The sequence below is a fragment of the Myxococcus xanthus genome, from assembly GCF_006402735.1.
GTDB lineage: Bacteria > Myxococcota > Myxococcia > Myxococcales > Myxococcaceae > Myxococcus > Myxococcus xanthus_A.
In genome coordinates, this window is sequence record NZ_CP017174.1 from 2254850 (window position 1) to 2310579 (window position 55730).

53 protein-coding genes and 6 tRNA genes (2 of these 59 running past the window's edge) are annotated in these 55730 nt (G+C 69.1%); 44 read left to right on the forward strand and 15 right to left on the reverse strand.

From position 1 onward, the window contains the following. Together BHS09_RS09545 and metH are read left to right on the forward strand one after the other, a co-directional pair. Positions 1-726: the 3' portion of an ArsR/SmtB family transcription factor gene (locus BHS09_RS09545; protein WP_140789109.1), read on the forward strand. The gene continues 171 nt to the left of window position 1, outside the view; the window shows 726 of its 897 coding nt (coding positions 172-897); its start codon lies off the left edge, out of view; the stop codon is at positions 724-726. After that, positions 723-4238: a methionine synthase gene (gene metH / locus BHS09_RS09550; RefSeq protein WP_140797734.1), complete on the forward strand. Its 3516-nt coding sequence runs from the start codon at positions 723-725 to the stop codon at positions 4236-4238. Before BHS09_RS09545 ends, metH begins: the two co-directional genes overlap by 4 nt. A gap of 14 nt (positions 4239-4252) precedes the next feature. On the opposite strand, the gene BHS09_RS09555 is transcribed toward metH, so the two are convergent. Then, a complete protein-coding gene (locus tag BHS09_RS09555; RefSeq protein WP_237078178.1) occupies positions 4253-4849 on the reverse strand; it encodes a hypothetical protein in 597 nt (198 codons plus the stop codon). Between the two features lie 139 nt (positions 4850-4988). On the opposite strand from BHS09_RS09555, the gene BHS09_RS09560 reads away from it, so the two are divergent. Beyond that, positions 4989-6080 carry a uroporphyrinogen decarboxylase/cobalamine-independent methonine synthase family protein gene (locus BHS09_RS09560; protein ID WP_140789114.1) on the forward strand — a complete coding sequence of 364 codons (1092 nt, stop codon included), beginning with the start codon at positions 4989-4991 and terminating at the stop codon, positions 6078-6080. 88 nt (positions 6081-6168) lie between these two features. Next, positions 6169-6999, forward strand: coding sequence for an FRG domain-containing protein (locus BHS09_RS09565; protein ID WP_140797735.1), 831 nt, complete (start codon positions 6169-6171; stop codon positions 6997-6999). A 31-nt stretch (positions 7000-7030) separates the two neighbouring features. Here the strand turns inward: BHS09_RS09565 and BHS09_RS09570 are convergent, their stop codons facing one another. The 3 genes from BHS09_RS09570 to BHS09_RS09580 all read right to left on the reverse strand — a co-directional run bounded on the left by BHS09_RS09570 (position 7031) and on the right by BHS09_RS09580 (position 9618). Then, positions 7031-7255, reverse strand: a complete 225-nt coding sequence (locus tag BHS09_RS09570) for a DUF2934 domain-containing protein (RefSeq protein ID WP_140797736.1) — start codon at positions 7253-7255, stop codon at positions 7031-7033. Between the two features lie 156 nt (positions 7256-7411). Then, complete coding sequence (mutY, locus tag BHS09_RS09575; RefSeq protein WP_140800644.1) at positions 7412-8614, reverse strand: A/G-specific adenine glycosylase; 1203 nt, start codon at positions 8612-8614, stop codon at positions 7412-7414. Positions 8615-8790: 176 nt separating this feature from the next. Then, positions 8791-9618, reverse strand: a complete 828-nt coding sequence (locus BHS09_RS09580; RefSeq protein WP_140797737.1) for an SDR family oxidoreductase — start codon at positions 9616-9618, stop codon at positions 8791-8793. A gap of 96 nt (positions 9619-9714) precedes the next feature. Here BHS09_RS09580 and BHS09_RS09585 point away from each other — a divergent pair, with 96 nt between their 5' ends. Continuing rightward, a complete protein-coding gene (locus BHS09_RS09585) occupies positions 9715-10698 on the forward strand; it encodes a RecB family exonuclease (protein WP_140789118.1) in 984 nt (327 codons plus the stop codon). Between the two features lie 4 nt (positions 10699-10702). Here BHS09_RS09585 and BHS09_RS09590 read toward each other — a convergent pair whose 3' ends face one another. Continuing rightward, a complete protein-coding gene (locus BHS09_RS09590) occupies positions 10703-11569 on the reverse strand; it encodes a tRNA threonylcarbamoyladenosine dehydratase (protein WP_011552069.1) in 867 nt (288 codons plus the stop codon). Between the two features lie 28 nt (positions 11570-11597). Continuing rightward, positions 11598-12395, reverse strand: a complete 798-nt coding sequence (locus BHS09_RS09595; protein WP_140797738.1) for a TatD family hydrolase — start codon at positions 12393-12395, stop codon at positions 11598-11600. Between the two features lie 120 nt (positions 12396-12515). Between BHS09_RS09595 and BHS09_RS09600 the strand changes: the two genes are divergently transcribed. Together BHS09_RS09600 and BHS09_RS09605 are read left to right on the forward strand one after the other, a co-directional pair. Continuing rightward, positions 12516-14000: a TolB family protein gene (locus BHS09_RS09600; RefSeq protein ID WP_140789123.1), complete on the forward strand. Its 1485-nt coding sequence runs from the start codon at positions 12516-12518 to the stop codon at positions 13998-14000. A 163-nt stretch (positions 14001-14163) separates the two neighbouring features. Further along, complete coding sequence (locus tag BHS09_RS09605; RefSeq protein ID WP_140797739.1) at positions 14164-14415, forward strand: hypothetical protein; 252 nt, start codon at positions 14164-14166, stop codon at positions 14413-14415. Positions 14416-14476: 61 nt separating this feature from the next. Here BHS09_RS09605 and BHS09_RS09610 read toward each other — a convergent pair whose 3' ends face one another. Continuing rightward, positions 14477-14719, reverse strand: coding sequence for a hypothetical protein (locus BHS09_RS09610; protein WP_043612925.1), 243 nt, complete (start codon positions 14717-14719; stop codon positions 14477-14479). Positions 14720-15128: 409 nt separating this feature from the next. Between BHS09_RS09610 and BHS09_RS09615 the strand changes: the two genes are divergently transcribed. Together BHS09_RS09615 and BHS09_RS09620 are read left to right on the forward strand one after the other, a co-directional pair. Then, positions 15129-16190, forward strand: coding sequence for a zinc ribbon domain-containing protein (locus BHS09_RS09615; RefSeq protein WP_140789125.1), 1062 nt, complete (start codon positions 15129-15131; stop codon positions 16188-16190). Between the two features lie 13 nt (positions 16191-16203). Beyond that, positions 16204-17166 (forward strand): DHH family phosphoesterase, encoded by a 963-nt coding sequence (locus tag BHS09_RS09620; protein ID WP_140789126.1) that lies wholly within the window; start codon positions 16204-16206, stop codon positions 17164-17166. A 21-nt stretch (positions 17167-17187) separates the two neighbouring features. Here the strand turns inward: BHS09_RS09620 and BHS09_RS09625 are convergent, their stop codons facing one another. Continuing rightward, complete coding sequence (locus BHS09_RS09625; RefSeq protein ID WP_140789127.1) at positions 17188-17760, reverse strand: Maf family protein; 573 nt, start codon at positions 17758-17760, stop codon at positions 17188-17190. Between the two features lie 112 nt (positions 17761-17872). Between BHS09_RS09625 and BHS09_RS09630 the strand changes: the two genes are divergently transcribed. Both BHS09_RS09630 and BHS09_RS09635 read left to right on the forward strand, forming a co-directional pair. Then, positions 17873-19105 carry a metallopeptidase family protein gene (locus tag BHS09_RS09630; protein WP_174259229.1) on the forward strand — a complete coding sequence of 411 codons (1233 nt, stop codon included), beginning with the start codon at positions 17873-17875 and terminating at the stop codon, positions 19103-19105. 5 nt (positions 19106-19110) lie between these two features. Further along, the gene (locus BHS09_RS09635; protein ID WP_140789130.1) at positions 19111-20298 is read left to right on the forward strand and encodes a class I SAM-dependent rRNA methyltransferase; all 1188 of its coding nucleotides are present in this window, start codon (positions 19111-19113) and stop codon (positions 20296-20298) included. A 24-nt stretch (positions 20299-20322) separates the two neighbouring features. Here the strand turns inward: BHS09_RS09635 and BHS09_RS09640 are convergent, their stop codons facing one another. Both BHS09_RS09640 and BHS09_RS09645 read right to left on the reverse strand, forming a co-directional pair. Then, positions 20323-20820: a caib/baif family protein gene (locus BHS09_RS09640; RefSeq protein WP_174258706.1), complete on the reverse strand. Its 498-nt coding sequence runs from the start codon at positions 20818-20820 to the stop codon at positions 20323-20325. Between the two features lie 16 nt (positions 20821-20836). Next, positions 20837-21319, reverse strand: a complete 483-nt coding sequence (locus tag BHS09_RS09645; protein ID WP_140796400.1) for a hypothetical protein — start codon at positions 21317-21319, stop codon at positions 20837-20839. Between the two features lie 127 nt (positions 21320-21446). On the opposite strand from BHS09_RS09645, the gene BHS09_RS09650 reads away from it, so the two are divergent. The 4 genes from BHS09_RS09650 to BHS09_RS09665 all read left to right on the forward strand — a co-directional run bounded on the left by BHS09_RS09650 (position 21447) and on the right by BHS09_RS09665 (position 26148). Further along, positions 21447-23522: an ATP-dependent helicase gene (locus BHS09_RS09650; protein ID WP_140797740.1), complete on the forward strand. Its 2076-nt coding sequence runs from the start codon at positions 21447-21449 to the stop codon at positions 23520-23522. Between the two features lie 214 nt (positions 23523-23736). After that, the gene (gene rplM, locus BHS09_RS09655) at positions 23737-24183 is read left to right on the forward strand and encodes a 50S ribosomal protein L13 (protein ID WP_140789133.1); all 447 of its coding nucleotides are present in this window, start codon (positions 23737-23739) and stop codon (positions 24181-24183) included. Between the two features lie 14 nt (positions 24184-24197). Next, positions 24198-24599: a 30S ribosomal protein S9 gene (gene rpsI / locus BHS09_RS09660; RefSeq protein WP_140789134.1), complete on the forward strand. Its 402-nt coding sequence runs from the start codon at positions 24198-24200 to the stop codon at positions 24597-24599. Positions 24600-24732: 133 nt separating this feature from the next. Continuing rightward, complete coding sequence (locus BHS09_RS09665; RefSeq protein WP_140797741.1) at positions 24733-26148, forward strand: type IV pilus twitching motility protein PilT; 1416 nt, start codon at positions 24733-24735, stop codon at positions 26146-26148. Between the two features lie 50 nt (positions 26149-26198). Here BHS09_RS09665 and BHS09_RS09670 read toward each other — a convergent pair whose 3' ends face one another. After that, on the reverse strand, positions 26199-26936 hold the full coding sequence (locus BHS09_RS09670) for a hypothetical protein (RefSeq protein ID WP_174260010.1): 738 nt from the start codon (positions 26934-26936) through the stop codon (positions 26199-26201). 35 nt (positions 26937-26971) lie between these two features. Here BHS09_RS09670 and BHS09_RS09675 point away from each other — a divergent pair, with 35 nt between their 5' ends. The 13 genes from BHS09_RS09675 to BHS09_RS09735 all read left to right on the forward strand — a co-directional run bounded on the left by BHS09_RS09675 (position 26972) and on the right by BHS09_RS09735 (position 34576). Next, entirely contained in the window at positions 26972-27478 is a 507-nt protein-coding gene (locus BHS09_RS09675) for a regulatory protein RecX (protein WP_140789137.1), read from the forward strand. 10 nt (positions 27479-27488) lie between these two features. Next, positions 27489-28265, forward strand: a complete 777-nt coding sequence (locus BHS09_RS09680; RefSeq protein ID WP_174258708.1) for an outer membrane protein assembly factor BamD — start codon at positions 27489-27491, stop codon at positions 28263-28265. Then, positions 28262-28966: a hypothetical protein gene (locus tag BHS09_RS09685; protein ID WP_140797742.1), complete on the forward strand. Its 705-nt coding sequence runs from the start codon at positions 28262-28264 to the stop codon at positions 28964-28966. The genes BHS09_RS09680 and BHS09_RS09685 overlap by 4 nt, the downstream gene beginning before the upstream one ends. A 39-nt stretch (positions 28967-29005) precedes the next feature. Beyond that, a complete protein-coding gene (locus tag BHS09_RS09690) occupies positions 29006-29728 on the forward strand; it encodes a tetratricopeptide repeat protein (protein WP_011552090.1) in 723 nt (240 codons plus the stop codon). A gap of 5 nt (positions 29729-29733) precedes the next feature. Beyond that, positions 29734-30672, forward strand: coding sequence for a DUF4388 domain-containing protein (locus tag BHS09_RS09695; RefSeq protein ID WP_140789140.1), 939 nt, complete (start codon positions 29734-29736; stop codon positions 30670-30672). Positions 30673-30736: 64 nt separating this feature from the next. Further along, a complete protein-coding gene (selD, locus tag BHS09_RS09700; RefSeq protein WP_140797743.1) occupies positions 30737-31795 on the forward strand; it encodes a selenide, water dikinase SelD in 1059 nt (352 codons plus the stop codon). Between the two features lie 50 nt (positions 31796-31845). Further along, positions 31846-32655 carry an N-acetylmuramoyl-L-alanine amidase family protein gene (locus BHS09_RS09705; protein ID WP_140789142.1) on the forward strand — a complete coding sequence of 270 codons (810 nt, stop codon included), beginning with the start codon at positions 31846-31848 and terminating at the stop codon, positions 32653-32655. Positions 32656-32742: 87 nt separating this feature from the next. Beyond that, a complete protein-coding gene (rph, locus tag BHS09_RS09710; protein WP_011552094.1) occupies positions 32743-33456 on the forward strand; it encodes a ribonuclease PH in 714 nt (237 codons plus the stop codon). Then, complete coding sequence (rdgB, locus tag BHS09_RS09715; RefSeq protein ID WP_140789143.1) at positions 33453-34046, forward strand: RdgB/HAM1 family non-canonical purine NTP pyrophosphatase; 594 nt, start codon at positions 33453-33455, stop codon at positions 34044-34046. The genes rph and rdgB overlap by 4 nt, the downstream gene beginning before the upstream one ends. A gap of 76 nt (positions 34047-34122) precedes the next feature. Then, positions 34123-34196, forward strand: a tRNA-Pro gene (locus BHS09_RS09720). Positions 34197-34232: 36 nt separating this feature from the next. Then, positions 34233-34306, forward strand: a tRNA-Arg gene (locus tag BHS09_RS09725). Positions 34307-34405: 99 nt separating this feature from the next. Beyond that, positions 34406-34479 (forward strand) — tRNA-His (locus BHS09_RS09730). A 23-nt stretch (positions 34480-34502) separates the two neighbouring features. Further along, a tRNA-Arg gene (locus BHS09_RS09735) sits at positions 34503-34576 on the forward strand. 86 nt (positions 34577-34662) lie between these two features. Here the strand turns inward: BHS09_RS09735 and bet are convergent. After that, positions 34663-35799 carry a phage recombination protein Bet gene (gene bet, locus BHS09_RS09740; RefSeq protein ID WP_140797744.1) on the reverse strand — a complete coding sequence of 379 codons (1137 nt, stop codon included), beginning with the start codon at positions 35797-35799 and terminating at the stop codon, positions 34663-34665. Positions 35800-36179: 380 nt separating this feature from the next. Between bet and BHS09_RS09745 the strand changes: the two genes are divergently transcribed. The 15 genes from BHS09_RS09745 to BHS09_RS09815 all read left to right on the forward strand — a co-directional run bounded on the left by BHS09_RS09745 (position 36180) and on the right by BHS09_RS09815 (position 51926). Then, a tRNA-Lys gene (locus BHS09_RS09745) sits at positions 36180-36252 on the forward strand. Positions 36253-36357: 105 nt separating this feature from the next. Further along, positions 36358-36439, forward strand: a tRNA-Leu gene (locus BHS09_RS09750). 106 nt (positions 36440-36545) lie between these two features. Beyond that, a complete protein-coding gene (gene tig, locus BHS09_RS09755; protein ID WP_140797745.1) occupies positions 36546-37823 on the forward strand; it encodes a trigger factor in 1278 nt (425 codons plus the stop codon). 21 nt (positions 37824-37844) lie between these two features. Then, complete coding sequence (clpP, locus tag BHS09_RS09760; RefSeq protein ID WP_011552098.1) at positions 37845-38465, forward strand: ATP-dependent Clp endopeptidase proteolytic subunit ClpP; 621 nt, start codon at positions 37845-37847, stop codon at positions 38463-38465. A 217-nt stretch (positions 38466-38682) separates the two neighbouring features. Beyond that, positions 38683-39966 carry an ATP-dependent Clp protease ATP-binding subunit ClpX gene (gene clpX, locus BHS09_RS09765; protein ID WP_140789147.1) on the forward strand — a complete coding sequence of 428 codons (1284 nt, stop codon included), beginning with the start codon at positions 38683-38685 and terminating at the stop codon, positions 39964-39966. A gap of 194 nt (positions 39967-40160) precedes the next feature. Then, positions 40161-42326, forward strand: coding sequence for a prolyl oligopeptidase family serine peptidase (locus BHS09_RS09770; RefSeq protein WP_140800645.1), 2166 nt, complete (start codon positions 40161-40163; stop codon positions 42324-42326). A gap of 198 nt (positions 42327-42524) precedes the next feature. Further along, positions 42525-44972: an endopeptidase La gene (gene lon, locus BHS09_RS09775; protein ID WP_140789149.1), complete on the forward strand. Its 2448-nt coding sequence runs from the start codon at positions 42525-42527 to the stop codon at positions 44970-44972. A 137-nt stretch (positions 44973-45109) separates the two neighbouring features. Next, positions 45110-46816 carry a peptide ABC transporter substrate-binding protein gene (locus BHS09_RS09780; RefSeq protein ID WP_140797746.1) on the forward strand — a complete coding sequence of 569 codons (1707 nt, stop codon included), beginning with the start codon at positions 45110-45112 and terminating at the stop codon, positions 46814-46816. Positions 46817-46967: 151 nt separating this feature from the next. Continuing rightward, positions 46968-47852 carry an ABC transporter permease subunit gene (locus tag BHS09_RS09785; protein ID WP_140797747.1) on the forward strand — a complete coding sequence of 295 codons (885 nt, stop codon included), beginning with the start codon at positions 46968-46970 and terminating at the stop codon, positions 47850-47852. Continuing rightward, positions 47849-48661 (forward strand): ABC transporter permease subunit, encoded by an 813-nt coding sequence (locus BHS09_RS09790; RefSeq protein ID WP_140789155.1) that lies wholly within the window; start codon positions 47849-47851, stop codon positions 48659-48661. Before BHS09_RS09785 ends, BHS09_RS09790 begins: the two co-directional genes overlap by 4 nt. Positions 48662-48764: 103 nt before the next feature. Continuing rightward, on the forward strand, positions 48765-49226 hold the full coding sequence (locus tag BHS09_RS09795) for a response regulator (protein WP_140789157.1): 462 nt from the start codon (positions 48765-48767) through the stop codon (positions 49224-49226). A gap of 72 nt (positions 49227-49298) precedes the next feature. Beyond that, positions 49299-49844 (forward strand): YqgE/AlgH family protein, encoded by a 546-nt coding sequence (locus BHS09_RS09800; RefSeq protein WP_140789160.1) that lies wholly within the window; start codon positions 49299-49301, stop codon positions 49842-49844. Beyond that, positions 49844-50101 carry a BolA family protein gene (locus tag BHS09_RS09805; RefSeq protein WP_011552107.1) on the forward strand — a complete coding sequence of 86 codons (258 nt, stop codon included), beginning with the start codon at positions 49844-49846 and terminating at the stop codon, positions 50099-50101. The genes BHS09_RS09800 and BHS09_RS09805 overlap by 1 nt, the downstream gene beginning before the upstream one ends. A gap of 14 nt (positions 50102-50115) precedes the next feature. Beyond that, positions 50116-50436 (forward strand): Grx4 family monothiol glutaredoxin, encoded by a 321-nt coding sequence (gene grxD, locus BHS09_RS09810; RefSeq protein ID WP_140789162.1) that lies wholly within the window; start codon positions 50116-50118, stop codon positions 50434-50436. Positions 50437-50525: 89 nt separating this feature from the next. Continuing rightward, a complete protein-coding gene (locus BHS09_RS09815; protein WP_140789165.1) occupies positions 50526-51926 on the forward strand; it encodes a DUF2914 domain-containing protein in 1401 nt (466 codons plus the stop codon). A 10-nt stretch (positions 51927-51936) separates the two neighbouring features. Here BHS09_RS09815 and BHS09_RS09820 read toward each other — a convergent pair whose 3' ends face one another. Together BHS09_RS09820 and BHS09_RS09825 are read right to left on the reverse strand one after the other, a co-directional pair. Next, the gene (locus tag BHS09_RS09820; RefSeq protein WP_174259230.1) at positions 51937-53487 is read right to left on the reverse strand and encodes an aminopeptidase P family protein; all 1551 of its coding nucleotides are present in this window, start codon (positions 53485-53487) and stop codon (positions 51937-51939) included. A gap of 31 nt (positions 53488-53518) precedes the next feature. After that, positions 53519-54283 carry a 16S rRNA (uracil(1498)-N(3))-methyltransferase gene (locus BHS09_RS09825; protein ID WP_140797748.1) on the reverse strand — a complete coding sequence of 255 codons (765 nt, stop codon included), beginning with the start codon at positions 54281-54283 and terminating at the stop codon, positions 53519-53521. 131 nt (positions 54284-54414) lie between these two features. Here BHS09_RS09825 and BHS09_RS09830 point away from each other — a divergent pair, with 131 nt between their 5' ends. Continuing rightward, a complete protein-coding gene (locus BHS09_RS09830; RefSeq protein ID WP_140797749.1) occupies positions 54415-55605 on the forward strand; it encodes a tRNA-uridine aminocarboxypropyltransferase in 1191 nt (396 codons plus the stop codon). A 70-nt stretch (positions 55606-55675) separates the two neighbouring features. On the opposite strand, the gene BHS09_RS09835 is transcribed toward BHS09_RS09830, so the two are convergent. Continuing rightward, positions 55676-55730, reverse strand: partial view of a FecR domain-containing protein gene (locus BHS09_RS09835; protein ID WP_237080274.1) — the 3' portion only. It continues 1625 nt past the right edge of the window; 55 of the gene's 1680 nt are visible here — the last part of the coding sequence; its start codon lies beyond the right edge, outside the window; the stop codon is at positions 55676-55678.

A 55730-nucleotide genomic window follows, 5' to 3' on the forward strand; every position in this document is an offset into this window, starting at 1 on the left:
CGCGAGGAGCGCCACGCGGGCTACAGCTACTACTCGCTGGCCTTGGAGCAGGCGGATGGCCGCTGGCCGCTCATCCAGATGGCGCGTCAGGCGGAGGACGCGGCGGGGGACTCGGCGCGGCTGAAGGATTTGCTGCGAGCGCGCGAGGACCGGCAGGCCCTCAACGAGCGGCTGCTGGAGCCAGGGCAGTCGTGGTTCCTGTGGGCGGGTGCGCTGGCGTCGCTGCTGCCACCGCTGGAGGTGGCCGACTTCGGCTGCGGCACCGGTGTGCTGAGCGTGGCCATTGCCCGCTGGGCGCGGCGCGTCTGGGCCATTGACCAGAACGCGGACGCGCTGGAACAGGCGCGGGAGCGGGCGGGCCGCGAGGGCCTGGAGAACATCCGCTTCCTCCGCGAGGACCTGCACCGGCTGTCGCTCGCGTCCGCCAGCCTGGACCTGGTGGTGATTTCGCAGAGCCTCCACCACGTGGAGGAGCCGCAGGCGGTGCTGGCCGAGTCCGCCCGCCTGCTCAAGCCGGGCGGCCGGCTGGTGCTGTTGGAGTTGATGCCGCACGAGGAGCGCTGGGTGCTGGAACGGCTGGGCCACCGGCACCTGGGCTTCGCGCCTGAATCCCTCGAAGCCGCGCTGCGCGAGGCCGGCTTCACGTCCCTGACCCGGGAGACACACGCCCGGGACGGGGCCAGCCCCTTTCGTGTCTTCCTGCTGACTGGAGTCAAACCGTCATGACGAGCCCTGTCCCCACTGCCCTCCCGCTGCCTCCTGGTGAGAACGGCCGTCGCGTGGAGGCCCTGCGCGCCGCGATGCGTGAGCGCGTGCTGGTGCTGGATGGCGCCATGGGCACGCTGCTCCAGAACGAGGACCTCAAGGCGGCGGACTTCGGCGGCCCGGAGTACGAGGGGTGCAACGAGTACCTCGTCCTCACGCGGCCGGAGCTGGTGGAGAGCATCCACGCGCGCTACTTCGCGGCCGGCGCGGACGTGACGGAGACGGACAGCTTCGGCGGCACGCCGCTGGTGCTGGCGGAGTTCGGCCTGGGCCACAAGGCGCTCGAAATCAACGAGGTCTCCGCCCGGCTGGCGCGCAACGCCGCCGCCGCCGCCGAGGCGAAGGACGGCCGCATGCGCTGGGTCGCGGGCTCGATTGGCCCCACCACCAAGGCCATCAGCGTCACCGGCGGCGTCACCTTCGAGGAGTTGGTGGACAACTTCGCGGTGCAGGCCGAAGGGCTCGCGCTGGGGGGCTCGGACTACCTGCTGATTGAGACGGCGCAGGACACCCGCAACGTGAAGGCGGCGCTGCTGGGCGCCGAGCGCGCGTTCCAGAAGCTGGGCTACGCGCTGCCGGTGGCGGTGTCCGGCACGATTGAGCCCATGGGCACCATGCTGGCCGGGCAGAGCGTGGAGAGCCTGGCCGCGTCGCTGGAGCACGCGGACCTGCTGTACCTGGGCCTCAACTGCGCCACGGGGCCGGACTTCATGACGGACCACCTGCGCTCGCTGGCGTCGATGAGCGCGTTCCCCGTGTCATGTGTGCCCAACGCGGGCCTGCCGGACGAGAACGGCCACTACCTGGAGACGCCGGAGATGCTGGCGCGCTCCGTGCGGCGCTTCTGTGAGCAGGGCTGGCTCAACGTGGTGGGGGGGTGTTGTGGCACGCACGCGGGGCACATCGAGACGATGGCCAAGGCGGTGCAAGGGCTGAAGCCACGCGCGGGCTCGCCGCGTTCCCGGGCCTCGCTGTCCGGCGTGGACTACCTGGAGGTGACGGACGAGCAGCGCCCCCTCATCGTGGGCGAGCGCACCAACGTCATCGGCAGCAAGAAGTTCAAGGAGCTCATCGTCGCCGGCCAGTTCGACGACGCGTCGGAGATTGCGCGCGCGCAGGTGAAGCGGGGCGCGCAGGTCATCGACATCTGCCTGGCCAACCCGGACCGGGACGAAATGGAGGACATGCGCAGCTTCCTGGAGGTGGTCATCAAGAAGGTGCGCGTGCCCTTGATGATTGACTCCACCGACGAGCGCGTCATCGAGATGGCGCTCACCTACAGCCAGGGCAAGGCCATCATCAACTCGGTCAACCTGGAGGACGGCGAGGAGCGCTTCGAGAAGGTGGTGCCGCTGGCGCGCCGCTTCGGCGCGGCCCTGGTGGTGGGTTGCATCGATGAGGTGGGCATGGCCGTCACGCGCCAGCGCAAGCTGGAGGTGGCGGAGCGCTCGTACGAGCTGCTGACGAAGAAGTACGGCATGAAGCCGGAGGACCTGTACTTCGACCCGCTCGTGTTCCCCTGCGCCTCGGGTGACGCGCAGTACACCGGCAGCGGCGTGGAGACGATTGAAGGCGTGCGCCTCATCAAGCAGCGCTTCCCGCGCTGCAAGACGGTGCTGGGCATCTCCAACGTGTCCTTCGGCCTGCCCACCGCGGGCCGCGAGGTGCTCAACTCCGTCTTCCTGTACCACAGCGTCCAGGCGGGCCTGGACATGGCGCTGGTCAACTCGGAGAAGCTGGAGCGCTACCCGTCGCTCCCCGAGGAAGAGCGCAAGCTGTCCGAGGACCTGCTCTACAACCGCGGCGCGGACCCGGTGACGCCCTTCGCCGCGGCCTTCCGTGAGCGCAAGGCCGCGCGGGCCCAGGTGAGCACGCTGCCGCTGGAAGAGCGGCTCCAGCGCTACATCATCGAAGGCACGCGTGACGGCCTCACCGCGGACCTGGAAGCGGCCATGCAGAAGTACTCGCCGCTGGAAATCATCAACGGTCCGCTGATGAAGGGCATGGATGAGGTGGGCCGCCTCTTCGGCGCCAACGAGTTGATTGTCGCGGAGGTGCTCCAGAGCGCCGAGTCCATGAAGGCCGCGGTGGGCTTCCTGGAGCCGCACATGAGCAAGGCCCAGGCGGCCATGCGAGGCAAGGTGGTGCTCGCCACGGTGAAGGGCGACGTGCACGACATCGGGAAGAACCTGGTGGAAATCATCCTGGCCAACAACGGCTTCCACGTGGTGAATCTGGGCATCAAGGTGCCCCCCGAGCAGCTGGTGCTTGCCGTGCGTGAGCACCAGCCGGACATCCTGGGCCTGTCGGGCCTGCTGGTGAAGAGCGCGCACCAGATGGTGGCCACCGCGGAGGACCTGAAGCGGGCGGGCGTGGACGTGCCGATTCTGGTGGGCGGCGCCGCGCTCAGCCGCAACTTCGTGGACCGCAACATCGCCCCGGCCTACGGCGCCGGCACGGTGGCCTACGCGCAGGACGCGATGAACGGGCTCGAGCTGGCCAAGCAGATTGTGGACCCGTCCTCGCACGAGAAGCTGCGCGGCGAGCTGACCGTCCGCCGGGAGAAGCTGGCGCGCGAGGTGAAGGAGCGGCCGGCTCCGGCGGCGGTGGTGTCGCGCGGGCGCAGCGCGGAGGTGAAGGTGCTGGACAGCGTGCCGTCCGCGCCGGACTGGGATCGGCACGTGCTGTCCAACACGCCGCTGGACCACATCTGGAAGTTCATCAACCCGGTGATGCTCTACGGACGGCACCTGGGGCTTCGCTCTTCATCTCGGGTGCTGGGCACGCCGGCCGAGGCGGAGCTGGCGAAGACGGAGGAGGGCCGCAAGGCGCTGGCCCTCAAGGAGGCCGTGGAGGAGCTGAAGGGCTTCCTGCGCGGCGGCCTCATGCAGGCGCGCGCGGTGTTCCAGTTCTACAAGGCGGGCAGTGACGGCAACCGGGTGGTGCTCTTCGACGGCGCGTCCGGCAAGGAGGCCGCGTCCTTCGACTTCCCGCGCCAGGACCGCGAAGGCGGCCTGTGCCTGGCGGACTACCTGCGGCCGCTGGAGGGCGGCGCGCCGACGGACAACGTGGCCATGTTCGTCGTCACCGCGGGCTCCGGCATCCGCGAGCTGTCCGAGGAGCTGAAGGCGAAGGGTGAGTTCCTGAAGATGCACGCGGTGCAGGCCCTGGCGCTGGAGACAGCGGAGGGCTACGCGGAGCTGCTGCACACGCAGCTGCGCAGCATGTGGGGCACGCCGGACCGGCAGGACATGACGATGCTGGAGCGCTTCCGCGCGGAGTATGTGGGCAAGCGCTACTCCTTCGGCTACCCGGCCTGTCCCCGGCTGGAGGACCAGTCGAAGCTGTTCGCGGCGCTGCGGCCGGAGGACATCGGCGTGCAGCTCACGGATGGCTCCATGATGGAGCCGGAGGCCTCGGTGTCCGCCATCGTCTTCCACCACCCGCAGGCGTCGTACTTCTCCGTGACGTGAGGTGACGTGGCGGCTCAGAAGCGCGCGCCCAGGCTGAGGTCGGCGCTGAAGAGGTTGCCGACGTCGGCGCTGCCCGGGGCGAAGTCCCGCGCCACGAGCACGCGGTAGGTGGCGCGCAGGCCGGCGGTGACGCCGCTGTACCGGTACTCGAGTCCGGCGGCGAGCGGCACCTCCGCGCCCCAGCCCTTCTCGAAGGCGGTGCCCACGTCCATGGGCGTGGGGTGGAAGTAGCTGACGCCCGCGCCCGCGCCGACAAAGGGCTTCCACTGCGAGAAGAGCGTGGGGCCCACCTTGGCCAGCAGGCCGCCGTTGTGCCGCCACAGCGTGCCGCGCCGGGGCTCCGCGTAGCCGTTGGCGGAGCCCTCGTAGCCCAGCTCCAGGCCCACGCCGGAGACGATGGGGACTTCTCCCAGCAGGGCCAGGAACGCGCCCACGCCCGTCTCCCTGCCCACGTTGCCCGACCACGTCGTCACGCCGCTGCGCACCGTCAGGCCGGATGCCCCGAAGCCCGGGGCGGGCTGCGCCTTGACGCGGGGCGTCTCCGCGACGGCGGGACTGGCGAGCAATGCCGCCGCAAGGGTGCCCGTCCCCCATCCACATCGCCTGTTCATGAATGCCCCCTCCCTTGTCCGCCGGGGTGTCTCCCGGTTCTCGGGTGGAACGTTGTTGCCGGACAGGAAGGTCGGGAACCCGGCGCATCGGGGATGGGCAGCCACACCGGAAGGCCGGGGAGGGGATAGAGTCCGCGCCATGAGCGCGCCGAACATCCGCCGAGCCGTCCAGTTGCTGCCTGCCTGTGCCACCACCGGAATCGGGAGCCTGCCGCACACGCAAGTGGAGCTGGGGCTCCAGGCCGCGCTGGCCCTGGACATCCCGTTCCTGCCGCAACTGCCGGTGGGCAAGCCCTCGGAGTTGATGATTCCCGCGGCGCTGGAGGGGCTGCCGGGCCTGGCCTTCGATGAGGAGGGCCTATGTACGGTGGACCTCGCGGCCTGGCAGGCGGGGCGCGCGGCCTTCGAGGCGCGGCTGGAGGCCGCGTTCCAGTCCGGCCAGTTCGAGGCCTTCGAACCCTCACCCGAGGCATGCCGGGCGTGGCGGCCCTTCCTGTGGGAGGTGGAGACGCGGAAGCTGGCCTTCGCGAAGGCGCAGCTCGCGGGCCCCTTCACGGTGCGCTCGGTGGCGCGCACCACCGACGGACAGCCCGCGCTGGAGGTGCCAGGCCTGGATGAAGCGATGTACCGGCTGACGCTGGCGCGCTCACTGGCCATGGTGAAGGCGCTTCGCCGCGCGGGCACCACGCCGCTGTTCTACCTGGACGAGCCCGGGCTCTATGCGCTCCAGCGGACGAATCCCCGGCACCTGATTGCCATGCAGGAGCTGAAGCTGCTGGTGGTGGCCTTGCAGCGCGAAGGCGCGCTGGTGGGCCTGCACTGCTGCGGCAACACGGACTGGGCCGCGTTGCTGGATGTCCAGCCGGACCTGCTCTCCCTGGACGTGCGTCTGTCATTGGACGCGATGGTGGAGGCGGGCGCCGCGCTGGAGCGTTTCCTCGGCGCGGGCGCGACGTTGAGCCTGGGCATCATCCCCACGGACCTGGCGTCCACCTATGAAGTGGGAGAGCTGGTGGACTCGGTGGAGGCCACGCTGAAGGCGGCGCTGCCTCGCGGCTTCACCTTCGCGCAGGTGGTGTCCACGGTGGTGCTGACGCCCGCGTGTGGACTGGCGATGCGCTCGGTCATCGACGCGGAGCGCATCCTGGAGGAGCTCAAGGTGGCGCAGCGGCGGCTCCGGAGCGCGCTCTCCGCCGAGCGTCCCTCCGTTGACACCGTGAATCCCCACTGAGCGGGCTCATCCCCCCGCGCTGAAGGATTCCCTGCCCAGGGGCATGGGCCGCCGCGATGCATATCTTGTCGCGGGGGTTCATGCGCCCATGTTGGAGCAGCGTATCGGGACATGGTTGGAGTTGCAGGACGCGCTCTTCGCCGGGTCGTGGAGCGAGGTGTTGGGGCGTCACCGCTCCACCTTCGTTTTCCGTGGCATGCCCCAGGTGGCCAACGATTTGTCCACGGCGCTCAACCGCAAGGGCCTGTTCGTGCGCAAGGAGAAGGACCTGCTGAGGGCCTTCCGAAAGTACGCGCGGGGCTACAGCCCGCAGTCCGTGGAGTCACTCTGGGACTGGCTCGCCCTGGCCCAGCATCATGGACTGCCCACGCGGATGCTGGATTGGACCTTCAGCCCCTATGTGGCGCTCCACTTCCTCACCGAGAACCCGGAGCGGTATGGCGAGGACGGCGTGGTGTGGTGCGTGGACTACCGCCAGACGAATCGCCACCTTCCCAGGCGGCTGAAGACACTGCTCCGGCGAGAAGGCGCGGACGTCTTCACGGGGGAGATGCTGGCCATGGCGGCGTCGGACCTCTCTACTTTCGACCACCTCGCGAAGCACCCGTTCGTGCTCTTCCTGGAGCCACCGTCGTTGGATGCCCGCATCGTGAATCAGTTCGCACTCTTCTCGGTGATGAACGGGCCCGAGCTCTGCCTGGACACCTTTCTCGAAGCCCAGGCGGAAGGCGTGCGCAAGCTCATCATTCCCGCCGCGCTCAAGTGGGAGGTGCGCGACAAACTGGACCAGAGCAACATCACCGAGCGCGTGCTCTTCCCTGGCTTCGACGGGCTCAGCCGCTGGCTCCGGCGTTACTACAGCCCACGTGCCTCCGTGTACGCTCCGGCGGGGCGCCCGCGGCGGCGTGTGGCGAAGTGAGTCGGCCGGGCGGCTACGCGACGGCGGACTGTCATTGACGGCCGAGCTGAAGCTCTCGCTCGGCCTGAAACCAGTCCTGCTCGGAGTTGCCGTGCGTACCGCCCCGGGCCAGGAAGATTTCGTAGGCCCGGCGGGCAAGCTGCTCGTTGGTGGGGCCGGGGCGCGACTCCGGAGCCCGAGGCTTGGTTGGGGCCGGGGGGGCAGGCGGCTTGCTCGAAGACGGCCCCGTCTGCTTGTTGGCGGTGTGGCGTGCCATGCTCGGATTCCTCCGGTGGAAAGAGTCCGCGGAGATTGGGGCGCGTCGATGCTGAAAGAAACCGGCATGCGGGGGCCGGGGTTGTCAGTGCGACAGGAGGACTGCCTCTGTGTCGAGCGACGGACAGCGGGACGTGCGGGGTCGGCGTTGAAGCGCTCAACCTCCTGACAGCACGCTCGCCCCAAGCACGACGTCGAGCGCTCGCTGCATCGCGGTGCTCATGCCGAGGTCCCCCGCATCAGCAGGGGAGCACCAGCGAAGCTCCTGGAAGGCGGGTGTGCTCGTGGGCCGGCGAGGACCGGAGACGCGCAGCAGCCGCAGCGAGAGGTCACGGTGGGTGAGCTGCCGCTTCACGGTGCCCAGCGCGCCTTCCAACGTCACGTCGACGCCCAGCGCGGCGGCGAGCCGGGCGCGGGCTTCGCTGTCCGGTGCATCGTCGGCGATTTCGGCGGCCGGCAGCTCCCATAGGCCTCCGAAGAGCCCGGCGTCCGCGCGGCGGGCGAAGAGGAGGGTGCCAGCATGGGGCCACACGGCGACGGCCAGCGTCAGCTTCTTGGGCGTGGCTCGCACCTTGGCGGGGGGCAGCTCGTCCACGCGGCCCTTGCGGAAGGCGACACAGGCTCCGCGCACGGGGCACAGCAGGCACAGCGGGTTCTCTGGCCGGCACGTGGTTGCGCCGTGCTCCATGAGGGCCTGGTTGAAGTCACCGGGCCGCTCGCCCTTCACCAGCGCGGTGGCGAGTGCCCACAGTGTGGCCTCTCGCTGGCGGTCTCCTGGAGCGCCTTCGACCTCGAAGATGCGAGAGAAGACGCGCGCGACGTTGCCGTCCACCAGCGGCGCTTCTTCGCCAAAGGCGATGGAGGCCACCGCGCCTGCGGTGTAGCGGCCGAAGCCGGGCAGTTCGAGCAGCTCTGCGGCGGCGGACGGCAGGGTGCCGCCGAAGCGCGCGACGACTTCCTGTGCGGCGCGGTGCAGGTTGCGGGCGCGGCTGTAGTAGCCCAGGCCCTTCCAGCCCGCGAGCACGTCATCCAGCGGCGCCGAGGCCAACGCGCGCGCCGTGGGGAATCGCGCGAGGAACCGCTCCCAGTAGGGAATCACCGTCGACACCTGGGTCTGCTGGAGCATGACTTCGCTCAGCCAGATGGCATACGGGTCCCGGGTGCGGCGCCAGGGCAGGTCGCGTTTGTTCCGGTCGTACCAGTCCAGCAGCGGCCCACGCACGCTGGCGAGGTGCGCCGGGGCGGGGGGGACAGTGGCCGCGGGCGGCGCGGAAGGAGGACGCCCGGCGCGAGTCTTCCGGGCTGGCGCTTCCTCGGGTGGTGCCGCGGCCGTGACGGCAGCTCGCGTCTTCGTGGCGATGCTTTCGCGCGGCACCTGCGCGTCCTCGATGGCGGGCTTCGCGCGGACCTTCGATGTGCCACTCGCGCCGGCGAGCGTTGCGTCTTCTGTGGCGGGCTTCGAGCGAGTCTTGGATGCGGCGCCGCCGGACGTTGAAGCAGAAGGCTTCGTGCGGGGGACACGGGGACTGCGGGAGGTCATGCGTCCTTCTTCTTCGAAGCCACCGCCATGCGGCGGGCGACACGGTCGAACAGGGAGGGCACCCACCGGTTGGCCACCACCATCACCCGGCCGGGCAGCGTGAGTACGGTGTCGCGCCGTCCACTCCGGCTCGCACGAACCATCGCGTCGGCGACTTCTTCCGCGGACATGGCCTTCAGCGGGATGGCGTCCTGTCGCCAGCCCTCCGCATGGAGGCGGTTCTCCCGGAAGTCGCTTTCGGTGAAGCCGGGCGACACGAGCAGCACCTGGATGCCCTCGGCGGCCAGCTCCGCGCGCAGCGACTCCGTCATTGCATTCACCGCGGCCTTGGACGCGCAGTAGCCGCCCAGCAGCGGCAGTCCCCGGTGGCCCAGCACGGAGCTGACGTTGACCACCTGCGCGCCACGCCGCTTGCGCAACAGCTGCAGTGCCTCGCGCGTCATCCGCCATAGACTGAAGACGTTCAGCTCGAAGACCTGCCGGAGTTGCTCCTCCCCAACGCCCTCCAGCGGTCCGTAGAGTCCCTGGCCCGCGTTGTTGACGAGCACATCCAGCCCACCGAAGGCGGCATCCGTCTCGCGCACCAGCCGCGTCACGTCGTCGCCCACCGTGACGTCGCACCGCACCGGCAGTGCCCTCACGCCCAGTGACGCCACTTCACGGGCTGCGTCCTCGAGTTCGGGAAGCCGGCGCGCGGCCAGGACGACATCCGCGCCCGCGGCGGCGTAGGCCCTCGCCGCCGCCCTGCCAATGCCTCCGGAAGCCCCCGTGATGAGGACCACCCGGCCCTTGAAGGGTTGGGTCTTCATGCCGGCGCGCACCATACCTTCCCGGTTGCCTGGGGGGACTGTCTTTCAGCGACCAGCGGGGGCCTGTTTCCTCGCCTGTTCCCCTTCTGGTGGAGCGGGCGAACGCCTAGGATGCGCGCCTTCATGCGGCGCCCCCCTCTCAGCAACGACTTCTCCTGGTCCAAGAGCCGCCACGAGAAGTTCTCCGAGTGCCTTCGCGCGTACTACCTCTACTACTACCGCTCCTGGGGCGGCTGGGAGGCGAGCGCGCCCAAGGACGTACGCGAGCTCTACGTGCTGAAGAAGCTGGGCAACCGCTACACGTGGGCCGGCAGCGTGGTGCACGAGAGCATCAAGGACGTGCTGTTGGACTGGCGCGCGGGCCGCGAGGTGGACCCGGCGGCGGTGGAGGCGCGCACGCGCAAGCTGATGCAGGACGACTTCCGGCACTCGCGCTCGAAGAACTACTGGTCGCAGAAGTACCGCAAGCAGTTCACCGGCCTGGTGGAGCACGAGTACGCCGAAGCCGTGCCGGACGAGGCGTGGAAGCAGAACTGGGAGACGGTGCGCTCCGCGCTGTCGTGGTTCTTCTCCTCGCGCTGGAAGGACCTGGCGCACAGCCTCAAGCCCGAGCAGTGGCTGGAGGTGGACGCGGGCTTCGACTTCGCCCACTTCACGATGGACGGCCTCAAGGTCTTCGCGATTCCCGACCTGGCCTTCGTGGACGCGGATGGCACGCCGGTGGTGGTGGACTGGAAGACGGGCAAGTCGCGCGACGGGTACGACGAGCAGGTGCTCGGCTACGCGCTCTACGTGGCCCAGCGCTACCGCTTCCCGGTGGAGAAGGTGCGCGCCTCGCTCGTGTACCTCAACGAGGGCAAGGAGCAGGACGTCACGGTGGACCCGGAGGCCATGGCCTCCTTCCACCGGCACTTCGAGCAGAGTGTGGCGAAGATGCGCTCGCTGCTGAAGGACCCGGCCACCAACACGCCGCTGGACGCGTCCGCGTTTCCGCCCACGGAGTCGCTGACGTCCTGCGCGCGGTGTGTCTTCCGCCGTCCCTGCGGACGTGAGGGTGCCGCGGCCGAGGTGCCCCAACCGCAGCAGGTGGTCTGAGCGCCTAGCGCGCCGACGCGAGCCGCCGCACCACCACGCCCGCCGCGTTCATCCCGAAGCAGGACGTGACGAAGGCCACGCTGCCGTCAATCTGCGTGCGGTGGTCGCAGGTGTGGAACTCGTTGTCCTGCGGGCACACGCACAGGAAGCCGTCGGTGGCGTCGTCGTACTGGAGCGTCACCGGCAGCCGCCGCGCTTCGATGGAGTACACGGCGGTGATGCCCGTGTGCTTGTCCGTCTCCACCGCGTACTTGCGCTTGAGCAGCTTGCGGATGTCCTTGGCGAAGGGGTCCATGTGCGTCTCGGACAGGTCCTCCACGCGGATGGCGGTGGGGTCCAACCGGCCCGCGGCGCCCATGGAGCTGACCACCGGCACGCCCAGCGTCACGCAGCGGTGCAGCAGGTGCAGCTTCGCCTTCACGTTGTCGATGGCGTCCACGACGAAGTCGTACTGGCCCGGCTGGAGCATCTGCTCGGCCACGTCCGCGCGGTAGAACTCGCGCACCGCCTCCACCTTCGCCGCCGGATTGATTTCCTGGCAGCGCTGCGCCATCAGCTCCGCCTTGGGCTTGCCCACGGCCTTCACCGTCGCGTGGAGTTGGCGGTTGGTGTTGGTGACGCACACGTCGTCATGGTCCACCAGCGTCAGGTGGCCAATGCCGCTGCGCACCAGGCCCTCCGCCGCGAAGCTGCCCACGCCGCCCAGGCCGAACACCACCACGCGCGCGTTGGCCAGCCGCTCCATCGCGGAGTCGCCCAGCAGGCGGCCGGTCCGGTCGAAGCGCCGGGAGAGCTTGAAGGGACGGGCGAGCGAGTCCGGGGCGGTGGGCGGAGTCTCAGGGGCAGGGGCGGGGAGCGGCTGCGGGTTCATGGCGGTCCTCTATAACGCGACCGCTCGCCTACCGCGAAGGCGCAGGGAAAGCTTCCCGGAAGAAGCGGCGGGCATTCTCGGTCGTCTGCCGGGCGACCTCCTCGACGGGCTCCCCTCGGACGCGGGCCATGCCCTCCAGGATGTGGGGAAGGTAGCCCGGCTCGGAGCGCGTCCCCCGGTGGGGCGTGGGGGCCTGGTCCGGGGCGTCCGTCTCCGCCATCAGCCGGTCCAGGGGGATGGCCCGGAGCGCATCCAGGGGCTTGCGGGCCCCCGCCCAGGTGACGGGGCCCGCGAAGGAGAAGTGGCAGCCCTTCTGGAGATAGAAGCGCGCCAGCTCCACGCCGCCGCTGTAGCTGTGCATGAGCAGGCCGGCCTCGGGGAGGGGCTCCTCCTTCAGCAGTTCGATGAGGGCCGGGTGCAGCCGGTGACAGTGCATCAGCACGGGCAGGCCGTGCTTGCGCGCCAGCGCGAGGTGTCGCTTCAGCACCGTCACCTGCCGTTCCAGCGGCGCGCCCGGAAGGCTGGGGCCGTCCAATCCGCACTCACCCACGGCCGCCGCGCCGCCCTTCGCGAGCAGCGCGTCCAGGTGTTCGAGCACGGCGTCGTCCTCTTCCGGGGGCATGTCGGGGAGGAGCTGCGGGTGGATGCCCAGGCCCACCTGAAGGCGGGCATCCTGGCGGGACATCTCCAGCAAGGGCTCCCAGTCATGCGGGCCCACGCCAGGGATGACGATGCCGTGGAGGCCCGCGGCCCATGCGCGTGAGAGGACTTCATTCCTGTCGGCGTCGAAGCGGGACGCATCCAGGTGGCAATGGGTGTCTATCATTGAGCAGGCAGCTCCCTTGGGCCGTTCATTCAGGAACACGCTGCGTGCTCCTGCGCATCCGGGTAAGCGCGCCCGGAAAGGCTGACGGTATACGCGCCCTCTATTCTCCGGAGGGTTTCCATGACCAAGCGTGTCGTTATCAGCGCGCTGTGTGGCGTGCTGCTGGTGCTGTCGACGGGGTGCGGTGACGAGTGTGTCGATGCATTCGACTGCCGCAGCGACAACGGGCCACCCCCGGCGGGGAAGGATTGGACGTGCCGCTCGGGCAACTGTGAGCTGCGCGATGTCCAGCGGCCGCCCGAGGAGGACGCTGGGACGGAAGAGGACGCCGGCACCGAGGAAGACGCTGGCACCGAAGCGGACGCGGGCACTGAAGTGGACGCCGGCACGGGCGACGACGGTGGCGTGGTCGTCATCGGCACGGGGGCCAAGGGCGAGGCTTGCACCGCGTCCTCCGACTGCGCCGCGGGCCTGCGTTGTGAGGGCACGACCGAGGCCATGACGTGTCAGGCGCTGCACGTGGCCTTCACGGCCATGGACGACACCGACGAAATGGCTGCGGTGGTGACGCGCTTTGATGAGCCGGAGCCCACGCGGCTGTCGGACGCCGCAGAGAACAGCCTCTACCCGCGCTGGAACCCGGCCGGCAACCGGATTGCCTTCGTCCAGGGCGCCACCGAGACGGGCAGCTCGACGGGGAACCTGGCCGGTGAGCTGGTGGCGCGCGACGTGCCGCTGGTGGCGGGCACGCCCACGATGCTCGCCAACGGCACCACGGGCAGCACCGAGGGCTTCCTCTACCTGGAGTGGGAGCCGGGTGATTCTCTCCTGTACGTGCGCCGCGATGGCGACAGCATCTCCGGCATCTCCCGCGTCCCGGCAGAGGGCGGCAAGGTGGAGCAGGTCACAGCGTTGGGTTCCTCCCCGGCCTGGCGCAATGGCAACACGTTCGCGTTCAGCACCGCCACCGTCGGCATCTCCACGGACACCGTGGGTGGCGGCGCGCCCAAGCCGCTGGCCATCGCGGGCCCCACGGCGGAGCAGCCGCACTACAACCGCGTCAATGACCAGCTCCTGTTCCTCCGTCCGGATGACTCGCGGCCGGTGGGGCTGAACACCGCGCTCTACATCGTCCCCGTGAGCGGCGCCGCCGTGCAGACAATTGCCGAGTTCAGCACGGCGGCCGTCGAGGGTGGCTCGGTGGATTCCTACATCGCCAACCCCACCTGGGCGCGGGATGGCAGCTGGGTGGCGTACGTGCGCGCCTACTTCTTCAACCCCACCACGGGTGAGCCGGAGCTCTGCGGCGCCGGCACCTCGCCCTGCGCCGGCGACCCGGGCAACATCATCTTCCTGCGCCGCATCAACCCGGCGGACGGCGCCCCGGTGGGGGATGAGGTCAGCTTCGCCGAGGGCGCCACGCTCCCGTCGTTCTCTCCGGATGGCCACTACGTGGCCTACATCCAGGCGGGGCAGCTCTACGTCCAGCAGATTGACCCGGCGGCGGGCGCGAAGGTGGGTGACCCCATCGTCCACCCGCTGGGGGACTACACCCTCCAGACGTCGCGCGGCGATGACCACCGCCCGCGCTGGCAGCCCCGGTAGCCCCAGGCTGTTGACGGCGTGAAGTCCCAGGCCCGCGTCTCCCCAGGGGGGCGCGGGCCTTCGTCGCTTCCGGGATGGCGCGCGGCGCCTTGTCACCGCGCGAGATGCGGCATAGGGAGGGGCGCGCGGGCCCACCCCAGGGTCCGTCCACCGGAGGACCCGCATGAGGCGCTTTCTTGTTCCTGGCTTCCTGCTCTTCACCGCCTGCGCCACCGTGCCGGCTCACAGCCTGGACGAGGGCTGTGGTGGCACCGTGGCCGAGGAGCCACAGCCGCTGGCCGCACCTGTGCGCCTGGAGACACTCTCCGGCAGCTTCCTGGTGCACCCGAACAACGCGGAAGACTTCGAGAAGCTGCTCGCGGGAGAACCCACGCGGCAGCGCTACAACGCTGGCATCCTGATGGCGGGAGACTGACGTCCACGCCGCCGCGGGGGCAGACGCGCGCGCCACGCCGGCCGGGACAGGGGCGGAGGGCTCAGCCTTCCACGACGATGCGGCGCCCCAGCGCCCGGGTCATCTGCGGCGAGGTGAGCTGGGCCAGCACGTCCACCAGCTCCCCGCCGGAGGTCTCGAAGGCCGCCGCGATGACCTCGCCCACCGTCAGGTGGACCTTGCCCGCCGCCGCCCGGGCCCGCTGGGCCGTTCGCCGGAGCGCGGGCATCACCCGCCGGCCCTGCCTGGGAACCGCGCCACTTCTACGAGTCGTCCGCTTGCCCATGGGTTCCTCCCACCGCACCGTGCTACGCGGGTGAGTACACCGTGGGTCTGACACATGCAGTTGAGGTGCCAGCGGCCTGACTACCTGGCCGGTGGGACAATGCCCCTCATTTCCCAGGCAGAAAGCGGGGTTAAGCAGATAGTCAGCTCGCTGGGTTCACGGTGCTGCCCGGGTATGAATCGTTTCATCGAGCGTTTTCGTTCACTCTGAGCGCAATCTCGACGTTTCGTTCAACGGCCCCGTTTCGTCACGTGGCTTACAATTCTTGGCACCTAGGTCCAATCTGACCTCGATGTCAGAGTCGAGCCTTCCCGCAGAAGTCCGTCTTTCCGGGCGGAAAGCCAGAACATCCTGACACGACTGTCGTGGCCTCGTGGGCGGCGCGGGCAGTGCGGTATACGCCGGGGGCATGCCCCAGACTCTCTGTCCGAACTGCGGCCACAGCCCCATTCCGCGCGGTGCCAGAGCGTGCCCCTCGTGCGGGGAGCCGTTCGACCATCTCCAGTCCCACAAGAAGGTTGGCCGGATGCGGTTGGACCGGCCCATGGTGGAGGCGGACGACGACGCCACGGTGTTCGGCGGGGACCTTGTCACCAGCGCGGTGTCCGCCCATCCGGGCCCTGCTGCGGGGGTGTTGCTGGCGAGCGCCGCGGCCTGGTTCGTCCGCGCCGCGGGCCTGTTGGGCTCGCTGGAGGACCCCACGTGGACGTACGGCCTGGTGTGCCTGGGCGCGGTGCTCGCGCTGGTGCTGGTGCTCAACCGCGGCCCCGCGAAGGGGATGGCGCAGGTGGGCGTGGTGGTGCAACTGCTGGCCACGGGCTGGTTGGCGCGCGAGGCACCGCTGGCCCCCGTCCACGTGGCCTACTTCATCCTCGGGGTGCTCGCGCTGGTCATGGTGGTGGGCGAGCCGGGGCCCATGCGGCGCTACCTGGGGTTGGGTTTGGGGCTGGGGGCGGCGGTCGCCTCCGCGGGGTTGCTGGCGCTCCCCATCGCGGGGACGTCGGGCGCGGGTGTGCGTCAGTCCCTGGTGGGCAGCGAGCTGGGGTATCGGCTGGAGCTGCCCGCGGGGTGGGGACAGCTGACGCGCGAGCAGCTCGCACCGCACCTGGTGCTGCCCGCGTCCACCCTGCAGGGCGGCGGCGTGGGCTTCGGCGACATGGCGCAGGGGCGTTATGGCCTGCTCTGGGTGGAGCGCGGCACGGGCAAGGCGGCGGCCGTGGGGTGCAAGGGGTTACTCCAGGCGCTGGGCGGCACGTTGGGTGAGGCGGTGTCACTTCCCGCGCCTCCGGCGTTGGGGAGCAAGGCCACCGTGCATCCGCTGCGCACGCCGGGTGGCGCGGGAGGCACGCTGGCGTGCGGGGTGCTGGCGGACGGGCGGCTCGTGGGGCTGGCGGTGGTGGCTGCCCAGGCGAGTGGCGGCGCGGACGAGGTGGCCTTCACGACGGTGGGCGCGGGACTCGCGTTGCAGTAAGGGGCTCATCGCCATGAACGTCCAGGTCCTCTTTCACGACAGCTGCTTCGACGGCGCCGCGAGCGCGGCCGTGTTCTCCCGCTTCTACCGGGAGCGCATCCGTCCGGAGGCGGCCTTCCGGTACCTCGGTCTGAACCACAAGCCGGGCGCCGAGGGCATCGATCCGGCCGTGTTCACCGGCGAGGAGAATGTCATCGTCGACTTCCGCTACAGCCAGGACGCGCGGCTTACCTGGTGGTTCGACCACCACGCCTCCGCCTTCCAGCAGCCGGGGGACGAGGCGCACTTCCGCGCGGACACCAGCGGGCGCAAGTTCCACGACGCGCACCGCAAGAGTTGCACGAAGTACCTGGCGGACGTGGCCCGGGAGCGCTTCGGCTGGGATGCGTCGCCTCTGGCGGACCTCATCCACTGGGCGGAAATCATCGATGGGGCCCAGTTCCCCTCGCCGCAGATGGCGGTGGCGCTGGAGGAGCCCGCGCTGCGCATCATGACGGTGCTGGAGGCCAACAAGGACCCGGGCCTCATCCCCGAGGTCATCCGCCGCATGCAGTCCGAGTCGCTGGCGGACATCGCCGCCTCGCCGCTCATCGCCACGCCGCTGGCGCCGCTGCTGGCGCGCCACCAGTCGAACATCGAGCTGGTGCGTGCCCGGGCGCGCTACGAGCGCGGCGTCGTCTTCTTCGACCTGGTGGACGAGGGCGTGGACAGCCTCAACAAGTTCATCGCCTATGCCCTCTACCCGGACGCGCGCTACACGCTGTGGGTGGGGAAGGGCGCCTCGCGGGCCAAGGTGTCCATCGGCTCCAACCCGTGGAAGCCGGAGCTGCGGCGGCACGATTTGTCCGCCATCGCGGGGCGCTACGGCGGCGGCGGACACCCGGTGGTGGCCGCGGTGAGCTTCAAGGCGGACCAGGCCGACAAGGCGCGCGCCGCCTACGCGGAGATTCTCGGGGAGCTGTCCTCCGACGCGTGACGGCGCGGGCGTCAGCGGCGCTCAGAAGAACCGGAAGCCCGCCTCCCGCAGCAGTCGCACCACCGTCACCATGGGCAGGCCCTGCACGTTGGAGCGGTCGCCGTCGAGCCGCTCCAATAGGGCCTGTCCGGCGTCCTCCACGCGGTAGCTGCCGCAGCAGCCCTCCCATTCGTTCAGGTCGAGGTATCGCTCCAGCTCCTCCTCCTTCACCGGGTAGAAGGTCAGCCGGGCCGTCTCCACTGCTTCGAGCACCTTGCCTCCGGGGCCCACCAGGCACACCCCGGTGTGGATGGCGTGGGTGTTGCCCACCAGCTTGCGCAGTTGCTCGCGCGCCGCGTTCCGGTCCACGGGCTTGGAGAGGACTTCGCCCGCCACCTCGACGAGCTGGTCCGCGCCCAGCACCCAGGCCTCCGGGTGCCGCTGATGCACCGCGCGGGCCTTGCGTGACGCGAGCTCCCGCACGGCCTCCGTCACCGACAGGTGTGGGGCTACGACCTCGTCCACGCCGGGGGCCTCGGCGCGGTAGGGCAGCCTCAGTCCATCCATCAGGGCCCGCCGGGCGCTCGACGTGGAGGCCAGAATCAATTCGCTCATGGGATGGGCAACCTAGTGCAGTGCGGGGCGGGTGGGTGTCCGGTCGCGTCAGCAAGCGGGCGTGCACGTCTCGGCTTCCCGGCCACGGGGTGATGCCGTACCCTGGCGGCCCATGTCGCGGCGCGGTCTGCTCGCCTTCTGTCTCCTCATCGCTGCCTGCAAGCGCGGCCCTCCGGCCTCTGAAGCGCCGGACGCGTCCTGTCCGGCCGTGCCCGCCCTCAGCGCGCCTGGCGCCGGGGCGCCCACCGCCAGCGTGCGTCCCGCACCGCCCCTGGAGGACGCCACTCACCGGATGCAGCCGCTGGCCGTGTGCCGCTCGGACGGCGCCGCCCCGTTGGATGCGTCGCGCCGCTACTTCGAGGAAGGCCGCTTCGAGGAATCACTGTCCTGCGCCGCCCAGGCCGCCGCGCTGGAGCCGGACCTGGCCGCCGCCCACGCGGAGCGCGGCGTGGCGCTGGCCGCCCTGGGCCGCGAGACAGAGGCGCAGCTCGCCTACGCGCGGGCGCTCGCCATCGACCCGGGGGACCCGTCCGCGCTTCTGGGCTCGGCGCACCTGTACGCCGTGCAGCTGCCCTCCACCCGGGAGCGGGACGAGCTGGGCGCCCTCTACGCCGAGCGCGGCCTGTCCCAGCCCAACACGCCCCCGGAGCTGATCCCGCATCTCGCGCTGGTGGCCGCCATGGCCTTCAACGATTTGGGGCAGGCGGAGTCCTCGCTGGCGCACTCGGCCATCGTCCTCGCGCGCAACCCCGGCAGCCGCGAGGCCCTCTACGAGCGCGCCCTGGCCCTCTTCGAGCTGTGCCGCTTCCGCGAGGCCCGCACCGCCTTCACCAGCCTCGTGGACGACCCGGAGCGGGCCGCGCACGCCCATCACCACCTGGGGCTCCTGCTGGAGCGCGAGGGCAAGTGGAAGCAGGCGCAGGGCCACTTCGACAAGGCGCGCACGCTGGCGCCGGACGACTTCCCCGAGCCTCCGCTGCCCGCGGAGGAGGACTTCCGCGCCGAGGTGGTGAGGGCCGTCGCCGAGCTGCCCAAGGACATGCGCGGGGACTTGGACGGCGTGCCCGTCACGGCGGAGGAACTGCCCGCGGACGCGGACCTGCTGGCCAACCAGCCGCCGCTGTCGCCCACGATTCTCGGGCTCTTCCGGGGCCCTCCGCTGGCTGAGCCCTGTGATGGCTCCGAGGTACCGTGCCGCTCCGTGGTGCTCTACCGCCGCAACCTGGCGCGCGCCGTCCGGACGCCTGAGGAACTTCGCGAGCAGATCCGCGTGACGTTGCTGCACGAAATCGGGCACCTTCGCGGCGAGGACGACGAAGAACTGGCCGCTCGCGGCCTGGAGTGAGCCTGATGCCCCCCCATGCAGCCCTGCCCGTCGCGCGCGTCACCCCCAAGGGGGCGCGCTCGCTGCGGCACTTCAATCCCTGGGTGTACCGCACCGAAATCGCCGCCCCGCCCGACGTGAAGGGCGCCGGCGCCGTGGTGCTGGTGGTGGACTCCCAGGGCAATCCCATTGGCCAGGCGCTCTACGCTCGCCGCTCGCCCCTGGCGCTGCGCCTGCTGACGCGCAAGGGGCCCGCCGAGGAGCCGGTGGACGACGCCTTCTTCCGCCGCCGTCTGGAGGCCGCCCTGGCGCGCCGGGCATTCCTGTCCGGCCGTGACGGGCTGCGGCTGGTGCACGGCGAGGCGGACCAGCTCCCGGGCCTCTTCGTGGACCGCTACGGAAAGGGCCTCACGCTCCAGACGCTCTCCGAGGGCATGGACGCGCGCAAGGAGACGCTGGCGAAGATGCTGGTGGAGCTCACCGGCGCCACCCACGTCATGTGCCGGGACGACGCCTCCGGCCGTGACTTCGAGGGCCTGCCCCGCGAGGCGCGCCTGCTGCACGGCGAGGGCGCCGCGCGCTTCGCCTACCACGAGGGGGAGAACCGCTTCGAGGTCGACCTCCAGGGCGACATGAAGACGGGCGCCTTCCTGGACCAGGTGGACAACCACCTGCGGGCCGGGGAGCTGGCGCGCGGCGACGCGCTGGACCTCTTCAGCTACCACGGCGGCTTCGCGCTCTCGCTTTCACGCACCTGCACGTCCGTGCTGGCGGTGGAGCAGGACGAGAAGGCCGCCGCGCGCGCCAAGGCCAACGCCGAGGCCAACGGCCGCGCCAACGTCACCGTGGAGAACGCCAACGCCTTCGACGTGCTGCGCCGCTTCGACACCAGCGGGCGCCGCTTCGACACCGTGGTGTTGGATCCGCCCGGACTGGCCAAGCGCCGTGAGGGCCTGGCCACCGCGCTGCGCGCCTACCACGAGCTGAACCTGCGCGCCTTCCGCTGCCTCAAGCCGGACGGGCTGCTCGTCACCTGCTCCTGCTCCGGCAAGCTGGACCGCGCCGCCTTCGAGGAGATGGTGCTGGCGGCCGCCGCGGATGCGAAGCGGCCAGTGCAGATTCTGGAGCGGCGGGGCGCGGGGCTGGACCACCCGGTGCTGGCCGGGCTGCCGGAGACGGAGTACCTGAAGGCCCTCTACGTGCGCGCCCTCTAGCGAGCGAAGGGGAGGGGCTGGGGCCTATGGAATCCCCAGCTCCTTGCGCAGCCGGCCCACGACCTTGAAGTACTCCGTCCGTGGGAAGGGCACGTTGAGGATGTGGAAGTCCTTCTTCGCCAGGCCCACGCAGCCGAAGCAGTAGTTGCAGTCCTGCAGGTTGCGGCACAGCACCAGGTACGCGCTGGTGGAGCAATTTTCGCTCTGGACGCAGTACGCGCAGGCGTTGCAGCTCTTGCAGTCCACGCAGTGCGAGCAGTTGTTGCACAGCTCGCACCGGGTGCAGTGCGTGCACGTGAAGCAGCTGTCGCAGTCCTTGCAGAACATGCAGTTGGCGCAGCGCTGACAGCCCTCGCACGCGTAGGAGCCGGGGTTGCCCGGGTCGGACGCGAAGCTCTTGGCCAGCTTCTGGAACTGATCCAGGAACTCCCGCTTGCCCAGGGTGGACACCAGCTCCCGCGCCGCCTTCTCCTGCGCGACCAGGTCCGCCTTATCGGGCCGCGTTCCTTTGTCCTTCACCACCTGGGACACTCCTTCATCAGTTCGGACCGGGCCTCAGGCGAGCCAGTCCCGCAAGGTCGATGCCGCGCGCCACCCGGCGCACCTCCACCGTACCCGGAAATCCCCGGCTGGTGACGGCAACCACGTAGCGCCCCCCCACAAGGAGGTTCGCTTCGGCCACGGACTCCTCCGCGTCGTACCGCACGAAGCCCACGGCGTCGTCCAGGTGGATGGGGGCGGACGGGTCACTGGCCGCCTTGCCCCGGGAGCGGTCGGCGGCCTCCTGGATGGCCTTGCCAATGCGCTCGCCCATGGTGGTGTCCACGATGCGCACCTTCACCTCACGTCCCTCACCTCGGGTGTAGAGCCGCTCGGCCTCGGAGACGGACACCTCGCCGTACTTCCCGGTGGAGCCCTGGGTGTGCGCCACCGTGAAGCCGTCCAGCCGTTCTGGAAGGAAGGGCGCCAGTTGCTTGAAGTACACGCAGGGCGCGTTCTCCGCCGACACCTCGGGTGTCACCTCCGGGGACGAGCCGGACTCGCCGAGGCAGCCCGTGCCCAGGACGAATGCGAGAACAGCGCCAGAGCGCCTGGGGAAAAAAGAGTCGCGCACGAACGAATCAAAGGGTATCCCCGCCCCGCGCGCAATGGACCTCTCGAAGCTCAATCCTCCGCAGCGCGAGGCCGTGGTCACCATCGAGGGACCGCTGCTCGTGCTGGCAGGCGCTGGCAGCGGCAAGACTCGCGTCATCACCCACCGCATCGTCCACCTGCTCAACGAGCGGCCGGGCCTCATCATGGCCCGCAACATCCTGGCGGTGACCTTCACCAACAAGGCCGCCACGGAGATGAAGGAGCGCCTGGTCCACATGGCGGGACCTCGGGCGCAGGGCGTGCTGGTGTGCACCTTCCACGCCTTTGGCGCGGAGATGCTCCGCGAGGACATCCACCGGCTGGGTTGGCCCAAGAAGTTCGCCATCGCCGACATGGGCGACCAGCTGGCCAACATCCGGCGCGCCATGCGCGAGCACAAAATCGACGACCGCTCGTTCGACGCGCGCAAGGTGCTCAACCTCATCTCCAAGGCGAAGAACTCCGGCAAGGCGCCGGAGCCCAAGCCGGAGGGGATTGGGGATGATTACGACCTCATCACCCACATGGTGTACCCGGACTATCAGCTGTCGCTGAAGGCGCAGGGGTCGGTGGACTTCGACGACCTGCTGCTGCTGCCCGCGCGCCTGTTGCGCGAGCATCCGGACCTCTACGAGAAGTACACCAAGCGCTTCCGCTACCTGCTGGTGGACGAGTTCCAGGACACCAACACCGCGCAGCTGGAGCTTCTGAAGCTGCTGGCGGGCCGCTCCCGCAACGTGTGCGCGGTGGGTGACGACGACCAGTGCATCTATTCGTGGCGCGGCGCGGAGGTGCGCAACATCCTCGACTTCGACCGCCTCTTCCCGGGAGGGAAGGAGGTCCGGTTGGAGCAGAACTACCGCTCCGTCCAGACGGTCCTGGACGCGGCCAACGCCGTCATCGCCAAGAACCCCGAGCGCAAGGCCAAGCAGATGTGGACCGACCGCACCGGGGGCACGAAGGTGAAGGTGGTGACGTGTCCCAATGACGAAGAGGAGGCCCGCTTCGTCGCGCACGAAATCCAGAAGCACATGGCCCTGGGCATCTCCGCGGACGACATCGCCGTGCTCTACCGGACCAACGGCCAGTCCCGCCCCATCGAGGAGACGCTGCGGGAGAAGAACATCGGCTACGAGGTGGTGGGCGGCAGCGAGTTCTTCGATCGGCGCGAGGTGAAGGACGTCATCGCGTACTTCAAGGTCATCGTGAACAAGCTGGACGAAATCTCGCTCCTGCGCATCGTCAACGTGCCCTCGCGCGGCATTGGCGACGTGACGATGGAGCGCCTGAACGTCCACGCGCGGGGCGAGGGCGTCACGCTGTGGACGGTGATGAAGAAGGCCGCCGACTACGAGGACCTGCCGCCGGGGGCCGGGGCCCGGGTGATGGACTTCGTGGACTTGGTGGAGCGCTACCGCGCCGCGTACGAGCACGGCCAGCTGGCCAACGTGACGCGCAAGCTGCTGGAGGAGATTGGCTTCCGCGAGGCCACCCGCGCCCACGCGACCAGCGCCACCGCCGCGGACAAGAAGCTGAAGGGCGTGGACGGCGTCCTCAACTCGCTGGAGAACTTCGAGAAGCGCGAGGGCCCCAAGGCCAGCCTGCCGACGTACCTCAACCGCCTGAGCCTGGACACCCGGCAGGAGGAGGAGGAGGTGCCGGGCGCCAACCGCCGCGTCACCCTGATGACGGTGCACGCCTCCAAGGGCCTGGAGTACCGGCTCGTCTTCTTCATCGGCATGGAGGAGGACCTGATGCCCCACGGAGGCATGCAGGGCGAGGCGCAGAACCTCGAGGAGGAGCGGCGCCTCTGCTACGTGGGCATCACCCGCGCCAAGGAGGTCCTCTACCTCACCCGCGCGGCCACCCGCGTGAAGCGCGGCAAGGAGGTGCCCCGCACGCCCTCGCGCTTCCTGGAGGACCTGCCTCCGGAGGTGATTGAGATAGTGGAGTTAGACGCGCCGCGTCAGGGGCCTCCGACCACGGAGGAGAAGAACTTCTTCGCCAACTTGAAGGAGCGCTTCAAGAAACCCGGGATTCCGGGAGCGCCTCCGGGTGGCACCGGGACGTCTGGGGGAGCAGCCAGGTAGGTGCCCGCCTCCTGAAGGGGGCGTTGGGGCGGGGGTGATCGGGGAATCCGGGCGTCTGGTGCGGTGTGACCTTGACTTGATCCGCCACACCCACTAGGACGGTCGGCCTTTCCGGGCCTCCGTGAAGTTTTCACGGTCGACCCGCGGTTGATTAAGCACGAGCAGCGGTCCCTGGAATGCACACGGCGGCCGCGAGAAGTCTGGAGTGCACGAAATGTCGCAGAAGACCTACAGCGCGAAGGCTGGGGACATCAAGCGCCAGTGGCACGTCATCGACGTGTCCGACAAGGTGCTGGGCCGCGCGGCGAGCCAGATTGCCACCCTGCTGAAGGGCAAGCACAAGGCCATCTACACGCCGTCCATTGACACGGGCGACCACGTGGTCGTCATCAACGCCGAAAAGGTGAAGGTGACGGGTACGAAGGAGCAGAACAAGATGTACTACCGGCACCCGCACGCGGGTTTCCCGGGCGCCCTGAAGGTCACCAACCTGGAGAAGCTCCGCCAGCGTCACCCCGAGGACATCATCATCAACGCCGTGCGGCGCATGCTTCCGCGCAACGCGCTGGGCCGCCAGATGATGACGAAGCTGAAGGTCTACGCAGGTGACACGCACCCGCACGCGGCCCAGAAGCCTGCCGCGTTCGAGGTCGAGGCGTAAGGGAGATAACGTCCATGCCCATCCACCAAGAGCTCGGTTTCTACGCCACCGGCCGCCGCAAGGAGGCCACCGCCCGCGTCTGGATTCGTCCTGGCACTGGCCTCGTCACCATCAACGGCCGCGAGCTGAACGAGTACTTCGGCCGTGAGACGTCCAAGATGGTCCTCAACCAGCCCCTCGAGATCCTCGAGCAGAAGGGCAAGGTTGACGTGACGGTCAACGTCAAGGGTGGCGGTCTCTCCGGCCAGGCCGGCGCCATCCGTCACGGCATCGCCCGTGCGCTGTGCTCCTTCAACCCGGAGTTCCGTCCGGCGCTGAAGAAGGCCGGCTTCCTCACCCGCGATGCTCGCGCGGTCGAGCGTAAGAAGTACGGCCAGCCGGGCGCGCGTCGCCGGTTCCAGTTCTCCAAGCGCTAAGCCACTCGCTTGGCAGCTGGGTTGTCCTCACGCGGCGGGGGTCCTCATCCGAGGGCCTCCGCCGATGTGTTTTCGGGGTCCATCACGCCCCATCGCATGCGTGCGCGAGCGTCTGGTAGGATTTGCGCCGCTCATGGAACTCAACGAGATCCTCCAGATCGCCCTGCGCGGCGGTGCCTCCGACATTCATCTCAAGGCAGGCCTGCCGCCCATGTTCCGCGTGGACGGTTCGCTGGTTCCGCTGAAGGACGGCCGCCGCCTCCCTCCCGAGGAGGTGGCGCGCATGGCCTTTGGCATCATGAACGAGTTCCAGAAGGAGAAGTTCAAGGGGAGCAACGAGGTGGACCTGGCCTACGGCGTGCCGGGGCTCGGGCGCTTCCGCGTGAACGTCTTCCAGCAGCGCGGCACCGTGGGCGCCGTGCTGCGTGTCATCCCCTTCAAGGTGATGACCATCCAGGACCTGTTGCTGCCGCAGATTCTCGCCAAGATTTGCGGTGAGGAGCGCGGCCTGGTGCTGGTGACGGGCACCACGGGCTCCGGCAAGTCCACCACGCTGGCGGCGATGATCGACCACATCAACGCCAACGAGACCAGCCACATCATGACGATTGAGGACCCCATCGAGTTCCTCATTCGCGACAAGCGCTCCATCGTGAACCAGCGCGAGGTGGGCGTGGACACGATGAGCTTCGCGCAGGCGCTCAAGAGCGCGCTGCGGCAGGACCCGGACGTCATCCTCGTGGGCGAAATGCGTGACCACGAGACCATCGAAACGGCGCTCCACGCCGCGGAGACGGGCCACCTGGTGATGTCCACGCTGCACACGCTGGACGCGACGGAGACCATCAACCGCATCGTCTCCGCCTTCCCGCCGCATCAGCAGAAGCAGGTGCGCCTCCAGTTGGCCAGCGTGCTCAAGGCCGTGGTGTCCCAGCGTCTGGTGCCGCGCGCGGACGGCAAGGGCCGCGTGGCCGCCGTGGAGGTGCTGCGCGTCACGGCCCGTGTCCGCGAGATGATCGAAGACAAGGACCGCACGAAGGAGATCCACGACGCCATTGCCCAGGGCACGGACACGTACGGGATGCAGACCTTCGACCAGTCCCTGATGAGTCTGGTGCGGCAGGGGCTCGTCACCTACGAGGAGGCCCACCGGCAGGCCACCAACCCGGACGACTTCGCGCTGCGCTTCTCCGGCATCAGCGGCACGTCCGACTCCAAGTGGGACAACTTCGATTCGAAGCCCGGCGAGTCGCGGCCCATCCCCGGCTCCTCCGCCTTCGCTCAGAAGGGGGCGCCCACGGCTGTTCCGGCGCCACAGGCCGCGCCTGCTCCGGCGCCCATGGCACAGCCCATGCGCCCGGCGGCTCCGGCATCGCAGCAGATGCGTCCGGGCGTTCCGCCGCCGCAGGCCATGCGTCCGGGGGCTCCGGCTGGCGCGCCAGTGGGGCGTCCCATGGCGCCGCCTGCCGCGCGCCCGCCAGCGCCCGCTCCGGCCCCGGCACCCGCCGCGGCAGGTGGGGACGACGACTTCCAGATCGAGCGCTTCTAGCGGTTCACGGCGCCCACCCGGAAAGGGCAGGGCGTTCCGTGCCGCGGCTGCTACGCGTCGTCCTCACCTAGCAGTGCGCGCAGCCGGGACAAGCGGATGGGGCCGATGAGGCCCTCCTTGGACAGCGCCTGGAGCAGCTGCGCGGTCGCCTGCACCTTGGCCTCCTGTTCCTCCTCGGGCCGGTCCACCACCTCCGCGTCGAGCACGGCCTCCATGTGCTCGGGGTTGATGGGCGCGGGCCCTTCCGACCACGCGATGTCGAAGAGGGCGCGGGCCACGCCCTCACGCACCTTCCGCTCCGCGTCGTTGGCGGCGGCCTTCACGAACGTGAGGAAGAGCGCGTCCACCGCCTCCTTGGTGAGCGCGGCCAGCGCGGGCACTTCGCCCAGCGACTCCTTCACGTATTCGCTGTCGAACGCGTCCACGTCCTGCTCGTAGCCGAAGGCCTCCTCCAGGAGGATGGAGGCCAGGAACGCGTCCGTCTCCTCCGGGCTGGCGCCTTCCTCGGCCAGGGCTTCGCGGGCCTTCTTCGTGGGCTCCGCCAGGGTGGCGTCCTGGTCCAGCGCGCGGACCGCGGCGTGGGCCGCCAGCAGCACCAGCGAAGCCTGGGCATCGGTGGACAGGGTGCGGCCGCCCACGCCCAGCAGCACGGACTTGTGCTTCGGGTTCGCGGAGGCGGCGTCGGTGAAGGCCTGCTCTTCCGGAGAGAGGTCTCCGCCCGACTGCTGCTTGAGGAGCGTCTCCCGAGCGGCATCGGCGGCGAGGAAGCGGGCGAGTACGGGGTGCATGGCCGGGCCTGTTACCACATGCTAGGTATCCCGCCATGCATCCGGAGGACGAAGGGCCCGACGCTGTTCGCCGTGCCACGGACGCGTGCCTGAAGCTCCTGTCCATGCGCGGGCGCAGCCGCCGCGAGCTGGAGCAGGCCCTGGCCCGGAAGGGCTTCACCGAAGCGGTGTGCGAAGCCGCGCTCGCCCGCGTGAAGGATTGGGGCTACCTGGACGACGAACGCTTCGCGCGCGAGCGAGCCACCCTGCTCCTGGGCCGAGGCCGGCTGGGGCCAGATGCGGTGGCGCACCGGCTGCGGGCGCACGGGCTGGAGGAGGGGACCGCCCAGCAGGCCATCTCCGAGGCGAGCGACGCGGTGTCCTTCGACGCGCTGGCCACGGCGCGGGCGGTGCTGGAGAAGCGGGGACTGCTCGGCCGCCCGCTGGGGGCCAAGGAGCGGGCCCGCGCAGGACGGCTCCTGGACAGCCGAGGCTTCTCGGAGGACGTCATCTACCGGTTGCTCGGAGAAGCTTCGCTGGACCCCTCGGGGCCGGAGGAATAGCGTGGTGGGGATGCGTTCCGCCGTCGCCTTTCTGTCCGCCTTCCTGCTGTTCGGTACCGGGTGTGCGTCCCTCACGCAGGGCCAGGCCGGTGAGCCTGACTATGCCGCCGTCGCCGATGAAAACCTGCGGCTCGGCTCCGAGGCCCTGGAGAACAAGGACTTCTTCCGCGCCCAGAAGTACTTCGAGTACGTCCGGACGAAGTTCCCGTACCAGGAGGCCGCCCGCGAGGCCGAGCTGAAGCTGGCCGACGTGGACTTCGAGCGCGACGCCTTCCCCGAGGCCAAGGAGCAGTACCAGGCGTTCATCAAGCTCCACCCCACGCACGCCAAGGTGGACTACGCCGCCTTCCGCTCCGCGATGACGCACGTGCGGGCCTACCCCTCCGAGTTCTTCGCCCTGCCGCCGTCCCGCGAGAAGGACCAGGGCGAAATCCGCTCCGCGCTGGTGGCCATGGAGGAGTTCCTGCGCCAGTACCCCCAGTCTCAGTACGTGGCGGAGGCGAAGACGCACCGGGAGGACGCCCGGCGCCGGCTCGCCTCGCACGAGCTGTACGCGGCCCAGTTCTACCAGAAGCGTGAGCGCTGGAAGGCCGTGGCTCAGCGCCTGGAAGGGTTGCTGCGCCGCTACCCGGGCACGGAGTACGAGGAGGAGGCCCTCTTCGACCTGCACGACGCGTACGTGAAGCTGAATGACACGCAGAAGGCGCAGGACACGCTGCGCCAGGTGCTGCGTCGGCTGCCCGGCACGCCCGCCGCGGAGCGCGCCCAGCGTATGCTGGGCTCGTGAGAACGACCCAGGACTGGAGCCGCCTCGGTGGCGGCCTCATCGTCCTCCTGGCGCTGGGCGCCACCCTGGCCCTGTTCGTCCCACGCTTCCTGGGCGCCGCGGCCGGTCCCGAGCTGGAAATCATCACCGCGCTCAAGGCGACGGAATCCAGCGGCCTGTCGTTGCCCGTCCCCGGCGCGCCGGTGCCCCTGACGTCCCGGCAGCACCGCTTCGCCCGCATCACCGTCAACGTGGCGCCTGGAGGTCAGCGGGCGGAAGCGCAGGCCACGCTCGACTTCGAGGGCGCCCTGGGCGACACCCGGGTGGGCACGGCAGGCGTGGAGCGGGTACCCTTCGTGGTGCGAAACGGGTCCTGGGTGCCGGAGACGACGGCGGCGCCCCGGCTCCAGGCGCTGGTGACGGCATTGGAGTCCCGCCGCAGGGCGCTCCAGGCGGCGGACGCGGAGTCCCTGGGGCGGCTGGCGGGACCGGGCACGCCCGGCGTGGGCGGGCCGGAGTGGGAGCAATTGCGCCAGGTCCGGGCGCGGGGTTACCAGGTGGAAGCGTGGTACGTCCGGCTGGAGCGGGACGATGCGGTGGTGACGGAGCATTGGCGCCTGCAGGGGGCGCTGCCGGCGCGGCCGGTGGACACCCGGGGCCAGCGGCAACTCTCGTTGTCGCTCAGTGGTGATGAATTCTTGTTTTCTGCCAGCCTCATGTAGGCTAGCCGTCTCGGAGGCAGGGCCCTGGCGGGCCGATTCATGGACGAGCCCCTCAAGCAGCTACTGACCCTCGGGCGCGGCTACTTCGAGAAGAAGCAGTACGCGCAGGCCGAGCAATACCTCGCGAAGATCGTCGAGCAGAATCCGACGTTCGCGGACGTATTCAACATGCTCGGCATCATCTACCACGACCAGGGGCAGTTCGCCCGGGCGCAGCGCGCGTTCGAATCCGCGCTGAAGCTCAACCCCGCCTATACCGAGGCGGCGCTCAACCTGGCCGTCATCTACAACGACATGGGGAAGTACGCCGAGGCGAAGGAGGTCTACCAGGCCGCCCTCTCCCAGCAGAAATCCGGCCCGGACGAGCTGGACCCCTACGTGGAGAAGAAGATCGCCAACATGTACGGCGAGATTGGCGACGTCTTCGCCTCCAGCGGCGTGTGGGCCAAGGCCATTGAGGAGTACCGGCGCGCGCTCGCGCTGTGTCCTCAGTTCGTGGACATCCGCCTCAAGCTGGGCAACGCCCTGCGCGACGCGGGGGACAACGCGGCGGCCCTCATCGAATACGAGCAGGTCATCGCCCAGAACCCGGCTTTCATTCCGGGACACATCCAGTATGGAGTCGCGCTGTACTCGGCCGGGCGGCGGGCGGAGGCGGTGCAGGTCTGGGAGGACGTGCTGGTGCGCAGCCCCGGTAACAAGAGCGCGCAGATGTACCTCAACCTGGTGAAGGACCCCGGCAAGGCGGAGCAGGCTGGCTGACGACCATGGACACCCAAAAGACCTACGCCCTCAAGTTCATCTCAGGGAAGTACCAGGGCGGCGAATTCCCGCTGAAGGCGGACAAGCAGATCGTCATCGGCCGCTCCAGTGAGCTGGACATGGTGCTCGTGGAGGACATGGTCTCCCGCAAGCACGCGCGCATCAGCTTCTCCGATGGGAGCATCACCATCGAGGACCTGGGCTCCACCAACGGGACCTTCGTCAACGGTGAGAAGGTGAAGCAGTCCCGCCTGAAGGAAGGGGACCGCATCCTCATCGGGACCTCCATCCTCAAGCTGGTGCACCAGGGCGCCGAAGGCGCCAGCGTGGATGAGGGCACCGCCCGGTTGAAGCTGGAGGAGGCCGCCGCGGCCCAGGCCGCGCGGACGACCAACAAGGCCAGCTCCATGACGGGGAAGATCGAGGAGATTCCCCTCCCGGACCTGCTCCAGCTGTTCCACACGTCCAAGAAGAACGGCGTGCTGGTGGTGCAGCGCAGCGACCAGGAAGGGCGCATCTACCTGCGCCAGGGCCGCGTGTACTACGCCGTCATCGGCGAGAACCACAACCTGGGTCCGCAGAAGAGCTTCAACCGCATCATCACCTGGGAAGAGGGCGACTTCGAGCTGCGCCCGGCGGAGAACCAGGAGTTCATGGTGGAGCTGGACTCGTCCACCGAGGCGCTCCTCATGGACGCGCTCCGCCAGCTGGACGAAATCAAGCGCCTGCAGCCGAGCTTGCCGACGGCGGGTGCCTCGCTGGCGCTGGCCTCTCCGCTGACGCCGCCGCTCAAGGAGCTGGCGCCGGAGCTGCTGGACGTGCTGCAACTGGTGCACAACTACGGCACCCTGAACGCGGTGATGGACCACGCGGACGCGGACGACGTCGTCACCGCCGAGGCCGTGGTGCAGCTGCTCAAGCGGGACTACATCCGAGCGGCCTGAGCGGTGAACGGGCCGGGCCCTTTCCGGGGCCCGTGCCGGGACGGCGAGGCGCGGGGAAGCGGGCATGGCGGAGAAGAAGACGGACAAGGTGAAGCGCCTCACCGAGCTGAGCCACTGCGCGGGCTGCGCGGCGAAGCTGCGGGCCTCGGACCTGGCGCAGGTTCTGGGAGGGCTGAAGTCCACGAAGGGCCCCCAGGCGCTGGTGGGGTTCTCCACCAACGACGACGCGGCCGTGTACCGGCTGGCGCCCGGCATGGCCGTGGTGGAGACGGTGGACTTCTTCCCGCCGGTGGTGGACGACCCGTTCCAGTTCGGGGCCATCGCCGCGGCGAACGCGCTGTCGGACATCTACGCCATGGGCGCGCGGCCCCTCTTCGCGCTCAACCTGGTGTGCTTCCCGGACGAGCTCCCGCTGAAGGTGCTGTCGAAAATCCTGGCGGGCGGCCAGTCCAAGGCGGACGAGGCTGGCATCCCCATCCTGGGCGGCCACAGCATCCGCGACCCCGAGCCGAAGTTCGGCATGGCCGTCACCGGCGTGGTGCATCCGAAGAAGGTGCTCACCAACGCGGGCGCGAAGCCGGGGGACGTGCTCTTCCTCACCAAGCCCCTGGGCTCGGGCATCGCCACCACCGCCATCAAGCGGGGCGTGGCGTCCAAGCAGCTGGCGAAGCGGGCGCTGGGGGTGATGACGACGCTCAACCGCGCCGCCGGCGAGGTGTTCGCCTCCGGGAAGTTCAAGGTGAACGCCCTCACGGACGTGACGGGCTACGGCCTGTTGGGGCACCTGCTGGAGATGATGACCGCGGCGAAGACGCGCGCCACGCTGGACCTGGAGCGCATCCCGCTCATCGCGGAAGTGCCCGCGCTGGCGGAGGACGGCGTGGTGCCCGGCGGCACCAGGTCCAACCTCGCCCATGTCCACAAGAAGGTCCGCTTCCCCGAAGGACTGCCCGAGTGCATCCAGTGGGTGCTGGCGGACGCGCAGACCAACGGCGGCCTCCTGGCCAGCGTCCCCGCACGTCAGGCGCTCAAGGCGCTCAAGGCGCTGGAAGCGGCTGGCGTGGACGCGGCGCTGATTGGTGAAGTCCAGGCGGGGAAACCGGGCATCGACGTGGTGGGCTGAGGCCCGGATTTCGCTCTCGCGGCCGGGCTCCGCTAGCATGGGGCCCCAGCATGCCGTCGCCGCGCCGCCCCCTCCTCGGCCTCCTGTCCTTGCTCTGGCTGGTCCCCGTCATCGCCGGGGCCGCGGAGCGTCCCGCGCGCATCATCATCGACCCGGGACACGGTGGCGCGAAGGAAGGCGCCAAGGGCCCCGGAAAGCTGCGGGAGAAGGACGTCGCGCTCCAGATTTCGCTCCGGCTCCGGGACAAGCTCGAGGCCGCGGGGGGCGACGTGTTCCTGACGCGCGAGCGCGACACGCTGGTGTCGTTGACGGAGCGCGTGGCGTGGACCAATGACCACGCGCCCGACCTGTTCATCTCCATCCACGCCAACTCCATGCCCACCAAGCGGATGCGCGCGCGCACCGAGGGCGTGGAGACGTACTTCCTGTCCGCCAGCGCCTCCGGTGACGCCGCGCTCGCCGTGGCGGACCGGGAGAACGCGGAGGCGCCCATGTCGCGCGCCGCGCGCACCGACTCCACGCTGGCCTTCATCCTCCAGGACCTGGCGCGCACGGAGGCGCACGCGGATTCCTCGCGCCTGGCCTACGCCATCCACCCGCGCCTCGTGCGCGGCACCCGCGCGGTGAACCGGGGCGTGCAGCAGGCGCCCTTCTTCGTCCTCTCCGGCGTGGAGTGTCCGGCGGTCCTCGTGGAGGTGGGCTACATCTCCCATCCCGTGGAGGGCCCCCGGCTGGGCCGGCCGGAGTACCAGGAGAAGCTGGCCGAGGCGATTACCGAGGGCGTGCTGGCCTTCCTCAAGGAGACGCGCCGCCGGGACGCCGCCCGGGGAACCGAGGTGGCTGGCCCCGTGTCGCCCTGAGTGCAACGGCGCCAAGGCAATCGACACCCGCGCGGCGTGGCTCTGGTAGAGAAGGGGACGCTCGTCCTCATTTCCCAGGAGCCTGCTGTGCGTTCCTTTCAACGTGGTGCGCTGGACCTTCGCCCCGTCGTCCTCACCCCCGGTGTCTCCCGCTACGCGGAGGGCTCGGTCCAGGTGGAGTTCGGCCACACCAAGGTGCTCGTCACCTGCTCCACGGAGGAGCGCGTTCCGCCGCACCTGATGGGCAAGGGCTCCGGCTGGGTGACGGCGGAGTACGGCATGCTGCCGCGCGCCACGCACTCGCGGAACCAGCGTGAGTCCGCCAAGGGCAAGCAGACGGGCCGCACCATGGAAATCCAGCGGCTCATCGGCCGCTCCCTGCGCGCCGCGGTGGACCTGTCCACCCTGGGCCCTCGCACCCTGACGCTGGACTGTGACGTGCTCCAGGCGGACGGCGGCACCCGCACCGCTTCCATCACCGGGGCCTACGTGGCGCTGGTGCTGGCGCTGCGCTCGCTGCAGAAGGCCGGGACCATCTCCAAGCTGCCCAAGCTCACGCCGTTGGCGGCCGTGTCCGTGGGCATCGTCAAGGGCGAGGTCCGGGTGGATCTGGACTACGACGAGGATTCCACCGCGGATGTGGACCTGAACCTGGTGGCCACCGCGGACGGCCGCATGGTGGAGCTGCAGGGGACGGCGGAGCACCAGCTCTTCGACCGCAAGGCCCTGGACGCCATGGTGGACGGCGGGCTGGCCGCCATCCAGAAGCTGACCGCCGCGCAGGCGCAGGTGCTGGGATGACGGTGAAGCCCCGGCTGCTCTTCGCCACGTCCAACAAGGGCAAGCTGCGCGAGCTGCGCGGCCTCGTCGGAGACTCGGTGGAGGTGGTGTCCCTGGCGGACCTGCCTCCCGTGCCCGAGCCCGTGGAGGACGGCGCCACGTTCGAGGAGAACGCCGTGAAGAAGGCCCGCGCCTATGCGGACGCCACGGGGATGCTCACCCTGGCGGATGACTCCGGGCTGTGCGTGGACGCGCTGGGCGGCAGGCCCGGTGTGCAGTCCGCGCGCTATGCCCCGGGGGATGACCGGGCCCGCTACGAGAAGCTTCTGACCGAGCTGGCCGGCGTGCCCGACGCGCAGCGCACCGCGTCCTTCCGCTGCGCGCTGGCGCTGGTGGGGCCCGGAGGAGGGGAGGCGAAGGTGGAGGTGGGGCAGTGCCAGGGCCGTATCGGCCACGCGCCGAAGGGGAGCCATGGTTTCGGCTATGACCCCGTCTTCATCCTTCCGGACGGCGACCGTGCCCTGGCGGAGCTGACGCCGGAGGAGAAGTCGGCCATCTCCCACCGGGGGAAGGCCTTCCAGAAGATGAAGCCCCACCTGCTGGGCTTGTAGCCGTCCGGAATGCGAGGCCGTCAGTCACGTCGGCCTTGCGCGTCCGTTCGGGATGGTTCAACAATGCCGGACTTCTCGGGGCGTAGCGCAGCCTGGTAGCGCACCTGCCTTGGGCGCAGGGGGTCGGAGGTTCGAATCCTCTCGCCCCGACTTGAAGTGCAGCATCGGAAGCAGGCGGCCCGGCCAGCTCCAGTAGCTCAGCTGGATAGAGCACCGGCCTTCTAAGCCGGGGGTCGCAGGTTCGAGCCCTGCCTGGGGCGCTAACCTGGCCGTAAGTAACATTTGGGCCTTGTCAGGGTCCTGGTTTCCAAGGTAGGGAAGCCGCCGCTTCAAACGCCGTTCGCGGTAAAGCTGTAACGGCGGCCATAGCTCAACTGGTTAGAGCGCCGGACTGTGACTCCGGAGGTTGCCGGTTCGATCCCGGTTGGCCGCCCTTCTTTACCCGCCCTCGAAATTGCGTTCGTAGCTCAACTGGATAGAGCACCGGGCTTCGAACCCGGGGGTTGGGGGTTCAAGTCCCTCCGAGCGCGCACCTTCCAGCAGACTGAAGCAGGAACGCCCCCGCCATTTTCGCAGCGGGGGCGCCCCTCACAGCCTGACGGTTTCCTGCTCAGCGTTACGCATCATGGGCCGCGCCGTTGCCGCCGCCCGTCGACGCCGGCACCCGGCAGCGCAGCTCCGTCTCCGCCTCCAACGCCAGCAGGTTCTCCCGCATGGCCTTGGCCCAGCGCGCCCGGGGCTGCTCCATCAGCTTCTCGTTGGCCAGGTCGATGGACTCGCTCAGCTCGTCGTCGGAGAGCTCGGAGGCCGTCTTTCCCTTATGGGGGCCGAACGCCACCACCACGGCGCTCGGCTTGGGGCGTGGCGCGGTCTCTGGACTGGCGGCGGGCTGGGCCTTGGCCACCGGCTCCCGCTGAGGGGCCGGGGCGGCGGGCCCCGCCTCCAGCGTGGACTCGCGGGGCTGCTTGGGCTGGAGCGGCACGTCGATGTCCAACTGCGCCGCGGCGGCCTGGGACGCGCGCGGCTCCTGGGGCGCCAGTGGAGGGAAGGACGCCTTGAGGGGACCGGGCTTGGAGCCTAGCACCTCGTAGGGGCCGCTGCCGTGCTCGTCCGAGTGCGACTCGTAATCCTCGGCGGGCATCTCCTCCCGCACATAGAGTCCACCGAAGGCCTCCGGGTACGCCTTGCGCAGGGCGGCCACGCGGGCGCACTTCTCAATCATGGTGGTGGGAATCTTGGACCACAGCGGCGTCTGCTGGACGTAGCCGCTGAAGTCCAACCACACCACCACGGGCAGCTTGTCCTCGCGCACCACGCGCGACCATGCACCCACCAGCGCGCCCTTGCGCTTGGCGGGGTTGAAGCGGTGCACCACCTCGCCTCGGCCCTGGTCCACGACGATGTCGTCCTCGGCGAACACCGCGCTCGCCTGGATGCCCTTGAAGTCCGGGAAGCGCTCGGCGCGCGCGAGCATTCCGGCCTCGGAGGGCTGGAACTCGTACTTCGTCACCCAGTTGGGCCGCTCGCGGTTGCCGGCATTCTGCCGGCGCGCCACGCAGAAGGCCTCCTTGAGGAGCGGGTCCAGGCCACTGCGCTTGCACTGCTCGATGAAGAGGGCGAACTCGTCCTCGCTGATGCCGCGAGGGCAGATGGTCCGCTTCACGAGCTCCACGCGCTCCCGCGTCCACCCGGCGTGCTGGCCACCCTGGCCGGCCGCCGTTCCTTCCGCCTTCTGTTGGGGGTTGGCTTCCATCTCTGTCTTCTCCTGCTACGTCCTGCGCGAAAAGGGCGGACGACCTCCGTCCGCCCGCATGGTTGCCGCGGGGTGCTCGGTGCTCTTGAGGTGACTGACCGCGAGCCGTCACACGCTCGCCGTCCCGCCAGCCTGGGACGAACAGCGTGCTACGGCCATGTTGAACATCGGAGTGGGGCGCTCGCTTCACATGCCTGCGTCACGCGCCGGGCCCGGCTGAAGAGCATGCGGACCAGCATCGACTCCGGAAATCACCGGAGACAGATCGCCACGGACAGGAATGAAGGGGGGCGCGAAAAAACGTTTTGACACAGCCAGCGGCGTTCTGTAGTTACCGCCGCCACCTGGACGCCGCGCAGGCGGCGGACCGGGGCAGTGCCGGGAGCGTAGCTCAATTGGCAGAGCAATGGACTCTTAATCCATAGGTTGTGGGTTCGATTCCCTCCGCTCTCACTGTGAGGCCCCTCCAGAAATGGAGGGGCCTTTTTGTTTTTCCGGCCCTCTGCCGTTCCGTGGACGTTTCACGGTAAGACGGTGCAGCGCACGACGACGCAACCCGGGCGGGTGGCGAAACTGGTAGACGCGCCAGACTTAGGATCTGGTACCGCAAGGTGTGAGGGTTCGAGTCCCTCCTCGCCCATTTCGCGTTGACCCGTTCGTGCCTATCCCCTAAAGGCGCACGTCCCACTTTTCCGGCACCGCCCGAAACGACTGATTGTCCGGCGGCGGTGGCGAGCGAGGCCCGCATGAAGGTCCAGGTCGAGGAGCTTTCTCCCATCGAGAAGAAGCTCTCCATCGAGGTCGACAATGCCCGCGTGGCGGAGGAGCTGTCCCGCGCGTACTCCAACCTGGGCCGCCAGGTGCGGCTGCCAGGGTTCCGTCAGGGCAAGGTGCCTCGTCGCATCCTGGAGCAGCGCTACCGCGACCAGGTGGAGGACGAGGTCATCCAGCGCGTGGTGCAGAGCGCGTACGTGGAGGCCATCCGCGAGCACAACGTGGAGGTCGTCGCCACGCCGCAGGTGACCAACTCCGGTCTCAAGCCCAACACCCCGTTCACCTTCGAGGCTCGCGTCGAGGTGAAGCCCAAGGTGGAGGCCAAGGACTACCAGGCGCTGCCGCTGACGAAGTCCGACACCGCCGTCACCGACGAGCAGGTGAACGAGCAGTTGGAGCGCATGCGCCAGTCGATGGCTCGGCTGGAGCCCGTCACCGACCGCGACACCGCCGCCTCCGGCGACTACGCCACCGTGGACTTCGACGCCACCGTGGACGGCCAGCCCTTCGCGGGCAGCAAGGCGGAGGGCATCACCGTGCAGGTGCAGCCCGGTGAGCTGGTGGAGTCCAAGATTGCCGCCCTGGAGGGCGTGAAGGTCGGCGAGTCCAAGGACATCGACTACGCCTTCCCGCAGGAGTACCAGGTGGAGGAGGTGCGCGGAAAGACGGCGCGCTTCCACATCACGCTCAAGGGCGTGCAGAAGGAAATCGTCCCCGAGCTGAACGACGACTTCGCCAAGCAGACGGGCGTCTCCCAGTCCATTGACGAGCTGCGCACCAAGCTCCGTGAGGACATGGAGAAGGCGCGCAAGTCCCAGGTGGAGGGCGAGGAGCGCGAGGCGCTGGTGAAGGCGCTGCTGGAGCGCAACACCTTCGACGTGCCCCGCGCCATGGTGGAGCGGGCCATGGACTCCATGCTGCGTGGTGCGCTGCAGCAGCTCCAGCGCTCCGGTGTGGACCCCCGCCAGCTGAACCTGGACTTCAACCGTCTGCGCGAGGACATGCGCGAGAAGGCCCTCCAGGAAGTGAAGGGCACGCTGCTCTTCGAGTCCATCGCTCAGAAGGAGGGCATCCAGGCCTCCGACGCGGATGTGGACGCCCGCATCGAGCAGCTCGCCAACGAGGCGGGCCAGCCGCTCGCCGTGGTGCAGAAGTACTTCAAGGGCGCCGACGAGCGGCTCGGGTTGTCTCTCCGACTCAGGGAGGAAAAGACGATTGAATTCCTGAGGAGCCGGGCGAAGTATTCGTAAGGTTCCCTCACCGAGGTCGACATGCCCTTCATGCCCGTTCCCTACGTCATCGAGCAGACCCACCGGGGTGAGCGCTCGTACGACATCTACAGCCGGCTCCTGAAGGACCGCATCGTGATGCTGGGCACGGAGATCGACGATGACGTGGCCAACGTCATCGTCGCCCAGCTGCTGTTCCTGGAGTCGGAAGACCCGGACAAGGACATCAACCTCTACATCAACTCGCCGGGTGGTTCGGTGACGGCGGGCCTCGCCATCTACGACACCATGCAGTACGTGAAGTGTCCGGTGTCCACCATCTGCGTCGGGCAGGCGGCCTCCATGGGGGCCGTCCTCCTGCTCGCCGGTGCCAAGGGCAAGCGTTACGCCCTGCCGTCCAGCCGCATCATGATTCACCAGCCCTTGGGCGGTGTGCGCGGTCAGGCAACGGACATTGAAATCCAGGCGAAGGAAATCCTCCGGATGAAGGCGAAGCTCAACGAGCTCATCGTCAAGCACACCGGACAGTCCATCGAGCGTGTCGAGAAGGACACGGACCGCGACTACTTCATGGGCGCGTCCGAGGCGAAGGCCTACGGCATCATCGATGAAATCCAGAACCCCCGGAAGGTCGTGGGACTGGGCAAGGAAGAGAAGAAGTAGGCGGATTGCCGAGGCTTCGGGGCCTCGGTCGGCAGCCGGAGCCGCGGGAATGCGCCCCCGCGACTCCGGCTTTCTGCTTTCTGCGTCATGGCACAGGCCCTGTTAAGTACCCGGAAGGCGCGTGGACGTTCCGGACGGGGGCTGACTAGATTGGTCCCGAGCCAGGAACGGGGTGGAGTTCGGGGTCGGGGGCCTTTCAGGCGCAGCGAGGGACGAAATGGCGGGCAAGAACGTGGAGAAGCGAGACAACCAGACCCTCTGCTGCTCCTTCTGTGGAAAGTCACAGAAGGAGGTCAAGAAGCTCATCGCGGGGCCGACGGTCTACATCTGCGACGAGTGCATCGGGCTGTGCAACGACATCATCGCGGAGGAGATCGACCGCGAGGAGACGAAGGACACCAAGCTGCGCATCCCCCGGCCCTCCGAAATCAAGGCGGTGCTGGACGAGTACGTGATTGGGCAGGAGCGGGCGAAGAAGACGCTCTCCGTCGCCGTGCACAACCACTACAAGCGCATCGAGTCCAAGGTCGCGATGGAGGACGTGGAGCTCCAGAAGAGCAACATTCTTCTCCTGGGGCCTACCGGTAGCGGCAAGACGCTGCTGGCGCAGACGCTGGCGCGCATCCTCAACGTGCCCTTCACCATCGCCGACGCGACGTGCCTCACCGAGGCCGGCTACGTGGGCGAGGACGTGGAGAACATCATCGTCAACCTGCTGCAGGCCGCCGACCACGACATCGAGCGGGCCCAGCGCGGCATCGTCTACATCGACGAAATCGACAAGATCGCGCGCAAGTCGGAGAACCCCTCCATCACCCGCGATGTCAGCGGCGAGGGCGTTCAGCAGGCGCTGCTCAAGCTCATCGAAGGCACGGTGGCCAATGTTCCGCCCAAGGGCGGCCGCAAGCACCCGCAGCAGGAGTTCCTGCAGGTGGACACCACCAACATCCTCTTCATCTGCGGCGGCGCCTTCGGCGGGCTGGACCAGGTGATTGAGCGGCGCATGGGCGGTCGCAGCCTGGGCTTTGGCGCGGAGGTGCAGTCCAAGAAGCAACGCAGCCTCACGGAGCTGCTCAAGCACGTGGAGCCGGAGGACCTGCTGAAGTTCGGCATGATTCCGGAGTTCATCGGCCGCCTGCCCATCATCACCGCGCTGGAGGAGCTGGATGAGGCTGCCCTCATCAACATCCTCAACCAGCCGAAGAACGCGCTCACCAAGCAGTACCGCAAGCTCTTCGAGCTGGACGGCGTGACGCTGAAGTTCACCGACGGCGCCCTCAAGGCCATTGCCAACGAGGCCATCCGCCGCAAGGCGGGCGCCCGTGGCCTGCGCTCCATCCTGGAGTCGGCCATGCTGGACGTGATGTACGAAATCCCGTCCCGCAAGACGGCCCGCGAGGTGCTCATCTCCGAGGAAGTGATTCTCAAGAAGAGCGAGCCGGTGGTGCTGCACGCCCAGCCGGAGAAGGAAGCCGCGGAGCCGAAGAAGGAATCCGCCTGACGCCAGGGCCCGTAGGGGCCCGGTGTTGTCTGGTTGACGGGGCGCGTCACGGAACCACCAGGTGTGGTCCGGGCGCGCCTCTTTCGTCAGGGGAGGGGCCGGGCTTGCGTTGGCCCCGCCACACTTTTTGTGGGACGGCCGGGGGCCTTTCTGTATGTGCTGGGCCCATGAGAAAGCTGCTCGTTCCCGCCCTGATGTCGCTCGCGGCGTGTGCCTCCCAGAAGGAGGCCGCGCGTGATGAGCTGCCCGCGGCAGCCTCCGCGGCCCCCGTATCCGAGGAGTCTCCCCGCATGTCCTACCCGGCGACCCGGGCGGAGCAGGTTGTCGACACATTGCACGGCGTCCAGGTAGCGGACCCCTACCGCTGGCTCGAGGACGAGAAGGCCCCCGAGGTCCAGACGTGGATGACGGCGCAGAACGCGCACGCCCGCGAAGCGCTGGCGAAGCTCCCCGGCCGTGAGGCCCTGGCCGCGCGCTTCAAGGAGCTGTTCTACACCGACTCCGTCTCCACCCCGTCGCGCCGCAACGGGCGCTTCTTCTACGTCCGCACCCACAAGGACAAGGAGAAGGCCATCCTCTACTGGCGCCAGGGGGAGAGCGGGCAGGAGAAGGTGCTGTTGGATCCGAACGGCTGGAGCAAGGACGGCACCGTGTCCCTGGGGACCTGGGCCGTGTCCTGGGACGGCAAGAAGGTGGCCTTCGCCCAGAAGCCCAACGCCGCGGATGAGGCGGTGCTGCACGTCATCGACGTGGACTCCGGCGAGTGGTCCAAGGTCGACGTCATCGAGGGTGGCAAGTACGCCACGCCCAAGTGGACGCCCGACAGCAAGGGCTTCTATTACGAGTGGCTGCCCACGGACCCGTCCATCAAGGTGGACGAGCGCCCCGGCTACACCACCATCCGCTACCACACGCTGGGCACGGAGCCGTCGAAGGACACCGTGGTGCACGAGCGCACCGGCGACCCGACGACGTTCCTCCAGAGCGACCTGAGCCGCGACGGCAAGTACCTGTTCGTCTACATCCTCCGCGGCTGGAGCGAGAACGACGTCTACTGGAAGCGGCCGGGTGAGAAGGACTTCCGCCTGCTGGTGAAGGGCGCGGGCGCCAAGTACGAGGTGCACGCCTGGAAGGACCGCTTCTACGTCCTCACCGACGAGGGCGCCCCGCGCCAGCGCGTCTTCGAGGTGGATCCGGCGAAGCCGACCCGCGCGTCGTGGAAGGAGATTGTCCCCGAGGACCCGTCCGCGTCCCTGCTGTCCGCCAGCATCGTCGGCGGGCACCTGTCGCTGGAGTACCTCAAGGACGCGACGTCCGAGGTGCGCGTGGCCACGCTGAAGGGCAAGCCGGTGCGCACGGTGCAACTGCCGGGCGTGGGCGCGGCGTCCAACCTGATGGGCCTGGAGGACCTGGATGACGCCTACTACGTCTTCACGTCCTTCACCACGCCCCGTCAAATCTACAAGACGTCCGTCAGCACCGGGAAGTCGGAGCTCTGGGCCAAGGTGGACGTGCCCATGAACCCGGAGCAGTACCAGGTCGAGCAGGTCTTCTACGCGTCCAAGGACGGGACGAAGGTGCCCATGTTCGTGGTGCACCGCAAGGACCTGAAGCGTGACGGCAACGCGCCCACGCTGCTCTACGGCTACGGCGGCTTCAACGTGAACATGGAGGCCAACTTCCGCTCGAGCATCCTGCCCTGGCTGGACGCGGGCGGCGTGTACGCGGTGGCCAACCTGCGCGGCGGCGGCGAGTACGGCAAGGCCTGGCACGACGCCGGCCGCCTGGACAAGAAGCAGAACGTCTTCGACGACTTCCACGCGGCGGCCGAGTACCTAGTCCAGCAGAAGTACACGCAGCCCAAGCGGCTGGCCATCTACGGCGGCAGCAACGGCGGCCTGCTGGTGGGCGCGGCCATGACGCAGCGGCCGGAGCTGTACGGCGCGGTGGTGTGCGCGGTGCCCCTGCTGGACATGGTGCGCTACCACCTCTTCGGCAGCGGCCGGACCTGGATTCCGGAGTACGGCACGGCGGAGAAGCCCGAGGACTTCAAGACGCTGCACGCCTACTCGCCCTACCACCACGTGCGGCCGGACGTGCGCTACCCCGCGCTGCTGATGATGGCGGCGGACCACGATGACCGGGTGGACCCCATGCACGCCCGCAAGTTCGTGGCGGCGGTGCAGAACGCGCCCGGAAACCCGGCGACGACGCTGCTGCGCATCGAGGCCAACGCGGGTCACGGCGGCGCGGATCAGGTGGCCAAGGCCATTGAGTCCAGCGTGGACCTGTATTCGTTCCTGTTCCATGCCCTGGAGGTCCAGGGGGCACAGGGTGGGGTGGCGGCGCAGGGCCGCTGACACCCCAAGCGGACACCCGAGGGAGTCTCGGGTGTTCCCTTGATGGCACGACGCCGTTCCCCAATCTTGAGCCGGGGAACGGCGCCGCGAATCGCCGTGTTATAGAACTGCTGCATCCCGTACGAATGCTCGGCGAGCGAGCAGACGGGCAACTCTTCTAGGGGCCTGCAACTCCGAGGGCCCGCAGGTGGCGGATACATGTTCTTCGGACGTGACGACAAGAAGGAAGCCCAGAAGCGGGGTTTGACGGTCCCGCTCTTGCCCCTTCGGGACATCATCGTGTTCCCGCACATGGTGGTGCCGTTGTTCGTCGGCCGGGAGAAGTCCATCGCGGCGTTGAAGGACGCGATGGCGCACAAGGGGCCGGATGACAAGGCCGTCATCCTGCTGGCTGCGCAGAAGAAGGCCAAGACGAACGACCCCACCCCCGACGACATCTTTCACTTCGGTACGCTGGGCCACGTCATCCAGCTCCTCCCGCTGCCTGACGGCACGGTGAAGGTGCTGGTGGAAGGCGTGCGCCGCGCCAAGGTGAAGAAGTTCCACCCCAACGACGCCTTCTTCATGGTCGAGGTGGAGGAGGTGGAAGAGCAGACGGAGAAGACGGTGGAGCTGGAGGCGCTCGTTCGCAGCGTCCACTCCGTCTTCGAGGCCTTCGTCAAACTCAACAAGCGCATCCCGCCTGAGATGCTGATGCAGGTGGCCAGCATCGACGACCCGGCGCGGCTGGCCGACACCATCGTCGCGCACCTCTCCCTGAAGCTGAACGACAAGCAGGCCCTGCTCGAGACGGAGTCCCCGGCCAAGCGCCTGGAGAAGCTCTACGAGCTGATGCAGGGTGAGATCGAGATTCTCCAGGTGGAGAAGAAGATCCGCACGCGCGTCAAGAAGCAGATGGAGAAGACCCAGAAGGAGTACTACCTGAATGAGCAGATGCAGGCCATTCAGAAGGAGCTGGGTGAGCGCGACGAGTTCAAGAACGAGATTCAGGAGATTGAAGAGAAGCTGAAGAACAAGCGGATGAGCAAGGAGGCCACGCTCAAGGTCAAGAAGGAGCTGAAGAAGCTCCGGATGATGAGCCCGATGAGCGCCGAGGCCACCGTCGTCCGCAACTACATCGACTGGATCATCAGCCTCCCCTGGTACGACGAGACGCAGGACCGTCTGGACGTCACCGAGGCGGAGACGGTGCTCAACGAGGACCACTACGGCTTGAAGAAGCCGAAGGAGCGCATCCTCGAGTACCTGGCCGTGCAGCAGCTGGTGAAGAAGCTCAAGGGCCCCGTGCTGTGCTTCGTCGGTCCTCCGGGCGTCGGCAAGACGTCGCTGGCGCGCTCCATCGCTCGGGCCACCGGCCGCAAGTTCGTGCGCCTGTCGCTGGGCGGCGTTCGTGACGAGGCGGAGATTCGTGGCCACCGGCGCACGTACATCGGCGCGATGCCGGGCAAGCTCATCCAGTCGCTGAAGAAGGCGGGCAGCAACAACCCCGTCTTCCTGCTCGACGAAATCGACAAGATGTCCACGGACTTCCGCGGCGACCCGAGCGCGGCGCTGCTGGAGGTGCTGGACCCCGAGCAGAACCACACCTTCAACGACCACTACCTGGACCTCGACTACGACCTGTCCAAGGTGATGTTCATCTGCACCGCGAACACGATGCACAACATCCCCGGTCCGCTGCAGGACCGCATGGAAGTGATTCGCATCGCGGGGTACACGGAGCCGGAGAAGCTCTCCATCGCCCGCCGATACCTCATCCCGAAGGAGCAGGAGGCCAACGGGCTGTCGGACCTCAAGGTGGACATCTCCGACCCGGCGCTGCGGACCATCATCCACCGCTACACGCGGGAGTCGGGCGTGCGCTCGCTCGAGCGTGAGATTGGCGGCGTGTTCCGCAAGATTGCCCGCGACGTGCTGAAGAACGGCAAGCGGGACATCGACGTGGACCGGAAGATGGCCATGAAGTTCCTGGGCACGCCCCGCTACCGCTACGGCATGGCGGAGGCCGAGGATCAGGTGGGCATCGTCACGGGCCTGGCGTGGACGGAGCTGGGCGGTGAAATCCTCACCACCGAGGCCACCATCATGCCGGGCAAGGGCAAGCTCATCATCACCGGCAAGCTGGGTGAGGTGATGCAGGAGTCCGCGCAGGCGGCCATGTCCTACGTGCGCAGCCGCGCCGAGCGCTTCGGCATCGACCGCAAGGTGTTCGAGAACTACGACATCCACGTCCACTTGCCGGAGGGTGCGATTCCGAAGGATGGGCCGTCCGCCGGTGTCACCATCTGCACCGCCCTGGTGAGCGCGCTCACCCGCGTGCTCATCCGCCGCGACGTGGCGATGACGGGCGAAATCACCCTGCGTGGACGGGTGCTCCCCATTGGCGGCCTGAAGGAGAAGACGCTGGCCGCGCACCGGGCGGGCATCAAGACGGTCCTCATCCCGAAGGCCAACAAGAAGGACCTGAAGGACATCCCGCTGAAGATTCGCAAGCAGCTGCGCATCGTCCCGGTGGAGTTCGTGGACGACGTGCTGCGCGAGGCGCTGGTGCTGGAGAAGCCGGAGGAGTTCGGCCGCAAGCCCGTCTCCGACGGTGGCAAGCTGGGTGCCGAGCTGCCCTCGTCGCCGGCCGTGGCTCCGGCCTAGCGGAGACAGACAGCACCCGGTGGGCCGCCGCGCCTGCCAGGCCGAGCTGAAGGGACGCCAGGACGCCGGACGACCAAGGTCGCCGGGTTCCTGGCTTCTCCTTTTCTGGCGCCTGGACCTTCGGGGTAGAAGGGGCCTTGGTGGCTCCGCGCGCTCGACTCCGGTGGTGGTGGTACCTGCTGGCCGTGTGGGCCGCGTCGTGTGGACCGTGCGGCTTCCAGCCGGAGCCCGGCGTGAAGGTGGTGGTGCCGGCCATGCCCACCACGCTGGATTGGAGTCACTCGGACCCGGACAGTTGGGCGAACTACCCGGTGATGCTGGCCACCCAGCGCGGGCTCACGCAGCTGGGGCCGGACCATGCCGTGGAGCCGGGGCTGGCCGAGCGGTGGGAGCGCGTCACGGATGGGCAGGGGCGGGATGTCTATACGTTCCACCTGCGGCGGGACGTTCGCTGGTCGAATGGCGCACCGCTGGTGGCGCGTGACTTCGTCGTGGGCTGGCGGCGCGCGCTGCAGGGCCGCGAGCGCGGAGAGATGGCGGACCTGGAGGGGGCCTCCGAGGCGCTGGCGCTCCAGGAGCAGGGCGCGCCGGAGGCTGAGGTTCGCGCCGCGTTGGAGCGCGTGGGCGTGGAGGCCGTGGACGCGCACACGCTTCGGGTGACGCTGGCGCGGCCGCGCAGCTACTTCCTGGCGCGCGTGGCCAACGTGTACCTGTTCTATCCGGCGCCCTCGGCGGACCTGGAGGGGAAGTCGGACGAGGAGGTTCGGGACTACTTCGACCGTCCGCGCGATGGCCGGCCACTGGCGCTGGGGCCTTACCGCGTCGAGCGGTGGGACCGCGCGGGGGAGCGGGTGCGGCTGGTCCATAACCCGGCTTCGGCCTTTCCAGCGCCGATGGCAGAAGGGGAGACGCCCGTTCCGGTCATCACGCTGATGAAGTCGGAAATCGGCCCGGCGCTGTACGAGCGGGAGCGGGTGGACTTCGTCTTCGTGGACAGCGCCGCGGCGCTGCGCATCCACCGGCCGGACGACTTGCGCCGCGAGCCGTTGCTGTCCACGTACTTCCTGGCCTTCAACACGGAGAAGGCGCCGCTGGACAGGCCCGAGGTGCGGCGCGCGCTGTCCCGGGCGTTGGACCGCGAGGCGCTACTGGCGGGGTTGCTGCCCGCGGCGCGGCCGTCTCATGTGTTGCTGCCGCCGGAGCTGCCGGGGGCCGCGACGACGGAGCAGGCCGCGCGGCTGCCGCACGATGCGCCGGAGCAGGCTCGGGCGGAGCTGGCGGGTGTGGCGGGGCTGGAGCGGCCGTTGCGGCTCGTCTACCGGTCAGGGGATGGATTCGTTCCCGAGGTGGCCATCGCGGAGCGGGTGGCCGCGCAGTTCGCGCGCGTGGGCGTGCGGGTGGTGCTGGAGGCGCGCTCGGATTTCTCGGCGGAGATTTCCCGGCGCTCTGCGCGGGGGCCTCGCACGTATGACTTGTACCTGAGGCGCCTGGGGGCGGATTACGCGCACCCGAATACGTTCTTCACGCTGTTCGAGCGTGAGGGCAATCACCAGACGGGGTGGGAGACGCAGTCGGGCGGCGAGCCCATGGCGCGCTTCGAGCGACTGCTGGAGGCAGGGGACGGCGCGCCGGACGAGGCGAGTGCCCACGCGTCATATGTCCAGGCGCAGGAGGTGTTGGTGGGGGAACAGGCGGTGATAGCGCCCCTGTACCATCCGGACCGTTACTACCGCGCGCGCGAGCGGCTGCGCGGACTGGACGTGGACCCCTTCAACTTCCTGGCGCTGCGCGCGCTTCGCTTGGGGCCGACGCTCGATGCCTCCCGTGCGGGGGAGTCGCCGTGAGCGGCAGCGGAAGGAGTTGCAGGCTGCCTCTCGTATGCGCTTCGCGTGGGGCCCATGGCATCGCGCAGCGGCGTCACGCGAAATCGACTCGCGTCTGTCAGCGCATGCGGAGCTGTGTTGCTGGCGCTGGTCGTCGATGGGGAGGCGGGCCATGAGGGCCATCGCCCAGCGGCTGTTGCGGCAGGTGGTGCTGGTGCCCGTCGTGGCCGTGGCGTCGTACTTCCTCATGGCCTCGCTTCCGCTGACCATGGAGACGGACGCGAAGCGGCAGGTGTCGCGTGAGCTCGCGGCCTCGTACCGGAGGGATTTGGGCATCGGCGAGCCGCTGGGCTTCCTGCGCCCGTGGGAGAAGCTCTTTCGCGGCGAGCGTCTGGGCACGAGCGCCCAGGGCATCACCGGCGATGAGCTGCTGACGAAGCTGTCTGGCAGCGTAGGCGTGGGCTTGATGGCGCTGCCACTCGCGCTGACGTGGGCCCTGGGCTTTGCCTTGCTTCGGACACGGTGGAGGAAAGGCCAGTGGGCCGCGCTCGGTGACGTGGTGCCCGCTGTGGCCTTCGGAACACCCGTCTTCATCCCCGCGCTACTGCTCGCGCCTGGCGTGGTGGAGCGTGGGCATCTGCTGCCGGAATTGTGCGCGGCGCTGGTGACGTCCATCTGGCCCGGCATCTTCCTGGGCACGCTCGTGGGCGACTCGCTGGAAGCGGAGCTGTCGCGCGACTACGTGCGCACCGCGTTGGGCAAGGGCCTGTCGCGCGCCGCGGTGCTGCGCCGTCACGTTCTGCCCAACGTGTGGCCCGCGATGCTGGACGCCGTGGGGCCAGTGGCCACGTCGCTGCTTGCCGGTTCTTTCGCCGCGGAGCGCGTCCTGGGCCTGCCGTACTTCGGCCAGCTCTACGTCCTGGCCGTGCTCAACAAGCAGGTGGCCGTCGTCGTCGTCGCCACCACCACCTTCGCGACCCTCCTCGTCGTCGTGAGTCTCGCGGTGGAGGTGCTGCGCTACGCCGTGGACCCGCGCTCCCGGGAGGCCTCGGCATGAGCCGCGTTCCCGTGCGCGCCCGCGTTGGCCTGGCGCTCCTCGTGGGCCTGGGCCTGCTCAGCCTCGTGGCGGGGCGGCTCTTCCCCGAGGCCCTGGCCAGCACCTGTCCGCTGGGCATGGACCCCACGCGCCCGGACCGCACCGTCTGCGAGCTCGCCTTCGGCGGACTCTGGGTCTCCCTCGCCGTGGGGCTCGCGGCGGGCGCGCTCTCCACCGCGATTGGCCTCACCGTGGCCGCCGTGGCGCGGCTGTCCGGCGGCGCGGTGGAGCAGACGTTGCTGCGCGCCGTGGACGCCGTCTTCGCCTTGCCGGACGTGCTGGTGGTGATGGTGCTCCAGCTCGCGGGGCAGTCGCTCTCCGACGCGGGAGCGGGCGGCGGCCTGGGCCCCTTCGGATTGATGGTCGTCTCGCTGGCCCTGGTGGGCTGGGCGGGGCCCGCGCGCATGTTCCGCAACCGACTGGCGACGCTCGAGTCCCAGGAGTACGTGGCCGCGTCCCGGGCGCTCGGCGGAGGCGGACTGCACTTGCTGCGCGTCCACCTGTGGCCCGCGCTGCGGCCCTTCGCGCTCGCGGTGTTCCTGTCGCGGCTCCCCGCCGCCATCCTCACCGAGTCCACCGTGAGCTTCTTCGGCATCGCCCGGATGGAGCCCATGTCCCTGGGCCGCTACCTGGGCACCAGCTACGCGGCCCTCATCTACGAGGGCGGCGGCCGGGTCGTGCTGCCCGCCTGGGCGCTGCTCGTGCTGCTGGTGCTCGGCGCCTCGCTCGCCTCCCAGGCGCTCTCCGGGGCACCTCGCAGGGCGTCCTGACGGGCACGGGACACGGGCGCCCGCCCTGGCGCGACGTGGAATTCCCAACGTTGGTGGAGGGGTTCTCCTCACACGGAAACCTTTTGCCCACATTGGTGCCATCATGTCCCTGACGCCCAGCGAAGAGCTTGCCACCTCCACCGAACTCGACACCCGCGAGCGCGAGGAGCGCACGGACTTGCTCAAGCTGGAGCCCGTGCGCGGCGCGGTGCTCGTCGTCGAGGATGACCCGTCCCACCGTGAAATCCTGGTGGAGCTGCTGGCGGGCTGGGGCTACGAGCCCCTGCCCGTGGGCAGCGCCGAGGAGGCCGAGTTCGCCGTGCGCAACAAGCGCATGGACGCCGCCGTCGTCGACGTCTTCCTGCCCGGCCGCAGCGGCGCCACGTTGATGTCGCGGCTGCGCGAGCGCTTCCCCCAGTCCGTCCTCATCGGCGTCAGCGCCATGAGCGACGCGGCCATGGCGCGCAAGTGCAAGGGCCTGGGCGCGGACCTCTTCATCGGCAAGCCCCTGGACCCGGAGCGGCTTGCCGAGGCCCTCCAGTCCAGGCACACGAGTTGGCATTGAGGCCCCCTCTGGCCGGGGGCGCCGGGGCGGGTTCCGGTTGCGCCATCCGCGTGAACGGTTGATGCTCCTGGCGTGAAGAACCTCGCTCCCGGCTTGCTGCTGGCCATGCCCCAGCTCGGCGACCCGAATTTCTACCGCTCGGTCGTCTTGATGCTGGAGCACTCGGAGACGGGCTCCATGGGGCTCGTCATCAACCGGGGAGCGCCCCTGACGCTCGGTGAGCTGGCGCGCGGGCAGAGCCTGGGCATCGCCGCCGGGCGGAAGGAACATTCCGTCTACCTGGGCGGCCCGGTGGAGCCCCAGCGGGGCTTCGTCCTCCACGACGACACGGAGCAGCGGGAGAAGCATTCGGTGCTGCCCGGCCTGTTCCTGAGCGTGACGCTGGACGCGTTGGGCCCGCTGCTGACCAACCCGAACCCGCGCCTGCGCTTCTGCCTGGGGTATGCGGGCTGGGGGCCGCGCCAGTTGGAGAGCGAGATTGCCGCCGGCTCCTGGCTCTTCACCGAGGCCTCCGCGGAGGCGGTGCTCGGGCAGGAGCCGTCGAAGCTGTGGGACACGACGCTGCGAGGCATGGGGGTGGACCCCGCCATGCTGGTGATGGGAAGGGGAATGAACTGATGCTCGACGCCGAATTCATCCGGGCCCGCATCCTGGAGGCCCTGCCGGGCTCCGAGGTGGAGGTACGGGATTACACTGGGACGGGAGACCACTACGAGGCCCGGGTGGTGAGCCCTGACTTCGCTGGGAAAGCGATGGTGCAGCAGCACCAGCTCGTGTACGCGCCTCTCCAGCAGTGGCTGAAGAGCGGCGAGCTCCATGCGCTCGCGCTAAAGACCTATTCACCCGAGCAGTGGAAGAAGCTCGGGACTCGCTAGAAGGAGCGGTACCCATGACGCCCGAACTCAAGGCCCGGTTGGAGCAGGAGACCCGGTCGCACAAGATTGTGCTCTTCATGAAGGGCAATGCCCTCTTCCCCCAGTGCGGCTTCTCCGCGCGGGCGCTGCAGCTGCTGCAGCCCCTGGGTGAGGTCCACACGGTGGACGTGCTCGCGGATCCGGAGATTCGCCAGGGCATCAAGGACTTCACCAACTGGCCCACCATCCCCCAGATTTTCATCAACGGGCAGTTCGTCGGCGGCTCCGACATCCTCATGGAGCTGGCCGAGCGCGGTGAGCTGGCCGACCTGGTCGCGGGCAAGAGCCCGGCCTAGCGGAAGGGGCCTCGGGGCGTGACGGGCGAGGGGAGACCGATTCCCCTCGCTGCGGCTAGGATGGAAGGCCGCTGCCCCGAGGAACCGCCGTGGTCACCGCTACCCGTCACAACGCCCCTGAGAATCCGGACGAAGCCTCCGCCGAGGTGCCCAACGCGGGCCCCGCCGTCGAGGCGAACGTCCCCGTCGCAGAGCCCCCTGCCGCCGTCGCCCTGACGGACACCGTGTTGCCGGCCCAGGCGCCGGGCGTGGCGGTGGACCCGGACGACCTGGTCGACACGACGAAGACGCCCACCCTCATGGACAAGGTGCAGCAGTTCCGCGCCCGCCATGAGAAGTGGGAGATGGCCGCCTTCTTCTTCGGCGGCTTCATCTACGACGTCCTCACCATCAGCCGCATCGATGACACGCTGACGCTGGCGCAGAACTTCGGCTACCTGCTGGTCCTCACGGGGCTGCTGCTGCTGGAGCAGCGCTACCCGGACGGCGTGGAGCCGCCGAAGTTCCTGCAGAAGGTCTGGCGCTGGCGCGAGGACGGCATCCACTTCCTCTTGGGGAGTCTGCTCAGCGCGTTCATGCTGCTGCTCTTCAAGAGCACGTCGGGCGCGCTGCCCTACCTGTTCGTGGTGGGCCTCTTCGCCCTGCTGGCGGCCAACGAGTTGCCCCTGTTCCGCAAGTTGGGCCCCGTCATGCGCATGGTGCTGCTCAGCCTGTGCGTGACGATGTACTTCGTCTGCCTGCTCCCGGTGGTGCTGGGGCGCATGGGCTTCTGGGTCTTCCTGCTGGCCGTCGCCGTGGGCTGCGCGAGCATCTACGGGGTGATGCGCCTCATCCGGCGCTGGCGGCCGGACAACCGGTACCTGCTTCGCAACGTGGCCATCCCCGGCTTCGGCGTGCAGGCCGCGCTGCTGGGGCTGTACCTGGTGGGCGTGATTCCGCCGCTTCCGGTGGCCGTGCAGTTCGCGGGCATCTACCACCAGGTGGAGCGGGTGAGCCCGGGCGTCTACCACCTGTCCTCGGTGGACTCCGGCGCCTGGTACAAGCCGTGGACGTGGGGCGGGCCGGACTTCCTGATGCAGCCGGGAGACAAGCCCTACTACTTCTTCCGCATCTTCGCGCCGAAGCACTTCCAGTCGTACAAGGTCCGCGTGCGCTGGTACTTCGACGACCCGCAGAAGGGCTGGACGACGTACGGCAACGGCTTCATGGCCACCGTCAGCAGCAACGGCACGGACGGCGGCTACCGTTTCTACGCGACGACGTCCAACCTGAAGCCCGGCAAGTGGCGCGTGGTGCTGGAGACGGAGGACGGGCACGAAATCCACCGTCTCAACTTCACCGCCGGCCCGGACGCGAACCCGCAGCCCCGCGTCTTCGACGTCGCCGTATCCACGCTCAAGGACGTGAAGCCCCTGGCGCTGTCGGAGTGGCAGGAGCGGGCCGCGGCCGCGGCGGCGAAACCCGCCACCGCCGCGCCGAAGCCGAAGTAGCGCGCCTGGCCTACTTCTTCTTGCCCTTCCGGGCGGCCTTGTCCGCCGCCCAGAGGGACTTCATCCACGCTTCCACATCCTTCGCCTTGCGGGGGATGTCGGCGGAGAGGACCTTGCAGCCGCGCGCGGTGACGACGACGTCGTCCTCGATGCGCACGCCGATGCCGCGGTAGCGCTTGGGCACGGTGAGGTCGTCCATCTGGAAGTAGAGACCGGGCTCCACCGTCAGCACCATGCCGGCCTGGAGCTTCCCGTACTTGTAGGTCTCCTGCCGCGCCTGGGCGCAGTCGTGCACGTCCAGGCCCAGCATGTGGCTGACGTTGTGGAGCGAGTAGCGCTTGTAGAACTGGTGCTCGTCCTTGAGCGCCTCCTCGGCGTCCTCGAGGATGCCCAGGTGCTCCAGGCCATCCGCCAGCACGCGCATGGCCGCGCGGTTGGGCTCCATGAAGTCGTTGCCCGGCTTCACCTCGGCGAAGGCCGCGTCCTGGGCCTCCAGCACCAGTTCGTAGATTTCGCGCTGCTCCTTGGAGAACTTCCCGGAGATGGGCAGGGTGCGGGTGATGTCCGCGGTGTAGAGCGTCTGGCCCTCCACGCCCGCGTCCAGCAGCAGCAGGTCGCCAGGGACGAGCGGCCCGTCATTGTGGTGCCAGTGCAGGATGCACGCATGGGCGCCGGAGGCGGCGATGGTGCGGTAGCCCACGTCGTTGCCTTCCACGCGGGCTCGGAGGTTGAAGATGCCCTCCACGTAGCGCTCCGTCTTCGCCGTCTTCAGGCCGCGGATGACGTCCTCGAAGCCGCGCTGCGTGGAGTCGATGGACGTCTGGAGCTCGCGCAGCTCCTGCGCGTCCTTGAGCAGCCGCATCTCCGACAGCGCCTGGGCCAGCCCCTTGTCCTTGTCCTTCTCACCCGGCTCCGGCACGGCGCCGTCCACCTTGGGCGACAGGCCGCGCAGCAAGCGCGTAGGGCGGCTCGCCGCGCCGCTGAGGCCGGAGAGGAAGTCCGGCAGCTCGTTGAGGCCCCGGGCCTGGTCCACGCCGTAGCGGGCATGGCTCTCCTTCACGCCCAGGCGTGGGCCTTCCCACAGCTCACCCTTCACGCGGTCGGTGAAGAACGTGGCGTCGGTGCGGCCCGGGTTGGGCTCCACGAAGAGCACGTCGGTGTGGCCGCCCTTCTCCTTGGGCTGGAGGACGAGGACGCAGTCCGGCTCCAGGTTGCCGGTGAGGTAGTAGAAGTCGCTGCCCGGCCGGAAACGGAAGTTGGTGTCGTTGGCGCGCACCTTCTCGTGGCCGGTGGGGATGATGAGCGTCTCACCGGGGAACAGCTTGGAGAGCGCGCGGCGGCGGGCCTTGAAGGCGTCCGCCTGCTTGATTTTCGGGGGCAGCTTCTTCGAGCGCGGCTTCCACGACTTCATCATGAAGTCGAGCAGGGCCGGCGGCGGCACCGTGTCGTGCGTGGCGGGCTTCGCGGGCGCTGCCGCGGGAGCCTGCTCCTCGGAGGTGACAATCGGCTGTTGCTCGCCCAGGGCGGGCTGAGCGGCGGCGGAAGAACGGGTCGTGGCCATGGACAACTCTTCACCCGGCCACGGCGCGCCTTCAAGTCAGAGTTGTCGCGGGCGGTGCCGCAATGTCCTCCCGGAGAAGCGCCACCTGCCCCAGGAGGACGGGCACGGCCGTCTCCACGCGGAGAATGCGGGGCCCCAACGAAAACGGGTGGAAACCATGGGCTTCCAGGAGGTCGGCCTCGAAGGGCACCCAGCCGCCGTCCGGTCCAATGGCCAGTACGACGCGCTGGGCCAGACCCACGCCCAGCGCTCGGAGCGGCTGCCTCGCGGGAGGGTGGGGGAGCAGGCGGAGCGTCCGGGGGCCGAAGAAGGAGTCGAGCTCGTCTTCGACGAAGGGGCGGAAGCGCTCGCGGACCAGAACCTCTGGGATGCGCGTGTCCCGGGCCTGCTCCAGTCCCTGGATGAGCAACTCGTGGACGAAGGCGGGGTCCAGCACCTTGGAGTCGAAGTAGCTCTTCTCCACGCGCGCCGCGTTGACCAGGACGATGCGGTCCACGCCCAGCGAGGCCACGGCGGGCAGCACCTTCTTCAGCGCCTTGGGGCGGGGGATGGCCAGCAGCAGGTCGACGCCCGCGCGCGGGGGCGGAGGCTCGGTGAGGGCGACGCGCAGGTGCAGCACGCCCGCGCTGTTCTCCAGCACCTCGCCGGTGCCGGTGAGGCCTCCCAGGTGTCCCACGCGGAGGGACTCGCCGGGCTCGGCGCGCAGCACCTCGCGGGCGTGCTGGGCCCGCCGTCCGGTGAGGCGCGCGGTGCCGTCGGGCAGGAAGTCTTCGTCCAGGAGGAGCAGCAGATTCACCGGGCCTCTGTACTCCGTCGCCTGGAGGCTTGGGGAATCTTCAGCCCCGGGGAAGCCGGTCCCCGGGCACCCAGCCTGCCCGGCCCTCCCGTGGTGGGACTTGCCCCTGCTCGGAGCGTGCCGTAAAGGCGGTGGCCGTGCGTAACCTCTGCCTGCGTTGCCGCCGTCCCGAGAGCGCGTGTTATTGCGCGCAACTGCCGCCCCGGTTGGAGACTCGCACGCGCGTCGTGTTCCTCCAGCACCCGCGCGAGAGCCGCGTGGCCATTGGCACCGCGCGCATGGCCCACCTGTCGCTGAGCAACTCCGAGCTGCATGAGGGCGTGGACTTCACCGGCCACCGGCGAATCGAGGAGCTGGCCGCGCAGCGGGACTCGGTCGCGGTGCTCTTCCCGGGCGAGGACGCCATCACGGTGGAGGAGGCGAGGCTGAATCCTCCCAAGACGCTCATCGTCGTGGACGGCACCTGGCCGCAGGCGAAGAAGGTCGTGTCGCGCAACCCGGTGCTGGCCGGGCTGCCGCGCATCGGCTTCGTGCCACGCCGGCCCAGCAACTACCGCATTCGCGCGGAGCCCGCGGACCACTGCGTGTCCACCATCGAGGCGGTGGTGGAGATGCTGGGCATCCTGGAGGGGGACGCGGCGCGCTTCGACACGATGCTGCGGGCCTTCGAGTACATGGTGGATACGCAGTTGGAACGGCAGTCGGCGCGCACCTCGCCCAACCGGCGCCGCATCTACTTCGGGCCGTGGCGTCCACCGCTGGAGCTGCGCGCGCTGGCGGAGCGCTTCGAGAAGCTCGTCGTCTTCTACGGCGAGGCGAATGCGCACCCCGCGGGCGACGAGGAGATTCCCACCGAGCTGGTGCACGCGGTGGCGTGCCGTCCGGCCACGGGCGAGCGCTTCGAGGCCATCATCGCGCCGGAGCAGCCCCTGGCCTACAGCACGCCGCTGCATGTGGAGTTGTCGGAGGACATCCTCCGCGCGGGCGAGCCCCGGGCCGAGGCGATGAAGCGCTTCGAGGCCTTCCTCCGTCCCGATGACGAGCTGGCGGTGTGGACCACGTTCGCGTTGGAGCTGCTGTGGGCGGGCGGCATCACCCGGCGTCCGGCGAGCAGCGTGCGCCTGGCCACCGCGCGCGCGCTGAAGGGCAAGGCGGGCGGCGTGGAGCAGGCGATGACGCTGCTGCAGGGGCCGGAGGTGCCGCAGTGGGCTCCGGGCCGCGCGGGCCGGCGCATCCGCGCGCTGGAGTCCGTGGTGCGCGAGCTGGTGGCTCGAGGTAACGCCACCGAGCCGCCTCAGAAGCTGCCTCGCACGGGTAGCTGAGTCCGAGGCCCGTAACCGTCCGCGCTGTGCGTCGCGCGCGGGCACATGGGGCCGTCATCTCCCGCCCGCATCAGGGCAGCAGTCCCGTCTTGGCCTCCTTGGCGTAGCGCCCTCGCGGGAAGTCG

Bases quoted from the DNA above. Each gene is read 5' to 3' on its own strand.
- BHS09_RS09805 (WP_011552107.1), top strand. From the start codon at position 49,844: ATGCTCGACGCCGAATTCATCCGGGCCCGCATCCTGGAGGCCCTGCCG.
- lon (WP_140789149.1), top strand. From the start codon at position 42,525: ATGTTCTTCGGACGTGACGACAAGAAGGAAGCCCAGAAGCGGGGTTTG.
- BHS09_RS09665 (WP_140797741.1), top strand. From the start codon at position 24,733: ATGGAACTCAACGAGATCCTCCAGATCGCCCTGCGCGGCGGTGCCTCC.
- BHS09_RS09595 (WP_140797738.1), bottom strand. From the start codon at position 12,395: ATGATAGACACCCATTGCCACCTGGATGCGTCCCGCTTCGACGCCGAC.
- rplM (WP_140789133.1), top strand. From the start codon at position 23,737: ATGTCGCAGAAGACCTACAGCGCGAAGGCTGGGGACATCAAGCGCCAG.
- BHS09_RS09590 (WP_011552069.1), bottom strand. From the start codon at position 11,569: ATGAACCCGCAGCCGCTCCCCGCCCCTGCCCCTGAGACTCCGCCCACC.
- BHS09_RS09675 (WP_140789137.1), top strand. From the start codon at position 26,972: ATGCATCCGGAGGACGAAGGGCCCGACGCTGTTCGCCGTGCCACGGAC.
- rpsI (WP_140789134.1), top strand. From the start codon at position 24,198: ATGCCCATCCACCAAGAGCTCGGTTTCTACGCCACCGGCCGCCGCAAG.
- BHS09_RS09680 (WP_174258708.1), top strand. From the start codon at position 27,489: ATGCGTTCCGCCGTCGCCTTTCTGTCCGCCTTCCTGCTGTTCGGTACC.
- BHS09_RS09630 (WP_174259229.1), top strand. From the start codon at position 17,873: ATGTCGCGGCGCGGTCTGCTCGCCTTCTGTCTCCTCATCGCTGCCTGC.
- BHS09_RS09770 (WP_140800645.1), top strand. From the start codon at position 40,161: ATGTCGCTCGCGGCGTGTGCCTCCCAGAAGGAGGCCGCGCGTGATGAG.
- BHS09_RS09615 (WP_140789125.1), top strand. From the start codon at position 15,129: ATGCCCCAGACTCTCTGTCCGAACTGCGGCCACAGCCCCATTCCGCGC.
- BHS09_RS09625 (WP_140789127.1), bottom strand. From the start codon at position 17,760: ATGAGCGAATTGATTCTGGCCTCCACGTCGAGCGCCCGGCGGGCCCTG.
- grxD (WP_140789162.1), top strand. From the start codon at position 50,116: ATGACGCCCGAACTCAAGGCCCGGTTGGAGCAGGAGACCCGGTCGCAC.
- BHS09_RS09580 (WP_140797737.1), bottom strand. From the start codon at position 9,618: ATGGTGCGCGCCGGCATGAAGACCCAACCCTTCAAGGGCCGGGTGGTC.
- BHS09_RS09620 (WP_140789126.1), top strand. From the start codon at position 16,204: ATGAACGTCCAGGTCCTCTTTCACGACAGCTGCTTCGACGGCGCCGCG.
- BHS09_RS09690 (WP_011552090.1), top strand. From the start codon at position 29,006: ATGGACGAGCCCCTCAAGCAGCTACTGACCCTCGGGCGCGGCTACTTC.
- selD (WP_140797743.1), top strand. From the start codon at position 30,737: ATGGCGGAGAAGAAGACGGACAAGGTGAAGCGCCTCACCGAGCTGAGC.
- BHS09_RS09585 (WP_140789118.1), top strand. From the start codon at position 9,715: ATGCGCGCCTTCATGCGGCGCCCCCCTCTCAGCAACGACTTCTCCTGG.
- BHS09_RS09565 (WP_140797735.1), top strand. From the start codon at position 6,169: ATGTTGGAGCAGCGTATCGGGACATGGTTGGAGTTGCAGGACGCGCTC.
- BHS09_RS09555 (WP_237078178.1), bottom strand. From the start codon at position 4,849: ATGAACAGGCGATGTGGATGGGGGACGGGCACCCTTGCGGCGGCATTG.
- BHS09_RS09820 (WP_174259230.1), bottom strand. From the start codon at position 53,487: ATGGCCACGACCCGTTCTTCCGCCGCCGCTCAGCCCGCCCTGGGCGAG.
- BHS09_RS09795 (WP_140789157.1), top strand. From the start codon at position 48,765: ATGTCCCTGACGCCCAGCGAAGAGCTTGCCACCTCCACCGAACTCGAC.
- bet (WP_140797744.1), bottom strand. From the start codon at position 35,799: ATGGAAGCCAACCCCCAACAGAAGGCGGAAGGAACGGCGGCCGGCCAG.
- BHS09_RS09560 (WP_140789114.1), top strand. From the start codon at position 4,989: ATGAGCGCGCCGAACATCCGCCGAGCCGTCCAGTTGCTGCCTGCCTGT.
- BHS09_RS09670 (WP_174260010.1), bottom strand. From the start codon at position 26,936: ATGCACCCCGTACTCGCCCGCTTCCTCGCCGCCGATGCCGCTCGGGAG.
- BHS09_RS09705 (WP_140789142.1), top strand. From the start codon at position 31,846: ATGCCGTCGCCGCGCCGCCCCCTCCTCGGCCTCCTGTCCTTGCTCTGG.
- tig (WP_140797745.1), top strand. From the start codon at position 36,546: ATGAAGGTCCAGGTCGAGGAGCTTTCTCCCATCGAGAAGAAGCTCTCC.
- BHS09_RS09600 (WP_140789123.1), top strand. From the start codon at position 12,516: ATGACCAAGCGTGTCGTTATCAGCGCGCTGTGTGGCGTGCTGCTGGTG.
- BHS09_RS09695 (WP_140789140.1), top strand. From the start codon at position 29,734: ATGGACACCCAAAAGACCTACGCCCTCAAGTTCATCTCAGGGAAGTAC.
- BHS09_RS09790 (WP_140789155.1), top strand. From the start codon at position 47,849: ATGAGCCGCGTTCCCGTGCGCGCCCGCGTTGGCCTGGCGCTCCTCGTG.
- rdgB (WP_140789143.1), top strand. From the start codon at position 33,453: ATGACGGTGAAGCCCCGGCTGCTCTTCGCCACGTCCAACAAGGGCAAG.
- metH (WP_140797734.1), top strand. From the start codon at position 723: ATGACGAGCCCTGTCCCCACTGCCCTCCCGCTGCCTCCTGGTGAGAAC.
- BHS09_RS09785 (WP_140797747.1), top strand. From the start codon at position 46,968: ATGAGGGCCATCGCCCAGCGGCTGTTGCGGCAGGTGGTGCTGGTGCCC.
- BHS09_RS09605 (WP_140797739.1), top strand. From the start codon at position 14,164: ATGAGGCGCTTTCTTGTTCCTGGCTTCCTGCTCTTCACCGCCTGCGCC.
- clpX (WP_140789147.1), top strand. From the start codon at position 38,683: ATGGCGGGCAAGAACGTGGAGAAGCGAGACAACCAGACCCTCTGCTGC.
- BHS09_RS09635 (WP_140789130.1), top strand. From the start codon at position 19,111: ATGCCCCCCCATGCAGCCCTGCCCGTCGCGCGCGTCACCCCCAAGGGG.
- BHS09_RS09570 (WP_140797736.1), bottom strand. From the start codon at position 7,255: ATGGCACGCCACACCGCCAACAAGCAGACGGGGCCGTCTTCGAGCAAG.
- BHS09_RS09610 (WP_043612925.1), bottom strand. From the start codon at position 14,719: ATGGGCAAGCGGACGACTCGTAGAAGTGGCGCGGTTCCCAGGCAGGGC.
- clpP (WP_011552098.1), top strand. From the start codon at position 37,845: ATGCCCTTCATGCCCGTTCCCTACGTCATCGAGCAGACCCACCGGGGT.
- BHS09_RS09650 (WP_140797740.1), top strand. From the start codon at position 21,447: ATGGACCTCTCGAAGCTCAATCCTCCGCAGCGCGAGGCCGTGGTCACC.